The organism is Solibacillus faecavium (genome assembly GCF_014836905.1).
Classification (GTDB): Bacteria; Bacillota; Bacilli; order Bacillales_A; family Planococcaceae; genus Solibacillus; species Solibacillus faecavium.
Genome location: NZ_JACSPZ010000001.1, coordinates 173,014 through 230,684 on the forward strand (window position 1 = coordinate 173,014; position 57,671 = coordinate 230,684).

The window sequence follows — 57,671 nt, forward strand, 5'->3', positions numbered from 1 at the left end:
CGGTAGATCGTATCGAAGCTCATCCCAGGGAAATCCTTTTTCAATACTGACAGCAAATCACGGGCAGTCAAATATTTATCAGTAGCTGCAAACATATCCAAAATCAATTCTCTTTTATCGGTCTTTTTATAGCCGTTTTCCTTTAATATTTCCCACGCGCGCGTTGCATTCACAGTACTTCTTCCCCTTTCGATTTAATCGATACTTTTAACACAATTTTTTTGATAAATATAACTAACAATAAAATAATGATTGACGTGACAACAATTGTTCCACCAGGTGCTAAGTTTAAGTAAAATGCAGAAATCAATCCAATAATTACTGCCAGTTCTCCAAATACAATGGCCAAAATAATGGCTTCTTTAAATCCACGGGCCAACCGCATTGCAGCAGCTACCGGTAATGTCATTAGGCTTGAGACAAGTAGAATTCCTACGATACGCATACTTGCGGCAATGACTAATGCGACGACAACCATAAACAATAGATGAATCCACTTTGCAGGTAAGCCACTCGCTTTAGCATATTCTTCGTCAAACGATAAAACAAAGAGCTCTTTAAAAAACAGCACTAAAAATAATACGACAACGACTGCAATCGCCATCACTACATACAAATCCTGGCGCGATACAGCGGAAACTGAGCCGAATAAATAACTCATCAGATCCGTATTAAAGCCACTTGCCAATGAAATTAAAATCGCGCTAATTCCGATACCACCTGACATAATAATCGGAATTGCAAGTTCTTCATAATGTTTATACAGTCGACGTAAACGCTCAATCAATATCGAGCCACTTACAGATGCCACAATACCTAGATAAATAGGGTTTAGCAATGCCAGCCCTGCAAATGACTGACTTAAGTAAAGACTTCCGGCAATACCGGCAAGTGTTACATGTGATAAAGCATCTGCTATTAACGACAATCGACGAACAACGATGAACACTCCAAGAAGCGGTGCAATCACGCCAATAATCAATCCCGAGAAAAAGGCATTTTGTAAAAATTCATAGTTTAATATTGCTTCTATCATAACGGCGGTCTACTCCTTAATGAATCTTTCGAACAGAGTGACCGTTCCAGCTAGCGATCTGTTCTTCCGAAATTGTATCAAAATCATTTTTATATCCGTGGAAATGGATCGATTGATTTAGGCACGCTACATGACTGACACGATCCGAAACTGTATCAACATCATGCGTAACTAAAATCATCGTCATATTGTGATGCTTATTTAAGTGTGCAAGCATATCATAGAATGCCTGCACATTTTCGCGGTCAATTCCAACTGTAGGTTCATCTAAAATAAGGAGCTTAGGGTCTGACACTAAAGCACGTGCGATAAATACGCGCTGCTGTTGGCCACCGGAAAGCTGCCCAATATTACGCTTTAAATATTTTTCCATACCGACATCCTTTAAAGCACCCTTCACTAAAATGTCCGCATCTTTTGGATAGCGTTTAAATAATCCAACCTTTTGGACCAAACCGCTTTTTACAACTTCTTCAACGGTTGCAGGGAAGCCGGAATTAAAGGCATTGGACTTTTGCGACACATAGCCAATCCATTCACGGTGCTTAAAGTGATTGGATGGTTCGCCAAATAATTTAATTTCTCCAGACATTGGCTTCAATAGACCTAAAATTAATTTTAAAAGTGTCGATTTTCCAGAGCCATTTTGCCCCAGTAACGCCAAAAAGTCGCCCTCATGAACACTTAAAGAAATATTTTTCAATGCTTGTGTGTATTCATATTGAAATGAAACATCCTTCAATTCAATTAGTAATTTTTTCATATCGTTCGCTTCTTTCTAATTCAAAATCATTACGATTTACATCATGTTAGTATAATAGACTTTTTGGTTCATGTAAAGGAAATAAACTTGAAAGGATGATGACTATTCAAATGTTACAATGGTTTGAAAATCTTAAGGGAATGAATGATAAACAGCTACAGAAGTTTGCCAAACAACAGGAGCTTGAATTTTCTATTGAAGAAATTAAAAAGCTTCGAAAAATTTTAAGTAATGCTTCCATTACTTGGGGCATTTACGGAATACCGCAAAATGTACGGGAGGATATTGAAGAGCTGATCGGCTCTAAAAGATATAAAAAACTAAGAAAAGTAATCGGATTTTAATCTTAGCGGAAGGGCTTTTGAGGCCAAATATAAAAAGCTTGGAATTTATATTTAGTTCGTTTTAGAACATTTATAAATTTCCAAGCTTAGTTATTTAATAATATTGTCCAATTAAACGTTTTCTATACATTCTTCTAATGCAAGCTCTATTGCAGCCTCCAAATCACGCCCAGACCAGCCGGGGATTCGACCATGTTGGATCGCCAAATCAAACGACGCCGGTATATGAATAAACCCGGCGGCTCGAATCGAATCGTGATTTGCTGCGTAATACAAGCCTTCATACATAATGTTATTGCACAGGTACGTCCCTGCTGAATTGGATATCGCTGCTGGATACCCTGCCGTATTTAACCGATTGACAATTTTTCGTATAGGCAATGTTGACAAGTAGGCAACATCGCCATTTGCTCGGATTGGTGCGTCTTCAAATGCATGACCTGCATTATCTTTTTCTCCATCCTTTACATTGATGGCGACACGTTCCGGCGAAATTTTCGCAATACCTGCTGCTAATCCAAGTGAAACAATAATTGTAGGCTGTACTTCTTCAATCAGCTTCAAAAATTGTTCAGGTGCTTTTTGAAAATTAACGGATAGTATATGCCCAACTATTTCATATTGTCCAATAGTTTTCCCATTCAGTGCCTGTACAATATCCATCGTAGGGTTAATCGGATTGGACAGGAATGGCTCAAACCCTGTTAATAATAGTTTTTTCATCTCATTACACCTCTACAAGTTTTTAACAAGCGCTGTCATTGTACGATCGATATAGGCATTTCCGTTCGCAGTGTTATGCAATAAAATCGAGAAGATATATTCTTTTCCACTTTGCCCTTTAATATAGCCTGACAATGTGTACACATTTGGGATATATCCAGTCTTCGCATAAATCCGATTTTGTAAATTAGCGCTCGTCAAACGCTTGCGCAATGTCCCTCCGACAAAACGTTCATCGTTACCTGCGATTGGCAATGATCGATAAAACGTATTGAAATAAGGTTCTTTTTGAACTTTAAATAATAATTGTGACAAACTATTTGTCGTCACAAGATTTGAATTGGACAAACCTGAACCATCTACGATACGCCAATTATCCACAGGAATATCCAATGATTCTGCATAGCTCTTTAATAGCGTTACGCCCTTTTTCGTGCTTCCTTCCCCTAGCTGCTCCTTGCCCATCGCTTTTACGAGAATATCTGCAATACTGTTATTGCTCAGCTTCATAAATGCAGGGAAAATGGATGCTAAAGTACGTGATTCATTCGTGTAAAGCAGCTTTGCCTTTTGTGGCACTTTACCTAATTGAACTTTTGAGTCCTTTGAAAACTTAATCCCTGCACTTTGCCATGTCAGTTTAATTGCCTGCATCGTGTTTTTCGAAGGATCCTGCAATGTTACCCATTCTTTTTTACTGCTGCCTTGTGGAATGTTTCCGGAAATAATAATGCGATTCGTATTGTAAGACCGTTTAATCGTAAGTGTATTTTTATTGCCTTTTTTAACAGTTCTCGCCTGATTGGAAATCACCATGCCACTTAAATTCGGTTCTACTGAATAGCTTGGTTTAGCCCCTACTTTTCCAGGCTTTGCTGTAATAATAATTGTACTCGCATCAAAGTCAGCATTTTGAGACATCGTAATAGCTGAAGTTCGGGCACCGAAGTAATACGTCTCATCCGTTTTGTCGACTCCTGGCGGTAATGTACTGCCGGAAAAGGCTGTGTCATCACCTATTACATGACCGTTAATAGTCCGTATGCCATTACGCTTCAATATTTTAGCAAACTCCTGAAAACTCTCTTTATTTAATGTCGGATCTCCACTGCCTTTTATGTAAACATTGCCGTTCAACGTATTGTTGACAACCTTCCCGTCAATAAATAAATCTGTAGTAAAACGGTAATCTTCCCCTAATATCGATAGTGCTGCACCACCGGAAATTAATTTCATATTCGATGCTGGGCGCATAAGCTTATCTCCATTTTGAGAATAAACAATTTTCCCACTATCAATATCGCGTATTGTCACCGCTGCATTACTTTTCCCTAAGTTCGAAGTAACAGCGCTACTGACAGAGGCGAAACTTTGAATAGGTAATGAAAAGAATAATGCAAATAAAATGACGAGTTGTATAACTTTTTTCATAACATACCTCCATTTAATTTTTTGAAATTTACAGTTAATTCATTATAGCAAATAATGTAATAAAAAAATGTAAAAAAACATACTTTGCATCAAATTTATGCAAAGTATGTTCATTAATTCTTATTAATTACGCAATTCATCAATTAATGCTGGGCGGAATTCCCCATCACGCAGCATTGCAATTTCATGTAAATAAGGTGCTTTTTTATTTTTTGCATCAATACCGACAAATGGTGTTTCCAATATTTTAGGTAAATGCATTAGTTGCGGATGATGAACAATATATTTCATTGCATCAAAGCCAATTTCACCAAATCCAATATTTTCATGACGGTCTTTTGCTGCACCGCGCACATTTTTTGAATCATTAATATGGATCACTTTTAAACGATCTAACCCGATTACTTTATCAAATTCATTTAAAACACCGTCAAAATCATTCACTACATCATAACCTGCGTCGTGAATATGACATGTATCCATACAAATTGATAAACGCTCATTATTCGTTACACCGTCTATAATGCGGGCTAATTCTTCAAATGTACGACCGATTTCAGAGCCTTTGCCTGCCATAGTTTCCAATGCAATTTGCACAGGGTAGTCTTGTGTCAGTACTTCGTTCAAGCCTTCTACAATTCGTGCGATACCTTCATCGACACCTGCACCAACATGGGCACCTGGATGTAATACAATTTGTGTCGCTTCTAATGCAGCTGTTCGTTTAATTTCTTCTTGCAGGAAATTTACGCCTAGCTCAAAAGTTTCAGGCTTCGTCGTATTGCCTAAGTTAATAATGTATGGTGCATGCACAACAATATTCGAAATATCATTTTCCTGCATATGAAGTAAGCCCTTCATAATGTTAAGCTCTTCAATTGGCTTGCGGCGCGTATTTTGAGGTGCACCCGTATAAATCATAAATGTATTGGCACCATAGCTTAATGCTTCTTCACTAGCGCCTAATAGCATTTTCTTACCACTCATCGAAACATGTGAACCTAATAACATTACTCTTCCCTCCAAATTTACTGTCCATTAAAAACAAAAGAGACCGCAAAGAAATACATTCTAAGCAGCCCCTTGCGAAAATTATTTATTGTTCTCTATTATTACGACGCGCTTTAATACGGCGTTCGCGCTTCTTCACTTTTTCCATTTCCCACTTCATATTACGTTTATAGCCTGGTTTTACTTTCTTCGGCTTACGTACGAGGGCTTTTGCTTTTACATCGATTTCATCTTGCTTACGCTCAGTCTTACGGTTTGCACGTTGGTGACGGTCTTTTAAGTCAACCCACTCACCATTTTTCACATCTTTTTGCTCAAATGGAATACCCATTTTTTCGATGCGTACTACTGCATCCTCATCTTCAGGCTGGAACAATGTAATGGCTGTTCCTTTTGTACCTGCACGAGCTGTACGGCCCACTCGGTGAATGAAGAATTCTAAATCTTCCGGGATTTCGTAGTTAATAACGTGTGAAATACCTTGAATATCGATACCACGTGCAGCCAAGTCTGTTGCAACGATGTATTGGAATTCTAAATCACGAACTTGTTTCATCATTTTTTTACGATCACGTGGACTTAAATCTCCGTGAATTTGACCGGCACGAATACCTTCTTCAGCTAAGAAGTTTGCTACAGCCTCTGCATTTTTACGTGTGTTACAGAAAATAACAGCTAAAAATGGATTGATTGCTTTCATAACTTCAAGCAAGCGGGTATTACGTGACTTAGAACGCACAGGTACTAATAGGAAGTTAATTCCTTCAGCTACTGGGCGTTTGTCATTCATATGAATATGGATAGGTGCATCCATATATTTTTTTAGGAATGGTTTTAATTTTTCTGGAATGGTTGCGGAGAACACAAACATTTCAAGCTTTTCAGGCATTGCGGAAGCAAATCCGTCAATGTCTTCAATGAATCCCATATCAAATGCTAAATCTGCTTCATCCACTACAAGTATTGGTGCTGTGTGTACAAGCAATGCATTTTCTTTCACTAAATCTTTAATGCGCCCTGGTGTCCCAACAACAATTTGTGGTTGAGTTTTTAGGCGGTCAATAGTACGTTGTTTATCCGTACCTCCGATAAATAACTTCGTTGAAATTTCCGTTCCTTCAACAAGTTGATTTAATGCATCAAAAATTTGTTGGGCTAATTCACGTGTTGGTGAAGTAATTACGGCCTGTACTTCTTGTTTTTCTTCTACAATACGCTCAACAATTGGCAATAAAAAACTATGTGTTTTCCCTGTACCTGTATGAGCTTGTCCAATCGCACTCTTTCCTTTTAGTACGAGTGGAATTATTTCTTTTTGAATTGGTGTCGGTTCTGTAAATCCAAGCTTTGCAATGGCGTCCTGCAAAAATGGCTTGAATTGATAATCAGTATATTTTGACATTTTTCGTACCTCCTTACATCATTCCTATTGTACCATGTTTCGTACATTTAAGTGACCATCTGCATATCATAACTTATAAATAGTTTCAACGTCAAACAGTTGAGATGAATTTTCTTCATTCAGAAAAATTACTCACATCTTCAAGTAGCTAATGTGTACTTGTTTTTGTTGGGTTCACTAGGTGTCTAAATCGCCCGCTGAATGAAGAAAGACCCCCGGCGCATGTCACAGCTTTTTTAAGAAGTTTTTAGTGTCTTAAAAAAATCTGGCCGCAATTACGCCGAGGCATAATTGATAGAAAATTTTATGAGGACTTTAAGAAAGGAGTTCATTATGCGCCCACCCTATTATTTTCCACCTCAAGGTATGATGAATCAAATGCCTGCTGCACCTGTTGCACCACGTTTCCCAATGTATGCACCATATATGATGCGGAACCCAATGATGAACCAAATGCCAATGCAAATGCCGCCACAAATACCTATGGATGCTGCCGGTGCTGCTGCCGCGGCTGGTGCTGCTGGTGTTGCTGGTGCTGCAGCAGGTGCACCTAGGCTAGAAGGTTTTTTAGCAGGAGCAAACTCTTTATTTAATAATGCACAAAAGTTCACCCCTTATATTCAGCAAGCTGCTCCAATGTTTAAAAATTTACCGGCTTTATGGCGTATGTACAGAGGTTTCAAAGATTCTCCGGATCCACTTGAATCATCCACTGTTGCTATGCCAACAGAACGTCCTAGGGGAGATACAACACCTGGAGAAAGGTCGCAGAGAGAACGGTCCGGCAGAGGTAGAGGGTCAAGACAAAATCCTGAGCCGGTGCAACCTATAACAACAAAACCTTCCCGACCAATGATATTTCAGCCACCCTTTGACTAATGACAACAAAAAAACTACCCCATATTTGACCAATTAAGGGTGATTCGTCAATTAAGTTAACGAGTCACCTCTAATTCGCATATGGGGTAGTTTGTTATTTCATCATTTATTCTTTTTTAAGAGCTCATTATACTTCCACCGTTTACATGAATACACTGTCCTGTAATATATGAGCCATCCTGAGATGCCAATAAAACATACGATCCCGCCAGTTCACTCGGTTGACCAGGTCGTTTCAATGGTGTATCTGTACCAAACTCCTCAACTTGGCCTGCATCAAAAGTTGATGGGATTAATGGCGTCCAAATAGGACCTGGGGCAACCATATTAACTCGAATGCCTTTATCAGCTACATTTTGTGCCAAACTTCTTACAAAGCCTACGATAGCTCCTTTAGTCGCTGTATAATCGATTAAAATAGAATGTCCTCTATATGCATTGACGGATGTCGTACATATAATGGAATCACCTTGCCCCAAATGTGGGAGGGCTTCCTTACTTAAATAAAACATACTATCAATATTTGTACGGAACGTTTTATCCCATTGCTCTACCGTTATATCCAAAAATGAATCTACCGGATATTGTACGGCTGCATTATTGACAACAATATTAATTTGACCGAAATGATCAACCGCTGACTGAACAAGCTTTTTACTTGTTTCATAGTCTGCAATATCTCCTTCAACCAAAATCGCTTTAATACCTTCTTTTTCAACGATGCTTTTTGTTTCTTCTGCATCTGATTGTTCTTTTTCCAAATAGTTTATGACAAGGTTTGCACCTTCTTTTGCATAAGCAACTGCTACAGCTCGTCCAATACCTGAGTCTCCACCTGTAATAATTGCTACTTTCCCTTTCAGCTTATCGCTGCCTTTATATTCATAAGGCTGCGTGGGTAAGGGATTCATTTCACTTTCGATACCAGGTTGGGATGGTTGTGTTTGAGCGGGTGTACCGCCAACTTGTTTATTTTCAACATTTGTCATGAAAGAAACACTCCTCTGATGAACATTTTTAAATGAAAAAATTTATTAGTGAATACAACTAAATTTAATATTTCATTTACGTAATATTTCTTCCCTGTTGAAATTTTTTAAAACAAGTTGAACTTAATATAGGACTGAGTTTTCTTCCAATTCTTTTTCAACTAAAGCCAGCAATTGCTCAGCATCTTCCGCTTTAATAATGTCGCCATTAACTATGGCAAAAAGATTGGCTTCACAAATTTCACAGTTGGATGTACAGCCCGATTCAGTAATTTCAACATCATCTCTTTCGATCAATACATCATATACATCTGCTGCACCGAGCGATAAATTTGTCATGCAAAACTCTACCTGATTTTTTAACTCTTTCGTTTTGCTACGTTTAAAAAAAGAAAACACCATGTCACTCCCCCGCTTTACATACCATTCATTTCTTTCATTATAGCAAATTCATATAGTATCTGTATCTCCATCAGGTTCAGGCTTAGCCGCTTTTCATTACCAGCAAACTTCATAATTTGTTATGAAATAAACTAAAATTCAGTAAGCGAACTTTGAATAAAGTATATACGTCCTATATAATGAACTTACAGGGCTTTGAAAGGAGTTACGTTAAATGAAAGTTATTAAAATTAATCCGCGTGGTTACTGCTATGGCGTAGTTGATGCTATGGTAATCGCTCGCAATGCTGCACTTGACACTTCATTACCAAGACCAATCTATATTTTAGGTATGATTGTCCACAATAAACATGTAACAGATGCTTTTGAACAGGACGGTATTATTACACTTGATGGCGATAACAGAAAAGATATTATAGAGCAAGTGGAAGAAGGAACTGTAATTTTCACGGCACATGGTGTGTCACCGGAAATACGTGAAATTGCCAAGCGTAAAGGATTGGTATCGATTGATGCCACATGTCCGGACGTTACGGTTACACATGATTTAATTCGTGAAAAAACAGCAGAAGGTTATGACATTATTTACATCGGTAAAAAAGGACATCCAGAACCAGAAGGCGCTATTGGTGTAGCTCCGGACCATGTTCACTTAGTCCAATCGATGAAAGATATTGATAGTCTATCATTTGAAAACGAAAAAATTCTCGTTACAAACCAAACGACAATGAGTCAATGGGATGTAGCTTTCCTAATGGATAGTTTAAAAGAAAAATTTCCACATGTAGAAGTACACAAAGAAATTTGTTTAGCGACACAAGTACGTCAAGAAGCAGTAGCTGACCAAGCCGGAGCTTCTGATTTATTAATCGTTGTTGGAGATCCAAAATCAAACAACTCTAACCGTTTAACTCAAGTATCAGTGGAAATAGCAGGTACTCCATCATACCGTATTTCAGATATTTCAGAGCTTCAAATCGAGTGGTTGGAAAATGTTGAAACAGTTGCGGTTACAGCAGGAGCTTCAACACCAACACCAATCGTAAAAGAAGTCATTGCATTTTTGGAAAAATTCGATAAGAACGACCCGGCGACACACGAGATTGTTCGCTCGGTAACGTTAGATAAAATTTTACCGAAAATCAAAACACCAAAGCCAGTAGAAAAAATTATGCCTCTTTAATTAATGGAGAATACAAAAATCGATTATATTGCTTAACGGCGATGTAATCGATTTTTCTTATACTATTGTATAAAATCCGTTTTCAAATTTACTTTTATCGTATGGTAAACTGGAAATAAAACGAGAATGGGGTGACTTCAAATGCCAGATTGGTCCTATCATCCGTTAAAAAAGATCGCTTTATCTAAGATGGAAGCGAAAAACAGTAGGCAATTCATCCATCACTCCATGCGGACCATTGCTTCTATTCCCGGCGGAAAGCGCCTCATCGAATTTTTAGGTCACAACCGAACTAGCCCGCTTTTGCAACAACAGGTAAACGGTATTCACTTTAATTCACCTATTGGTCTTAGCAGTAAATTGGACCCCCAACTTACTGGGGTAACGGCTTTTCAGGAACTCGGTTTAAGTTTTATAGAAATTGGTCCTATTTTAGTTAAAAAGCCTGCACGACAACTACCACCAAAGTGGCAGGAACAGCAAATTTCCTTTTCCCATACAGAGGAAAAAGTATTATTAAAAAATGCATTAAAACTAGTAATTACTAAAAATATTCATTTCCCTCTGTTTGCACGCTTAGACGAAAGCTTAAATAGGCAGGATTTATATACATGTATAACACAGCTTTCTCCGTATGTAGATGGGTTCTTTTTATATGCGAGTCAGATAGAACAACTTGATTCGGACATAGGGGCAACTCTCTATCAAATAATTTCAGCAGATTCTGCTAAGACAATCGAGCAAGTCCCACGAGCAGTGAGTGGATTTATTATCGATGCCCCTATTACAGCTTCTGAGGACCGTTATAGCGAACATAGCAACGCTTTCTCTTTAATGCACCAGGCTGTAAAGGATGTAAAAAATTCCTTTCCTGATTCCCTTATCATAACTAGCGGAGCAGTAGAGTCACCTTCACAGGCACTGAGTATAAAGGAGTCTGGAGCAGATTTAATCATGCTTTCAGAAGGTTATGTAAAAGCAGGGCCCGGCTTACCAAAACGGATTCATGAACGGCTACTCTATGAAAAAGAGACCCGTAGCCCATCACAGAACTGGCACTGGTCATTTTTATTTGGACTTGGTATTTTAATTGGAGGTTTCATCGCACTATATTTTGCACTTACGACCGTCATTTTAAATTATGATGAATCTTTCATCGGTTTAACGCACCAACAATTAAATCTTATCAATCCACAGATATTGGCCTTTATGGCACATGATCGAATGTCACTCGCAGGCACGATGATATCTGCAGGGATTCTATATATGTCGCTTGCCTATTTTGGGATAAGGCGTCAGCTGCACTGGGCTAAAGTAGCTTTTCATAGTGCTGCGATTACTGGGTTTTTAGGTATTTTATTATTTATAGGCTATGGTTATTTTGATTGGCTACACGGTCTTTTTTGGCTATTATTGCTGCCGCTCTATGTACTGAGCTGGCAAGAAAGCAAAACGGCAAACCGCAGCCCGCGTTCTTGGCATGACACAAATGACCGGATATGGATGCGCGGTGTGTATGGTCAACTCCTATTCGTTATGCTCGGCTTTTTATTGTTGACTGGCGGAATCGTTATTTCCTTCATTGGTATTACAAAGGTCTTTGTCTCGACTGATATTAGCTTTTTATGTATGCCGGTTGATATGCTGCAATCGATTAGCGACATGTTAATACCAGTAATTGCACATGACCGCGCTGGCTTTGGCAGTGCACTGATCAGTGTAGGCATCCTTGTATTATGTCTATCGCTTTGGGGATTCCGTGCGGGTGAACGTTGGTTATGGTTTACGTATGCTTTCGGTGCCCTTCCCGCCTTTCTAGCAGGTATCGGCACACATTTTGCAATCGGCTATACAACATTCATTCACCTGCTCCCGCTCTATCTATTAGTTGTTATCTATTTAATAGGATTAGTAGTTTCGTATCCTTATTTAATGCAGCAGCCAGTAAGAAATTAATTTAAAATTAAAAGCAGATCAAATTTTACGGATAAGTAAAGTTTGATCTGCTTTATTGCTATAGCGCGTAAAATAGACGGACAAATTCCGCTTATTTATTAATTTAACGTAAAAATATCCAAAATAAGCGGAGATATTCCGTCTATTGATTAAAAAAGCATGTAATTTACAGAATTTCATGTAAATAACCGGAATTCCTCCGTTTATTTCACTTAATTTGAACGGAATTTTGAAAATAAGGGGAATTCCTCCGCTTATTTTACTCCCAGATCACATTCTAAATAAATTTAAACGGCTCTGTATGCACTTTGGATTGAAGAAACTCAACAGTTAACTTTTTATCAGTACATAAAGTCGTCATTTTTTCTGCGACTCCTTTAATCATCACTTTTTCTACATGATGACCAGGATCAATAATGCTTAAGCCATCCACTTCCGCACTTTGAGCCATATGGAAGCCAATATCTCCTGTTACAAATACATCGGCTCCTGCAAATTTTGCTGTACGGATGTACTTATTGCCGTCACCACCGACGACAGCAACCTTTTGCACAGGCTGATCAAGTGGTCCAACTGCACGTAGGCAAGGGACATCTAATTGAACCTTCACAAATTCCGCGAATTCACGTAATGTCATCGGTTCTTTTAATTTTCCAATACGTCCCAATCCTTCTTCGTTTGTCGCAACATCCATCGTAAATAAATCATACGCAGGCTCTTCATATGGATGACTATTTAACATAGCCTTTAATATTTTGTTTTTCATCGACTGCGGGAATACAACTTCAACTTTCTCTTCCTGCTCTATATGCAGTTCCCCTATTTCACCTACAGCAGGATCCGCTCCTTCTACTGCGCGGAAACGTCCTTTACCAGCCAATGTGTAGCTGCATGCTTCATAATTCCCTAATCGTCCGGCTCCAGCTTTAGCTAAAACTTCGCGTAGCTCATCAGCATCGTCAACAGGAACAAAAACAGCAAGCTTCATCATTTTTTCCTCATAGGAAATATCTAAAATCCGTCGCTCTTCCAATTGGAGAGCATCTGCCAATAAGTCATTTACCCCACCTGGTGCGACATCTAAATTTGTATGGGCTGCATATACCGCAATATCGTTTTTTAGACATTTTTCATATAATGCGCCTTGCGGATTATCTGTTCGTAAATTGGACAATTTCATGAAGATCGGTGGGTGATGGGCAATAATAAGTTCACACCCATTTTCAATCGCTTCGTCGACCACTTCATGTGTCACGTCTAACGTAACAAGCACTTTTGAGACGGGTTTATTTAATGTTCCGATAGCCAATCCAATCGGGTCATTAGGCATGCATGCATATTTTTTCGGTGACCATGATTCGAACAGTTGAATAATTTCGTTGCCATTTACTGACTTCACGCAATCGCCTCCTGTACCAGTTTTATTAAGTGTGTTAATTCTTCATGCTTTGCTTGATTTTCAGGCGTGCTTTCCGCTTGTGCAATCGCTTGTTGAACACGTTCCCAATTGGCGATTTCGCGCGACCATTTCTGTACGAATACGGGTGATTTTGTACTCATTAATTTTGGTCCAAGTAAAATTTCTGCTTCCGTTAACTTCATTTCTCCGCGCTGTAAAACGAGCACTTCATAAACTTTGCCGTCCTCTTCCAAAATCACTTCGTCCTGAATTGCCCAACGATTCGCAAGCGCCCATTCCCGAATCGCTTTAGCATGTATATTTGGCTGTAAAATTAGGCGGGTAACCGTTTTTAATGCCTGTGGATGCTTTTCTAGAATTGAAACGATTAAAGGGCCACCCATTCCTGCAATTGTTACCGCAGTTATCTCATCCCCTTCTTCTACTGCAGCTAAACCATCGGCCATCCGAACTGTAATTTTATCGGTTAAACCTTCTGTCCGTACTTGTTTAACAGCTGATTCATAAGGTCCCTTAACTACTTCGCCCGCTACTGCACGAGAAGCAATCCCTTTATGCACTAAATAACATGGTAGGTATGCATGGTCACTGCCAATATCAGCTACAACTGCCCCTGTAGGTACAAATGAAGCAACCTTTTCTAGTCGTTTTGAAAGTTTTTGTGCGTTCATATTAAATATCCTCATTTCTATATCACAAACTAACTATATTATATAGAACTTTTATAAAAACGTCTCTTTCCAACAAATATTTGCATATCAAAAAAGTGCAGAAAATAGATTTCTCTAATTTCTACACTTTTATGATCTTTACAGACCAGAAATATATTCTGCTACTGCTTCAGCCTCAGCTTCATTTTTAAGAATTGGTGGCATTGCCCCGCTTTCAGTACCGTTTAATGCTACATCTTTAATATGTTCTGCATCTAATCCAACAATACTAGGACCCCCGCCACCAGTTAAATCTCCACCGTGACAAGAAATACAGTTCTTTTGAGCGATATCTTCACCGCTTAATTCAGCAGTTTCGCCTGCATGATCACCATCCGCACTGTTTTTATCAGCTGCACCCTCAAATGACATGAAGAAAATTAGTGCTATACCGAATGCCATGATAAGCGTGTAAGGAATAAGTGGATTGTTTTTCATTGCGTTCCCCTCCCTCATTAAATATTCTAATTCTTTCTAGGCAAATGCCTAGTAAACAATACTAATTGTACTTGATTCACTAGAAAACTAAAAGACCTATTGGACAACTTTTACTAGCTTTGTAACAATTTATCCAATTTGTCATTTTCATCACAATATATGTCTTGCAATTACCATTTTCTGTACTTCCGAAGTACCTTCACCGATTTCCAATAACTTCGCATCACGTAAATAGCGCTCGACTTCATACTCTTTCATATAACCGTAGCCACCATGAATTTGAATCGCTTCATCGCAAACTTCCATCGCCATTTCCGACGCATAATATTTTGCAATAGCTGCCTCTTTACCGAATGGACGCCCTTGGTCTTTTAACCAGGCTGCTTTGTAAACAAAAGTCCGTGCTAATTGTACTTTTACCTCCATATCAGCCAATTTAAACTGTGTTGCCTGAAATTGTGATAAAGTCTTGCCAAATTGCTTACGTTCTTTTGCATACTGAACCGCTTTATCTAAAGCGCCTTGGGCAATCCCTACTGCCATTGCCGCAATACCGATACGTCCTCCATCAAGGGTCGTTAAAAATTGCTTAAAGCCATTTCCCCTTACACCTAATAGATTTTCCTCAGGAACACGCACATTTTCCAAAATAAGTTCTGTCGTATTGGATGCATTTAAACCCATTTTTTCGTACTCTGATTTAATTGTGAAGCCTTGTGCATCAGTCGGCACAATGATTGCACTAATTTCTTTATGATCACCATTACGGCCAGTAATCGCTGTCAATGCCAAATGTTTTGCGAAACTAGCATTTGTTATAAATACTTTTGACCCGTTAATAACAAACTCCCCATTTTCCAATGATGCCGTCGTTTCAGTACCCCCAGCATCCGATCCTGCGTTAGGTTCAGTTAATCCGAACGCGCCAAATGATTCCCCTGTACAAATCGGTGTTAAATATTTTTCCTTTTGCTTCTCTGTACCGAATAAATGTAATGGTGCGCCGCCTAACGAAATATGAGCCGAGTATGTAATACCTGTAGATGCACATGTACGGCTTAATTCCTCTGTAACAATAGCAAAACTAATCGTGTCTGCTCCTGCCCCGCCATATTCTTCCGGAAACGGTAACCCCATAATCCCCATATCAGAAAGCTGCTTGAAAACCTCTACTGGAAAGGTTTTATTTTTATCTCGTTCGATTGCTCCCGGTGCCACTACTTCATCTGAAAATTCCCGGATCATTTTTTGTAACATGCTTTGCTCTGTTGATAAATCAAAATTCATAACATTCATCCTCTCACCCTCAATGTGCTACATTTCCATTGTAATCTAAAATTCTTGTTTTTTACAGAAAATATACGCGTTTTATAGAGAAATTTGTAGAATGATATAATAAAAAAGCTATATAAAAAGTTCATAACTTTCTACATAGCCTTAATTTATTAATTATGTATTGTTGCTTAAAGGAAATAAATCCAAGCACCGATTATTACGAGTAAACCAAGAATGCCTGAAATCGTAAAATAAATAATTTTCATCATAATGCCACTTACTAACCAAAATACACAGTTAATAATCAAAAAGATATAAAGCATTTCATTATTACCGGCAAAATATGTCGTACTTACTTTTAAGGTAACACCTAAAGTCGCTAAAGCCGTGGCCAGTTGCAGCATGACCGCCAATAAATGATTTCTTTTAGCGAAATAAAGCGCTCCGATCAGGCAGCTAACTGCAAACACAGCCGCCACAGCAATGACTACCCATTCAAATTGAATAGTGAACAGCAATAATAAAATAACAAACGCACTTATAGGAAAAAATACAGCTAAATTAAACTTTTTTCGTTTTTCAACATTATGTATCGCTTTTTTTGCCTGACCTGTAATTTCATCATCGCTATGATTGCCTTCTGAATAGAGTGTCATTAAAAAATCGCAATACTGCCCTGGCAACAATTTATTTTGTTTCCAAAAGCTAATTTCATTCATAATAATCTGCTTTTTCTGATTTGACATGACTTCGCCCCATATATGTATGTTATATATATAATTGTAATTAATACTTTAAGAATGAACATCAGTATAAAGTAATGGCATCGTTCATAAAAACCAATACTTATTAACTAAAATACATAAGAAAAAAAGATGAAGAAAAAATTTCTTCATCTTTTCCATATTCCCTATTCCAGGAAGTCCTTCAAGCGTTTTGAACGAGATGGGTGGCGAAGTTTACGTAATGCTTTTGCCTCGATTTGACGAATACGCTCACGTGTAACGCCAAATACTTTCCCTACTTCTTCTAATGTACGAGTACGACCATCATCTAAACCGAAACGTAGACGTAATACATTCTCTTCGCGGTCTGTTAATGTATCAAGTACATCTTCCAGCTGTTCTTTTAAAAGCTCGTACGCTGCATGATCAGAAGGTGATTGTGCTTCTGAGTCTTCAATGAAGTCTCCTAAGTGTGAATCATCTTCTTCCCCAATTGGTGTTTCCAATGAAACCGGTTCTTGAGCTATTTTTAAAATTTCACGTACTTTTTCAGGTGTTAAGTCCATTTCTTCTCCAATTTCCTCTGGAGATGGCTCACGACCTAAATCTTGCAGAAGTTGGCGTTGAACTCGGATTAATTTGTTAATCGTTTCAACCATGTGTACTGGTATACGAATCGTACGTGCTTGGTCTGCAATGGCACGTGTAATAGCCTGACGAATCCACCAAGTAGCATATGTTGAGAACTTAAATCCTTTGCGGTGATCAAACTTTTCAACCGCTTTAATAAGTCCCATGTTTCCTTCTTGGATAAGGTCTAAAAACAACATGCCTCGACCAACGTAGCGCTTTGCAATAGATACTACAAGACGTAGGTTCGCTTCTGCTAAACGTTTACGAGCTTCTTCATCACCTTGTTCAATACGTTCTGCTAAACGAATTTCTTCCTCAGCAGAAAGTAAATCCACGCGTCCAATTTCTTTTAAATACATGCGTACTGGATCGTTAATTTTAACACCCGGAGGAACACTTAAATCATTTAAATCAAAAGCTTCTTCACTAGATTCTTGCTTAGAAAGTGCTTCTTCTTCAAATTCTTCTTTACCTTCAACAGTTACATCATTTTTTTCGATCTCATCGGCAAAGTTGAAAATTTCTTCATTTTCTAATTCAAAAAAGGCTAATGTATCTGAAATTTCCTTCATTGACATTTCGCCAACTTGTTTTGCTTTAGCTAAAAGTTGCTTTTTTACTTGCTCTAATGAAACCCCGTTTACCACCGTATCTTTTGAATGTTTTGACTTGTCCGCCATAAACCTTCCTCCTTCTAAAAACAAATCGAGTTAAACGCCCATTTTTATCCTTCTGCTTAATTCGATAATTTGCTGGGCAATTTCAAGTGCTCGTCTATGCTCGTGCATCTTTTCTGCTTCTTTTTGTTTATGCTTTAGTTCTTCTATTTTTAGTTCTAATCGACGTTTTTCGATTTGTTTTAAACAATCGTTAATTTCCGCTTCTCCATTATCAGGGTCACGTTCAAGTAACGCAGCATCCATCACAATTTTGCGTAAATCATTATCATTTAAAACTTCAACGAACCGATGAAAATCAGCCATTTCATATTCTTCGTAAAATCCGGTTAAACGTACAAATACGGATAAATATTCCTCATGAATGAACGGTTCATTATTTCCTTCTCGAAGCACTTTGTTCACAATATTTACATCATGCAACATATAGGCTAAAAGTATACTTTCTGCACGATCTGTTGCATCTTTTTTGCGATCCCGCTGCATTTGGGTACTCGATACATTCACTGTACTTTGTTCGCGTTTTTTTTCTTTCACATTATCCGCAGCGATTTTTCGTAATTGCGTACTAATCGCTTCTTGAGAAATATTAGTCTCATTGGAAAGTTGACGAATGTATAAATCTCTTTCAATAGGAGAAGTATTATTTTTTAACGTCTCAAGTACTTCCTGAATGTACTGAAGTGTGTCATTTTCAAACTGAAAATTTTTGCCACGTTTAGCATGCATCATCATAAATGCAATATACGCGTGTGGCTTTTCGATTATTTGGTTTTTAAATGCTTCTTGACCATGTGTACGAATGTAATCATCCGGGTCAAGTTTATCCGGTATAACAGCAACTTCGACTTTAATTTTTTCTTCATTGAGCATTTGTGCAGCCCGCTTTGCCGCTTCAAAACCAGCATTATCACCATCATAGCAAACTGTAACTTGCTGAACTAAGCGTTTGAGCTTTGTAATATGCTGGGGTGTTAGCGACGTACCCATCGTTGCAACTGCATTGAATATGCCTGCACGATTAGCTGCCAATACATCAATAAAGCCTTCCATTAAAATAACTTGTCTTACTTTTCGAATTGATGCTCGTGCCTTATCTAAATTATAAAGCACTTGACTTTTATGAAAGATAGGCGTTTCAGGACTATTCAGGTACTTAGCATCTTCGCCATCCGTATTTAAAATCCTGCCTGAAAATGCTATTGGCTTTCCATTTTCATCTCGAATAGGAAACATAATCCGTCCACGGAAACGATCAAAATAGCTGCCGTCGCTTTCTTTTTGGATAATAAGACCGCTTTCAGCCATTTCCGATAAGTCATACCCTTTACGCTCCAATAATATTGAAAGCGTATCCCAATTCGGTAAAGCCCATCCTATTTGATGTGTTTCGATTTGTTCCTGTGTAAATCCTCTTTCAAGTAAATAATTTAATGCAGGTTCGCCGTCTTCAGTGTTTATCAAAATATGATGATAAAACTCTACTGCAAAATTATGAGCTTCCCTCATTTGCTGTTCTTTTTTCGAAACTGTCGAATTCGACATTGTCTGTTCGGACGATAATTCCATTTCAAGTGGAATCCCTGCACGCTGACTTAATTTAATAAGTGCATCTGGAAACGACAATTGTTCGATGTCCATAACAAAGGTGATTGCATTTCCTCCAGCGCCACAGCCAAAACAATGAAAAATCTGTTTGTCGGTTGACACTGAAAATGAAGGTGTTTGCTCTCCATGAAACGGACATAAGCCGAAATAGTTGCGCCCTTTTTTCGTCAATTGCATATAATCGCTTATAACATCGACTATATCCGACTGCGAGCGAATTTGTTCAATCACATGTTCAGGTATTTTTCCAGCCACATTATCACCATCTACACTATTCGAGATAAATTACAAAAATCCTCTAAAATACGACAAAATTTATAAAACAAATTTGTAATTACTCTATAATTAATATTTTTACCACAATTTTAATATTATAAAACAAAAAGACTACTGTTGCTATAATTTTTCGTAAAAAATATAAGAAAAAAGGCTAATTAAAACGAATTTTATCGATATCTATGAGTTTTAACTAGACCAAAAGTATAAATATTAATATATCAAAAGAATAAAATATTGTCCCACTAAAAAAACCTCCCCTTCTAGTCGTCAAGAGGTGGCTTTAGAGTCTATTTACATTCAAGCTCTAGCATATCTAATATTTTATGGGCTGTCTCTTCTACAGCACGATTCGTCACGTCAATGGCACGACAGCCAATTTTATCGACAATGCTATAAAAGTAGCGAATTTCTTCTTCAATTCTATTATGTTGTGCATAAAAAGCATCTTCTGTTAAACCTAATGTAATTAAGCGCTCTTTTCGAATGTTATTTAACTTTTCAGGCGTAATGACTAACCCAAAACACTTTTTCGGATCGATTTGCATTAATTCTATAGGCGGCTTAACTTCAGGTACAAGTGGAACGTTCGCTACTTTATATCTTTTATGTGCCAAATATTGGGATAAAGGTGTTTTTGATGTTCTTGATACACCAATTAGTACAATATCGGCCAGTAAAATACCGCGCGGATCTTGTCCGTCGTCATATTTCACAGCAAATTCTATCGCTTCGATTTTCTTAAAGTAGTCATCATCCAATTGATGCACTAAACCAGGCTTTTGCAAAGGCTTCTCATCAAAGGAAGTTTCGATTAAATCGAGCATTGAACCTAATAGGTCAATAACAGGTACGTTATATTCCATAGCAATTTTTAGTAGGGCAAGACGCATGTTCTTTTCAACTAGCGTAAATACAATGGTCGCCCCATTTGTTTGAGCAATCTGCACAATTTTTTCAAGCACATCTATATGTGTTATATGTGGAAACTTACGAATTCTTACTTTTTCGAAGTTTGGTCGGAATTGGCTAACAACTGCTTTAACAGCCGCTTCTCCTGTTTCCCCAACAGAATCGGATACGACAAATATTGTCAATTTTTTCATAAAATCACCTATAAATCATGCGTTTCAGCTAATGAAATAAACGCACGTGTAATACTCGTTTTCGTTAATCGTCCAGTAATAATTAGACCTTGCTCTGTCTCTTCTACAACCGGCACGGAATCAATTTCCCGTTCAATTAATACTTTAGCTGTGTTTACTAATGAATCGGATTTAAGACAATACGCGATATTCGGCATTCTCGTCATAATGATATGCACAGGCATTTTATTTAAATCCTGAGTCCCGATACTGGAACGTAATAAGTCTTTTCGCGATAATACACCTTGCAGCATTTCATTTTTATCAACTACAAACAGAGTCCCTACATCTTCAGAGAACATATGTATTATAGCTTCATATATTGTCATCTCTTCTGAAACAACTACAGGAACGGACTGGAAATCTTTAACTTTTAAATTTAGCATCGATTCTGTAAAGGCAGCCGTTGATTTTTTTCCCGCATAAAAATAGCCGACACGAGGTCGCGCATCTAAAAAACCTGCCATCGTTAATATGGCTAAGTCCGGTCTTAATGTAGCCCGTGTTAAACCAAGGCGCTCGGCAATATGTTCGCCCGTAATAGGACCATTTTCTTTTACAATTTGCAAGATTGCATCTTGACGTTTATTGAGTTCGATTGGACTCACCCGCTTCAAATAATGTTATACTTTTTCCTCAATTATTATATACTATTTTCTTCTATATTGCGAAGAAAACAATCCCATGCTACAATATGAGCGAACAATTTAATTTCATATGTAAGCGATGAAGGGAATAATAAGTATCAATTCTAACATGAGCGAGTAGGGATAGTGCAAGCCTACAGCGAATTGAGAAACGGCACCCCTGAGCTCATTTTATAAAAGAGGTTTTTATTTATTTAAAAACAAGCGGGGTGGAACCGCGGGTATATCGTCATGATGCACTCGTCCCCGGGCATGAAGTTTGTGCCCGGAGACGGGTGCTTTTTATCTTCTTGTAGCGCGTGCCAAAGAAATTTGGACACTGCGCCAACGTATATTAATATTTATTAGGAGGAATTTTTCATGGCAGAAAAATCAATGGAAACTATTGTATCATTAGCAAAACATCGCGGATTCGTATTCCCTGGATCTGAAATTTACGGTGGTTTAGCAAACACTTGGGATTACGGTCCACTAGGTGTGGAATTAAAAAACAACGTTAAAAAAGCTTGGTGGCAAAAATTCGTTCAGGAATCTGAACACAACGTAGGATTAGACGCAGCAATTTTAATGAATCCAAAAGCTTGGGTTGCTTCTGGTCACGTTGGTAACTTCAACGACCCAATGATCGACTGTAAATCTTGTAAAGCTCGTCACCGTGCGGACAAATTAATCGAGGATGCTAACTTAGCTAAAACGGGCGAAGAAATCATCGTTGACGGTATGACATTCGACCAAATGAAAGCAAAAATGGAAGAGCTTGTAGTAGCTTGTCCTGATTGTGGCAAAATCGATTTCACAGACATCCGTCAATTCAACTTAATGTTCAAAACGTTCCAAGGTGTAACTGAATCTTCAACAAACGAAATCTTCCTACGTCCTGAAACAGCACAAGGGATCTTCGTGAACTTCAAAAATGTTCAACGTTCTATGCGTAAACGTACACCATTTGGTATCGCACAAGTAGGTAAATCTTTCCGTAACGAAATTACACCAGGTAACTTCACATTCCGTACACGTGAATTTGAACAAATGGAGTTAGAATTCTTCTGTAAGCCAGGTGAAGACTTAGAGTGGCACGAATACTGGAAAAACTTCTGTAAAAACTGGTTATTAAACTTAGGCATGAACGAAGAATCTATGCGTATGCGTGACCATGAGGAAGATGAGTTGTCTCACTACTCAAATGCAACTTCTGATATCGAATTCCGCTTCCCATTCGGCTGGGGCGAGCTATGGGGTATCGCTGACCGTACAGACTTCGACTTAAAACAACATATGGAGCATTCAGGTGAAGATTTCACGTACATTGATCCAATTACAAACGAACGCTATGTACCATACTGCATCGAGCCATCTTTAGGTGCTGACCGTGTAACATTAGCATTTTTATGTGACGCTTATGATGAAGAAGCGTTAGAAGGCGATGACAAACGTACCGTATTACGTTTCCACCCTGCACTAGCACCATTCAAAGCAGCAGTGTTACCATTATCGAAAAAATTATCAGACGAAGCAGGCGAAGTATGGGCTGACTTACGTAAATCTTTCCCAGTTGACTTCGACGAGTCTCAATCAATCGGTAAACGTTACCGCCGCCAAGATGAAATCGGTACACCATTCTGTATCACGTACGATTTCGATTCAAAAGAAGACGGCCAAGTAACAGTTCGTCACCGCGATTCAATGGAACAAATCCGCATGCCGATTGCGGAAGTTAAGGCTTATATTGAGAAACACTTAGTATTCTAAGTATCAAATTTAATTATAGTTTACAGTAGGCATGCGGATTTGCCGATTGCTGATGTTAAGGCTTATATTGAGAAGCATTTAGTATTCTAATTCCCAAATAAATATGGATAATTAAGGCACTTTCCGTTCGTTTTCGAATAGAAAGTGCTTTTTTTCTTACCCTATTATATTTAGTAACTTCAATATGAACTGAGCAATGAAAATAAGCGGAGTTTTTGCTGTTATTTTAAAAATCGCGCTCATTTTTGGATAAATAAGGGGAGATTTTCCGCTTATGTTACGCAAAACTCCTTCCTATCCATGTTTTTCGAGTCAATAGACGGAATTTCTCCGCTTATTTTGGCCCTTTTTTTTAATTTTTTTCTGAATAACCGGAATTTCTCCCTCTATTTATCCAGTTAGAGCTTTCCCCCACCGCCATCTTCTCGCAAAAATAAAAACAATCCAACCGATTCTAACACGGTTGGATTGTTTCATTTATTCAGCTGCTTTTCAATATCGAATTTCGCCTGCAGGATCAAGTCGCGCAACGTATCAAATTGCCCCTCATCAAAACGTGCTTCCGGAATAATAATCGCAATGGATGCAATCGGTCTTCCATTTGAGATAATGGCTGTACTAAACGAACAGGCTCCAACAATACGCTCTGCTCTTGTGAAAATGTATTGTTGTTCACGTACTCGCTGCAACTCCTGGATCAACTTTTCACGATCGACTACCGTATTTTCAGTCACACGCTGCAAACTTACCTTATTCAAATATTCATCAATTTCTTCCTGAGGTAAAAAGGCCAGCAATGATTTTGCGGATGCGCCTGCATATAGTGGCGACGTATCACCTACATGATTACGGGCCGATAATGCATAATTACTTTCAACGTTCATAATACAACGGCGCTCATTGCCATCAATAATACTCATCGAAATACTTTCATTTGTTATTTGATTAAGTTGCTGAAGAATAGGCTGCGCAATTGTAATGATGCTGGATTCTTCCTCGACTAACTTCCCTAAGTGAATTAATGATAAGCCTAGTTGATAATGTTTTGTGCGTTCATCTCGAATCAGAAATCCTTCGTATACTAAAGTAGCTACAAATCTTTGGAGACTTGATAAGCCGATCCCAGTTTTTTTATTTAATTCTGTTAAAGACAGCTTTGGTTGTTCTTTTGTGAAGGCTCGTAGTATAACTATTGTTTTTTGTACGGTTTGCATTAAATACATTTTTTCAAACTTGTTTTGCTCCATCAAGACGCCCCCTTTTCCTAATAGTATCAAAATTAATTGGAAGAAAAAAGAAGGGCTTATGCTAAAAGTCACAATTACCTTTTCCGCCATTTATTCTATGGCAAAATCTTAATACTTCAGCTTTTATTCATTTTCAAAATTTCATCCGTATGCTCACCTAAAAGTGGTGGACCGCTATCATAGGAAATATTTAATTCGGAATATTGCAGAGGATTTTTCACGAATTTTACAGTACCGTATACTGGATGATCCATCTCTCCTATTAAATTGCGTGCAATAACTTGAGGTTGTTGAAACGCCTCTGCCACAGTATTGACGCGTCCCCCCGGAATTTTAAACTGCTGCAATAACTCAATCCATTCATCACGGGTTTTTGTTTTAGTAATCTCAGAAATAAACGCCGTCAATACAGGTTCATTTTGCTTACGTAGTGTATTCGTTTTAAAACGTTCATCCAAAGTCCACTCACGTCGATTGACCATCTCACAAAACTTTCTAAATTGATCTTCCGTCCCTACACAAAACATGAGCGGACCATCTGCGCATTCAAATACTTGATACGGTGCTACGTTATTATGTTTGTTGCCGAGCCTAGACGATTCAAATCCTGTATTTAAATAGGCACTTGAAATATTCGCAAGGGAGCTCATCTGTACGTCAAGCAGTGCTAAATCGATAAACTGACCTCGCCCCGTTAAATCACGCATGCGCAATGCTGATAAAATACCGATTACTACATAATGGGAGGTTAAAATATCAGCAATTGGCACCCCCACTTTCGTTGCTTCTCCATCCGGATGTCCTGTTACATCCATTAAGCCGCTCATTGCCTGGATGACTGGATCAAAGCCCGGCTCATTGGCAAGAGGTCCCGTTTGACCAAAGCCGGTCACAGAGCATTGAATGATGCACGGATTAATTTGTTTAAGATTTTCATAATCGAGCCCCATCTTCTTCATATCGCCTGTTTTAAAGTTATCAATAATAACATCCGACTCTTTTACTAAATCGAGCAGGACCTCTTTATCCGACTCTTCCTTTAAGTTTAAAATAATCGACTTTTTATTACGATTGGCACTAATATAATAGGTGCTCTCACCATTTATGAACGGACCCCAATCACGCATACTGTCAGAACCATTCGGATGCTCGATTCGAATAACCTCTGCACCTAAATCCGCTAAAATCATCGTTCCTGCTGGTGCCGCATAGACACGGGATAAATCCAATATTTTAATATTTTCCAATGGGCGCATCCCCATCACCTCGCTTCTTCACCTTTTATTAACGATGGTACAACTTTACGTTCAGGCTGCTTCATCATAATTTGTGTTGTAACTGCAATAGCGATCATTGCCAATGCTATTAGGTTATAAATTAAAGTTGTATCCATTAGCGCAATTCCTGCGAAAAAGAAAACAAGACGCTCCATAAAATATGTTCGGCGAAGTAAATACCCTTTAATACCAGCCGCGATCGATACGCCACCGATACATGCTGTAATTGCCGCTATAATGTATTCTCCGATTGTTCCGCCTGTGAGCAGAAGGGCCGGATTGAAAATGAAGAAGAACGGTACAATAAAGCCAATCAACCCTAAGCGAACCGATTCAAACGATACTTTATTCGGCGATTCACCTGCAATACCGGCAGCTGCATATGGTGCTAATGCTACAGGTGGTGTAATACTGGATAAAGCAGCAAAGTAAAAGGCAAACATATGGGCTGCAATTGCCGGTACACCTAATTGAGTTAAGATCGGTACTGAAATGGTTGCCACAATAATATATGCTGCAGTAGCTGGAATACCCATCCCTAATACGATACTAATAACTGCTGTTAAAATAGCCGCAAGCATGACACTGTCTCCAGCAAAGCTTAATACGTTATTACCGATGATTAAGCCGATACTTGTCAATGTAATTGTTGCAATGACAATGCCTACAATCGCACAGGCTATTCCTACACTAATCGCTCCTTTGACTCCTTCAACAACCGAATCAATCACCGTTTTCAAGCTCATACGTGTATGTTTTCGAATAGCCGCTGTCGGCACTACTGCAAATAACGCAAAGATTGCTGCATATATTGGTGAAAATCCGGCAAACAACATAAATAATAAAATAATTAATGGAATTGATAAGTGGCCGCCATTTTTTAAAACTTGCTTGGCAACGGGAATATTTTCTTTTGAAATACCTGATAACCCCATTTTTTTCGCTTCAAAATGGACGATCATAAACAACGTTAAATAGTAGAGAACTGCCGGTATAATGGCAGCCAACATCACGACTGAATACGAAACACCTATGTATTCTGCCATAATGAAAGCAGCTGCACCCATGACTGGCGGAGCAATTAAACCCCCTGTCGAAGCAACAGCCTCTACAGCCCCGGCAAATTTTTTCGAATAACCCGCCTTTTTCATCATTGGGATCGTAACAGTACCGGTTGTAACAACATTACTTACAGCACTTCCGCTAATCGTCGCCATAAGTGCACTTGCAAATACCGCAACCTTTGCCGGGCCACCTGCTGTACGCCCTGCAATTGTTAGCGCCAGGTCATTAATGAAATCTGAAAAGCCACTATTTTTCAAGAAGGCACCAAACAGTACGAAAATGAAAATGTATGTTGCCGATACACCAAGTGCAGTACCGAAAATACCTTGTCCACCCCAGAACATAATATTGATAATACGTTCTAAGCTGAATCCGTAATGTCCTAGAATACCTGGAATATATGCACCGAAGAAGTTGTAGGCTAAGAAGAACATCGCAATTAATGTCAGAGCATTACCGACAACGCGGCGTGCTGCCTCAAACAGTAATATAATAGCTATTGCGCCGACCCATAGATCAAGAACCGTATTTTCCCCTGCGCGGTCCCGAACTAAAATATCGTATACAATAACAAAATATAGCGTCACGAATATCGATAATGTAATACAAATGCTATCAAACCATGTTGGCAAACTTCTTGTTCCTACACTTTTCTTTGTTGCCGGATAAAATATAAAGCTAAATAAAAGTAGAAATCCTAAATGCCAGGCACGAAATTTAGTTGCTTCCATTACACCGATACTGCTCATATAAATTTGGAAAATAGACCAAACAATTGCAACTCCAATAACAATTTTGCCAAATAAGCCAACATAGGTACGGGAATTTATATTTTTATCTTCGAGATCCATTAGCTGCTGTAGCTCATCTTTTTCAAGCGATTTTCCAGTCATATAGTTTCCTCCTTATCACTTTACTTTTATTCAACAACACCAATTTCACGGTAATAGCGCTCTGCTCCTGGATGAAGTGGAACATCCGCTGTTCCTGACACCGCATTTTCCGGACTGAACTGCTTTGCAATACTGTAGGATTTTTCAAGTGAGCTTAAGTTTTCCCATAACGCTTTCGTTAACTGATAAACCGTTTCTTCACTTACACTTTCGTCTATGACGATCGTACTGTATTGACCTACAGTTTGAATCGCTTCCGGCTGTTTATCATAAGTGTTTGGCTCGATTGTATAGGCAAAGTTCCAAGGGTATTCTTCTACTAAATAGTCAATTGCACTGTCAGACATGCTTAATACTCTTGAATCTACTGTTGAGATAAGCTCGGTCGCAGCAGCTGCTGGTACCCCTGTGTATATATTGACACCTTCCACTTGACCATTTCGCATTAAATCTGTAGCTTCCGTAAACCCTACATAGTTGGCTTTAATATCATTTTCTCCAATACCATGTGCCTCAAGAACAAGTCGGGATTCCACTTCAGTGGCACTCCCTGCTGCTCCGAACACGAAGCTCGATCCTTTTAAATCTTCAATCGTTTTGTATTTATCGTTTTTTTTCACAATAATATGACTAATATTTGGATATAAGTTTCCTAGTATACGAATGTTCTCATATTGCCTTCCTTCGAAGCTTCCTACACCGTTGTAAGCTTCATATGCAATATTGACTGTAGTAAAGGAAATATTCGCCTCGCCTTTTCGCATTAAATTCAAGTTTTCTATACTTCCATTTGATGCTTGTGAAGCGACACGCTTTTCCAATTCATTCGTCCACATAGTAGAGATTCCTGCACCAAGTGAATAGAAAACACCCGTAGTGGTACCTGTTGTAAAAATTAACGGCTCTCCATATCGCTCAATATTACTTTGACAACCTACTAACAACATAGCAGCAATCGAAATAGCTGCGAGCAATTTTTTCTTCATCCGCATACCCCTTTTCAGATGTATTATTTAAATACGGCTTTTCGCTTTTCTACAATCGCTTTAACCCCTTCTTCGTATGTCGGTAATTCCGTTACTAGACCCATTTTTGAAGAAATATAATCCAGCGACGAACGTAGGCTCATTGTTTGGCTTTGGTAAACCGCACGCTTAATAATTTTTATTGATTCAATTGGTCCAGCAGCTAATTTTTTCGCATAGTTCAGCGTATAATCCTCAAGTTCATCGTCATTGACAACGTAAGTAACTAAACGTGTTTCCTTCGCTTCCTCGGCTGTTAGTACGCGCGCTGTCCATAACATATCAAGCGCCTGATCGATCCCTACAATACGAGGTAAAAAATACGCACCGCCGTCTCCTGGAACAATCCCAACATTAATATAGCTTTCTGAGAACTTAGCAGATTGTGCAGCAATTCGGATATCACACATTAATGCCATATCCAGCCCCGCACCCATCGCAAAGCCATGCATTTGTGCAATGACCGGCTTATCGATTTCTTCAAGGAGAAGAGGGACACGCTGAACCTTTTTCCATAACGAGTTTTTACGAGCCAAAGCTGTTGAAGTAATATCTTCTTCACTATTGAAAAATCCATTTCCAGCAATCATCGCCTTCACATCACCACCAGCGCAAAATGCTTTGCCGTTACCTTTTAAAATGACAACACGTATATCATCATTATCCCGGACTTCTTCCAAAGCCTTAATCCACGATAAAATCATTTCTTCACTAAATGCATTCATACTATCTGGACGATTTAGTGTAATCGTTGCAATATGATCCTTCACATCAAATAATAAATCCGCCATATTTTCTTCCTCCTTATGCATGAACATGCGCTTCATTTTGTTCTGTCATACTTTCCCATAAATCCATTTTCGACTCTAGCACCTGCTTAGCTAACTGCTGCTTCCAATAGCGAGCCGTAAATTCCTCATCTCTCCAAGCCCATAAACGGCGTGTAAATTGATGTAATCGATGCTCGTGCGTAACGCCGATTGCTGCATGAACCTGATGTGCGGCAGTGGTAACTACGCGGCTTGCGTCATCCATTCTTAAACGCGTATACGCTACTTCAACCCCTTCTTGACCATCGACCAATAATGTTTGGACATTGTTCGTTGCTACCGTCATCAATGTTTGTTCGCCAGCCATATTTGCCAAATGTTGCTGCACGAGCTGGAATCGATGAATCGGACGACCAAATTGCTCGCGCTCCTTGCTGAATTGCACACTTAGTTGGAATGCTGTCGTAAGGGCACCGTTCATTTTACTGACAGATGCTGCTGTAACTAATTTCGAAAGAGCCACATACTGTTGTGCGGTAATCGGTACTTTTTGAAGCGCTTTCACTTTTTCGAAAACAGCTTCCGACCTTGGTTCTGCTGCAAGGTTAGTCCCATTTTTCAGTAACACATTTTTCAGATCGGCAACAACGATAAATTGCTGTGAACCTTCCTGTGCCAAGACAACGATTTTCTCTGCATATTTAGCCCATGGAACATGTTTTACTGTCCCAAACAAAGTATCTTCTTTAAGCTGAAGTGGTGTAGTAATACTGTAGGTTGTCAACTGCTCATACCCTTTTATATCAATCTGTTTCAGTAAATAGTTTGCTAACGTATGCTCAATAAACGGAACGGGTGCAGCATACTTTCCAATCAGTCCATACAGTGCAAGCAAATCTTCAATATCTCCGCCTGCGCCCCCATCTTCTTCACTGACTGCTACGTTGTGCAACTCATTTTCAAGTAATAGTTGCCATACATTTTCAGCCCACAAATTCCCCTCCAGTAAATCTACCGTTTCTTTCTCAACTTTATCTTTCAGTACTTTTTCCACTACTTCTACGACCATGTCCTTTATTTCACTCATTGTGCAACAACCCCCTTCGCTAAAATTCCGTATAGAACCTCGGATGTGCCACCACGAATTGTGAACCCAGGGGCATGTAAAATCGATTCTGCCAAATAGCGTTCAATCTCTTTTTCACTTTGAAGATCTGGATATACATCTAGCAATAAACGTACGATCTCCGGAATTTTCTGTTCAAATTTAGTGCCGATACTTTTTACAAGTGCTGCAGGAATAATTACTTCGCCGCCTTCTTCAAGTACTTTAGCCACACCGATAGATAAATTGCGCAATGACCAAAGCTCTGCAACTAGTTTCATTGCCTCTTCCAACCCGGAAAGATCTCTCTTTTTCTTTAATTCTTCAATCGCTTCATTTAAAAGCGGGAATGTACTTAAAATACGCTCTGGCCCACTACGTTCAAATGCCAGCTCTGCCAAACCTTGCTTCCACCCATTACCGAGCGTTCCGACGACCATTTCGTCCGGAACAAATACATTATCGAAAAATACGTCATTGAAATGTGGCTCCCCCGTTAAATAGCGGATTGGTGTAATAGTTACTCCCTCACCTTTCAAATCGATAATAAACTGTGAAAGACCTTCATGCTTTTTTTCACCTAATGGTTCTGTTCGAATAAGCGTTACCATGTAATGCGAATCCTGAGCATTGCTCGACCAAGTTTTTGCCCCATTTACAATCCAGCCACCTTCCACTTTTTCGGCACGTGTTGCAACAGAAGCTAAATCTGATCCACTATTCGGTTCACTTAACCCAATGGCGAAGAAACATTCACCCTTTACAATTTTCGGCAAGAAGAATTCCTTTTGATATTCTGTACCAAAACGCAGTAGGAGCGGTCCTGTTTGACGGTCAGCAAACCAATGGGCAGCTACCGGAGCTCCATATGCCAAAAACTCTTCCGTTAAAATGTAACGGTCTAACGTACTTCGTTCTTTACCTCCATACTGCTTCGGCCACGTCATCCCTATCCAGCCCTGCTCTGCTACAAGTTTAGAGAAATCAGGATTTGAACCACTTAACCACGAGTCACATCGAGTCTCAAATGTCCCTTTCTCAATATGTTGTTTTAAAAAGCTTCGTACTTCCTGTCTAAATTGTTTTTGTTCTTCTGTAAATTGAACTTTAGGTAGATTCATAAAATAACCTCCATTACGCATATTGTGTAACTACTTTCTCATACCGATATTATACGCAATAAATTTCTGAATTGTCAAAATTATTCTACAATATTTTAGTTTTTTATAGCTTTTTTACTCCTAAACGAGCAGTTTTTCACAATATCATTCTTTGTTATTATTCTGTAAAAATAGAAAGAGATTGCTAACATTTCACCTAAAAATAAGCTATAATTTTCTGAAAAGATAAATAATGGGGTGGAAGTATGTTTTTTCAGTTAAAAGAAAAATCTGTAAAACCATTAGATACGTATGATAAAATCTCTCGACTCGTCAAAGCGATCCTCCATTTCGAATGCCCGGACCATCGTGGGCAGCATCACATTCTCTACACAGCGAATATGCAGTTAGAAGCCTATCGGGAAGCAAAGGATTTTTACCGTAGCCATGACGACCCAAGCAGTGCTTTAGGCTGTCTAAGTAGAGAAGCTTATGAGCAGGCCAACAAGAAATACAATCAGCTTTATACAATCATTCGGGGCTATATGCATTTAAGCGAAGACAATAAACGCGACCATTTCAACCACCACTTCCGCTTTTCTAACGAGAAAATCGATAAAATGTATAGTCTTTTCGAACAAAAGCAGCATCATGACCATTTAAAACTCGAAGAATTGTTTTATGAACGGTTAAAAGAAGATGTAGCTCCTCTATTAACACAATTTGAGTAACTCCGATGAAACCTTTTCTGCTCTTATTCGTAAATTGAATAGCAAGTCCATTAGGAGGGCGAACCTTGGAAACTAAACAACAGTTGGAGAATTATTTGCAGGCAATTCAAGAATGGGAAAAGGATCAAAGCGGTTTATGGTTTTGGGAAAAAATTGGTCGTATTCCATTCAAAATGCTTGATAAACTAACACCAAAATTCATTCAGGAAAAAATTTCAGTATTAGTAGATGAGCTAGTTAGCTATGTGCAATCAGGCGGTAAGTATTTAGTGAGTGAAAAGTCAATGATCAACTATATCCAAAAACATACATTACATTCAATTTCGTCTATAAAAGACATTGGGGAGATCCCGATAGAAGATATGGTGGCTCTTAGTGAAAAGCTGCAGAAAAACCGGGCAAATATCGCTACAGTACAAGGGGCTTCCACAGGCTTTGGAGGAATATTCACATTAGCAATTGATATCCCTGTTATATTGGGAATTGCCTTAAAAACGTTACAGGAGATTGCGCTTATCCATGGCTATGATCCGAACGAAAAAACAGAGCGAATTTTTATTGTAAAATGTCTGCAGTTCGCTTCATCCGATATTGTTGGTAAAGAGGCAATATTAAATGAACTTGCCCAAAACTATGAACAGCCGCGCTCTGCAGAAAATATGGTATCTCAACTGCAAGGGTGGCAGGAAGTGTTTTATACGTACAGAGATAATTTTGGGATGAAGAAGCTGTTCCAGATGATTCCGGTGGCAGGTATGATTTTCGGGGCATTTATTAATAAATCCATGATTCAAGATGTTTCCGAAGCAGGCATGATGCTTTACCGAAAACGACGGGTATTGGAACGTATGAATCAGCTAGAGGGTAGTGAACTATAACGTTACGTTAACCTTTTTTAATCAAAAATTCTTATTGACGTATTATCGGCTTCTTTGAATATGAATCCTAACAATTACTGTATACGAAACCTAAAAGTTAAGGAGGAGGATTTTGAAGGTAGAAGAAAGGACTGTTCAATTCATAAAAGAATATGTGGAGATAGAAGGGCATCAAAATGGTTTATTCATTGAATCAATAGATTTTCAAAATCCGGTTCTCCTGTTTTTGCATGGAGGACCTGGATTTCCACAGTATTCAATCTTAAAAAAATCAGGACTTAGATGGGCAGAATACTTTACAGTTTGTTATTGGGAACAACGTGGCACCGGTATGTCTTATAACTCATCGACCCAAGGCAAAGTGACGTTAGAAAGATTGGTTTCTGATTCCTTAATAATAACTAACTATTTAAAGAAAAAGTTCAATAAAAAGAAGATATATATATCCGGACACTCTTGGGGAACGTTGCTCGGAAGCATAGTTGTTAGTCAAAACTGAGCATTATTTAGCTTACATTGGGGTAGGACAATTTGGGAGGCATTTTGATTCCAATAAACAAACTTATGAATTTTTATTGGAGACAGCGAGTAAACGAGGTGATAAAAGGGCAGAGAAAGATATTCAATCTGTCGTGTTTGATCGAGATTTTTATAAAAATCAGGGCTATCGTAGAATACTTGGAAGATATCTCAACAAATTTGGGGGCGGTACGAAAAGAATGGGATATTCCAATTGGCAAGGTATGAAGGATCTGTTTACTTGTAATCATTATTCCTGGAAAGAGCGTTTTAACATACCAAAGGGAATTTTTTTTAGTTATGATTCTTTAGGTGAAACAATGGCAAAAGCCGATGCAACATTGTTAGCACCTCGTTTTGATGTTCCTGTTTTTATCTTACATGGTGTGTATGATTACCAAACATCCTACAAGGAAGCAAAACGTTTTTACGAAAAAATAGAAGCTCCATCTAAAAAATTTTATACATTTGAAAACTCTGCACATTCTCCTTTTATAGAAGAACAAGAGAGGTTTCTACACATTCTAAGAACTGATGTACTCTGTTCCGAGTGTTCTTATAAAAACCCATCTTAGCAGTTTTCCTTAAGCCATAATGTACGCGTGAAATTTAAAAATAATGCCCCTCTACGATACGCACGTCGAAAGGCCAACTATCGTAATTTTTGGGATAGTTGGCGATTTTTTATATTAAAGCTATCTTTTTATTTAACTCATGCATTTCTTTTAACCCTTTATAAAAAGGATATTGCTTTCTCAACGCTTCTTCCTGATCAATTTCCATCACTAAATTATTTAGATATAACATCGAATCATCCAACCGCTTCCGAATCTCCAACAAATTATTTGTGACCTGACCATGCCCCGGCACAAGTGTTTGAATTCTATTATCAGACATAATTGCTGCTGCCTTTTGTAATGTATTCTTATAACACTGCAAATCCTCAATAAAGGGAAACTCAACATCCGATAAATAATCGCCCGCCAATAAAATTCCGTAGGGTTCCACTACAGTAAATAAACCGTCCCGAGTATGCCCGGGTGCCAGGTAAAATGTGCATGAAGCATCTTCCAAATTAACCATCTGGCCATCTTCTTTAATAACAATATCAATTGTTGGATAAACAATCGGATAGTCTCTTTGAATATAGTACTGTGCATCAAATTGATGTATTTCCTCTAACACCTTTTCTTTATCCGAGCGATTCACAAATGCCTCACTCGCTATTGTTGTAGCATTCGGAAAAGCTCCGGCTGCAATAATATGGTCAAAATCACTATGAGTATAAATAATAAATAATTTCTGTTCACCCATAATCGATTGTATGTAGGCTTTTATTTCATCAATTTCATTCGGCAGCCAATTAGGGTCAGTTAAAATGATTGCCCGTTCTGTTTTAACTACCGCGGACGTTGTTTGATAGAGCACACTTTGAAATACCGTTATATTTTCATTTTTAAACTGTTGCATCCTTCATCATCCCTTTCAAATAATAAAGCTAGTCAAATGTAGAAACGCTCCATCTGACTAGCTTATTTCCTAGGCAATTAATTCAGTTTTCTTCCTTTTTTTCACGCTGCAATAAAGGTGTACGCTCTAATTGCTCTATAAAACTTCGTGATTTCAGCCGTATTCCTGTTTGCTCTTCATAGATTGTCGTGACGATTTTCTTTATAAATTGCTTCGTCTGTGGCTTCAATTCAAGCTTGCCTACTTGATCAATCGGCACTGTATAAAACATGCGGATCAGTTTTAACTGTGTTGGTGATAGTCGGATAATATACGGATCCAAATGAAAACAACGATGGCATATAAAGCCTCCTTGTGTAAATGAAAAAGCAAATTCCCCGTCTACTGCACCACAGCCGGCACATGCATGTAAAATTGGCTGCACCCCCGCATACGGAAGCATCTTCCAATCCACAAATAATGTAATCGCTTCAGGGTCATAACCTTCTTCAATCGCATTCAGCGCCTGAATTAAAATTTCAAAGGCATACTGCTCGGGTCTACCTTCTTCAACTAAACGATCGATAATTTCCACAATGTAGCTCGCATAGGCTGTTGCCGTAATGTCCGTTTGAATATGGCGCATTGAATTAAAATGTTCCCCTTGCTGCAAAGTTCCCATACCTGACGTACGCTGGACTAAAAATGAGCCGTGCATAAAAGGCTGTGTCACACCTGCAAGGCGGCTTGTAGGTTTCTTGGCTCCACGCGCCATACATGCCACTTTTCCTGCTTCACGAGTCATAATCGTAACAATTTTGTTTGATTCACCGTAAGCACGCGCTTTTAAAACGATGCCTTCCCATTTATGTAGCATCTATTGCACATCCTTCTATTTCTTTCATAGTATTATTATACCGTACCGCTACATCAAATGTTTAATAAACGGTTACCTCATCACCAATTATTTTCTTTACCCAATCCAGATTTTGAACAGATCGTTGTTCCACATCTTTTAAAGGATATACTCGGTAAATACCATCTGTATCTTTCAATACGGATGTCGCATAGAGCTCGGGCTGTCGAATCGTAATAACATCGCCTTCCTTCGTAATTTCCAGGCTAGCGATCCCGCCAATCATAGTGTTCGGAATGGTTAAAATCGTTGAAAAGAAATTGCCTAGGGAATAAAAGACATGCGTTTCATGCCCCTGTTCAGTTACGAGTTTTTTGTATGGCTGCAGCACATGCGGATGTGTCCCGAGAACAATATGTGCCCCAGCCTCATTTAAAACTTTTGCGTAATGCTTCTGATAGTCGCTTTCGCTATAAGCGTATTCTGGTCCCCAATGCATGGAAACCGCTACAACATCTACTTCTTCCTTTAATAATTCTATATCCGCCTTTATTTTTGTCTCATCAATATAATTGATAATATATGGGGAGCCTTTTGGTAAGTACAGTCCGTTAGTGCCATATGTATAGGCAAGTAATCCGATTTTTATCGACCCAACTTCAATAATACGGTCATTCGCTTTATCTTCAGCATTTTTATACGCCCCTACGTAAGGCATACCGTACTCATCCAGGTTTTCAAAAAATGTACGGACACCACCTTCCCCTTTATCAACGGTATGGTTATTTGCAATAGTAACCATATCTACACCTGCATTTTGTAGATCGCGCAAAATATGAGGAGGGCTCGAGAATTGAGGGAAGCCACTTAATGCATAATTGTTCCCTACTGGAGGGGATTCCTGATTTGCAATTAAATAATCATAGCTTTGCATAGTTGGGGCCACCGCTGCAAAAGATGACGTGAAATCCTCATATTGAGCAAGCCTCAAATGAAGCAGAACATCTCCAACCATCGCAAGACGCATAGTTTCTTTTACAATCTCCGGCTGTGGCTCAATCTCTGGTTCCTTTACCGGTTCAAGCCCAGTAACTGGTTCGACCGTTTCTTTAATATCGCTGCTTTGCGCAAGCTGTTCTTTCCCGCCTTCAACGGGTGTAGTCATTTGCCCCTCTGCTATAAGTATCGGAGTGTCTTTATCCATCGTTACCATAACGGCCACTAAAATTCCTAATGACACGACCCAAAATGACAACAAAAATTTATTTAATGTATTCAATCATTCACCTACTAAGTTTATTGTAAAATAATTCCTATTATATCTTATAATACTAAAGTTTATACAAGTATACACTAGCAAAATTGCAGAAATAAATAAAGAACAGATGCAACATAAACGCTGCATCTGTTCATATTATTTTTAATACTCGTCTTCTCTAAAGCCGAAATCACGTAAATGGGTTTGCTTATTACGCCAATCTTTTTGCACTTTTACCCAAAGCTCTAAATATACTTTTGAACCTAGCAACATTTCAATATCCTGGCGGGCACGTACACCAACCTCTTTTAAAAGGGCACCGCGTTTTCCGATAACAATCCCTTTTTGTGAATCGCGTTCAACCATAATTGTCGCCTGTACATGAATCATATTTTCCTTTTCTTCATGTGGTTTAATACGTTCAATAACGACCGCGATTGAATGCGGAATTTCTTCACGAGTTAAATGCAATACTTTTTCACGAATTAATTCAGAGATAATGAAGCGCTCCGGATGATCCGTTACTTGGTCAGCAGGGTAATATTGAGGCCCTTCCGGCAAGTATTTTTCAATTGTCGTTAATAAGTTTTCAACGTTGTTGCCTTGTAATGCTGAGATTGGAATAATTTCCGCAAAGTCGAACTTATCTTTATACGAATCAATAATTTTTACTAATTCATCAGGATGTACTAAATCGATTTTATTAATAATTAAAAATACCGGTGTTTTATTGCCTTGCAATAACTCGATGATGAACTCGTCACCTTTACCGATTGCCTGCTCTGCATTCACCATGAACATAATAACATCGACTTCTCTTAATGCATTACGTGATGTTTTTAACATAAATTCGCCTAATTTATGTTTAGGCTTATGGATTCCCGGCGTATCGATGAAAATCGTTTGAGAGTTTTCCTGCGTTAATACACCTTGTACTTTATTTCGTGTTGTTTGTGGTTTGTCCGACATAATCGCGATCTTTTGACCAATTACTCGGTTTAAAAATGTTGATTTGCCGACATTTGGTCGACCTACAATCGAGACAAAGCCCGATTTGTATCCTTTATTTTCCTGCATTTTTCATATCCTCCGTATTAAACGCACCCGGGATAAGCTCGCCTACTGTCGTTTGCTGAACGTCACCATTCATATTCGTTAAGTAGACAGGCATATCCGGTGCACAAAATTCACTCATTACTTGTCGACAAGCTCCGCATGGAGAACATGGACCCGGTGTATCTGCTACAACCGCTAATGCTTTAAATTTCATATTGCCTTCCGATACCGCTTTAAAAAATGCTGTACGTTCCGCGCAGTTTGTCATACTATACCCTGCATTCTCTATATTGCAGCCATTGTATACAGTACCGTCCTCAGCTAATAATGCCGCACCTACTTTAAATTTCGAGTAAGGCACATAAGCAAATTCACGTGCAATTTTAGACTGTTCCATTAGTTGATCCATGTTCATCGTCAGTTCCCCCAACATATACATATTATTTTAATCACTACCTGTCCTTGCTTCCAAGTTCAGCTGTCGACCAGAGTAATAACTTTCCAGTAAGTATTCTTATGTTTCCAAAAAAGAAGTTATAGCCATTTTGGTAAAAATATGAGTAGTCCGATTATAACACTTGCGAGCGCAAAAACAAGTACAGCACCTGCTGCAATATCCTTTGCCTGCTTTGCAATCGGATGAAATTCCGGTGAAGCAAGGTCCACTACTCGTTCGATGGCTGTATTTATCAGCTCGGCACCTATAACGAGGAAAATTATCAATACAATAATACTCCATTCGACTATAGTTAAGCCTGTTAATACACCTGCGATGATGACTATTATTGCGCTCACTAAGTGAAATCTGAAATTTTGTTCGTTGACAGCCGTAAATATTCCCTCCATTGCATAACGGAAAGATCGGAAAAACTTACGGACGTTCATTTGTATCACGACCTAAGCCGTATGATTGTAAAATGGCATCCTGCTTTCCGAACATGATTTTCTCATCTTCAGGTGTCATATGGTCATATCCGAGCAAATGCAAAAAACCATGCACCGCCAAAAATCCTAACTCACGTTCAAAAGTATGCCCATATTCCGCCGCCTGCTCTTTTGTGCGGTCTGTTGAAATAATAATATCTCCCAATATACGTGGTATACCTTCTCCGATAATTTGCATTTCTCCTTCACCCATTTCCTCCAGAGCGAATGAAATAACATCGGTAGGTTGATCTTTATCGCGATATTCACGATTGATTTCATGAATGGCCTCATTCGTTACAAATGTAATCGATACTTCAGAACCATCTTCAATCCCTTCGTGTTCGGCTGCGTGCTGCAGCAGTTCTTCCACCAATTTTAAATGTGGATTTTTTACTTCATTTGTTTCATCTAAAAAATCAATTAATAACAATTTGTTCCCTCCTAATTTTCCTTTGGATATTCAATACGCGAGTGGAACGTCCCATTTAAAGTTTCACATAAAATATCTTCAATCGTTTTCAGTTCTTTCAAAGAAATATCACATTCATCAAACTGATCATCTTGCACACGGTCTTGAATAATCGACTGTACAAGCTTATGAATTTTTTCTGCACTCGGCTGATTCAATGACCGTACTGCAGCCTCTACACTATCTGCAATGCTAATAATTGCTGCCTCTTTCGATTGTGGCTTTGGACCAGGATAGCGGAATATACTTTCATCCAATTCTTTCCCTTCTTCCTTCGCCTTAAACAAGAAGAATTTCAATGTACTTGTCCCATGATGCTGTAAACAAATATCAATAATCTCCTGAGGCATTTTATGCTTGCGTAGAAGCTCTGCCCCATCAGTAGTATGTGCGATAATAATTTCTGCACTGCTTTCAGGTGACATAGAATCATGTGGGTTTGTACCCATTTGGTTTTCTATAAAGAACATCGGTCTTCGCGTTTTACCTACATCATGATAATAGCAGCTTACTCTTGCCAACAAGCCATCCGCTCCAATTGCTTCACACGCAGCTTCTGCTAAATTCGCTACCATAATACTATGATGGTACGTACCAGGCGTCTCCGTTAAGATTTTTTTCAAAAGTGGATGATTTGGATTCGACAGTTCAATTAAGCGCATGACTGATAAAATTCCAAATGCAGACTCAAAATACGGAAGTAAGCCCATCATCAACGCACCGGATAATAATCCCGATATGATTGCAGCAGCTGCATAGAATGAAATTTCCATAAAGCCATAGCCAGATTGTGCCATCAATAAATAAAACGCAATAAATAGAATGTTAACAAGCGTTACAATACCAACGGCCTGTAAAATATCTTTCCGCTTTTCCAAACTGCGCATAAAAATAATTGATGCAAATCCGCCAAATAAAATATAAAGCGCCATATCCATCTGTAAAATGGCAGAATAGCCTTCATGGAAAATAATGCCTGCTGATGCTGCGGTCATTAATGTTACTATGCTCGCTGTACGGTCATTTGCCAATACACGAACAAGCATCGTCACGAGAGCGGAAGGATAAATAAATGCAATCGTTAAATCAAAATTCCCTGAAATCATTCCGATTAACTTCATCATGATCAATGCGATAGAATAGACAATCATCGTAACGAATAATTCATTACGCTTTTTGGAAGGGTCCTTTTTTGAACGATCAAATAATGCAAATAAAAATGCCATCTGCAGAACAATTAATATAACTAGACCGGCAATCGGTTTAATCGATTCTTCACTATCCAGCATCCCTAATAATTCGAGTTGTCGATAAATTTCCCGAGTGACAACTTCCCCTTCTTGAACAATGATTTGTCCTTGAAGAATGCGGGTCGGTTCAACTGCATCTTTAGCTTGCTGCACAGCAATAGCTGTTTTTTCTTCATCAAGTACTTCTGTTTCTACGACAGCAGCTCGTCCAACTGCAACTGCTACACTCATTAAACTATCCGATATGGAAGGATGCTGACGAATTTTACTTTCAAGGTCATTACGATATGTAATCAGATTTTCCCTACGAAGCGGACGATTTAAATTCGTTTCCACCAATGCAGCCAGTGAATCACGTGTTGATTCGATATTTCCTTTTGGAGCATTCAGTAAATTTACTAGCTGTGCATCCGATAAAATCAGGTTTTGCTGATTTTCTATTATATCTTTTAGATTTGAACGCAATAACTCCAGCTGTTCTGGTTGGCCTACTTCGCCATCCTGATTCCCAATATCCCTTTTCACGTCCAATACAATATCAAATATTGTCGTTACAAAAGTGGCACGGTGGCTAGGAACATCTTCTTTAAATATGTAAACAGGTTCTACTGAGCGTTCGGCACTCTCCACTTCCTGTTCTGTTTTGACGGTATCTTCAATTGTTTTTATTGAACGAATTGTTTCTGGCGATAATTCTGTTAATTTAATATCATATGTAACACCACGGACATTATCAATCATTAAAGAAAATTGTAACAATGCCGTAGCAGTAAGAACGATAATTAGCAACGCACGAAAACTAATTAATTGGATGAGCTTTTTTATTTTCTCTATGACCATGCACCTCCACTTTCTTTCTACTCTTATTTTAACAAATTTATATCCTCCTTGTTACGAAAAGCTTGAATGTTTTTCTAATAATGTCTATCCGCCTATAAAATTATCTATTAAAAGTGACCGATTCGACTCATCACCATAACATCGGGTTGCTTTTCTAATGAAGTTTCACTTGATTGGTGGGCTACGGCAAGACAGCGCTAAAGCCACGTGAAGTGTCTTTATCACTGCCTTTATTGCCGTTTGTGAGGCCCACCAATCCCAAAATTTTGCCTTCGTTATAAAGTGAAGTAAAAAACACCCAATCAAGCCGCTTGCGCTATCGCGAGGCGGCGGAGTACGGAAATGCTCTGTATTATAGCAGAAATTCACTTAATGCCAAAGCAGAGTGACATGGAGCGAAGGATGAGCCTCCAAAATACTTGCTTCAACGTGTTTTCCCCGTAGCGTAGCAGAACGGACTTAATTAGAAAATATTATTTTTCAATTTTGTCATCCCCTACTTATGGTGATGAACCTATTTTTAATTTATTTGTGAAATAACGGAAATTTCTTTCTCTATTTATCTCAGGTAGATGAATCAAGATCCATATTTACAAATGATACCATTTATTTTTATAACTTTGAGCTTTTAGTCTAAAATTATCATAAGACCAAAAAGAGCAATTGCACGGTGCAACTGCTCTTTGCGTAATTATAATTCTTGATCTGAGTATGCCTGGATTACTCTTGCTACTAATGGGTGTCTCACTACGTCGCCTTGTGCCTGTCGCTTCGCTTTCGGCACAGAGGGTTTTCCTTTTATAATTCCTGGTCTGAGTATGCCTGGATTACTCTTGCTACTAATGGGTGTCTCACTACGTCACCCTGTTCTAATATCTGGAAATGAATGTCTTTTACGTATTTTAATGTCCGTTCTGCGATTATGAGACCGGATTCGGTGTTTTTTGGTAAATCAATTTGCGTTTTATCCCCGGTAATTACCATTTTAGATCCAAAACCTAAACGTGTTAAGAACATTTTCATTTGTTGGTGTGTTGTGTTTTGGGCTTCATCCAAAATTACAAATGCATCATCTAATGTACGCCCGCGCATATAGGCTAATGGCGCAATTTCGATTGTTCCGCGTTCAATTAGACGCTGAGTCTGTTCCTGCCCGTAGATGTCATGCAGAGCATCATATAGAGGGCGTAGATAAGGATCGACCTTTTCCTTTAAATCACCCGGTAAAAACCCTAAAGATTCCCCTGCTTCAACTGCAGGTCGGGTTAAAATAATGCGTTTTACATGTCCATTCTTTAAAGCCTGTGTGGCCATAACGACAGCCAAATAAGTTTTACCTGTACCGGCTGGACCGATACCGAAAATTAAATCTTTATGACGGATTGCCCGAATGTATTCACGCTGACCAATTGTTTTGGCACGAATCGGCTTTCCTTTTGTATTGCGTGCTATTTCTTCATCATATAGTTCTGCATAATATTCAATTGTACCTTTATTTTCCATCTCGATCGCTGTAGTCACATCGCGCTGATCGATATTTATATTTTTCCGTATTACTTTAAGCAATGCTTCCAATACTGAATATGCTTGTTTTTTCTTTGCTGCATCGTCACCAGCAATTTGAATTACCTCGCCACGCGTAATAATCTGGACATTATAAGTTTCTTCAATCAATGTTATATTTGCATCAGACATTCCCAAAAGCATGACTGCTTCATTTGGATTGTCGATTTGGAGCTCAACATATTTTTCTGACATACTCATTCTCCTTGGTGAATTAGATGTGGTTTTGCGATATTTTCATTTACTAAATACAAGACTTTCCCTTTAACTGTATCATCATCAGCGGACACGTGCAAAAGTTTTTCTGCCTTAATTGCCGATTCAAGCGGTAATGAATAAATCATCTTTTCATGCAATAACGGTAAAATTACTGATTCGATATCCTTCTCACTTATCTTCTCCGTTTTTTTATGGAACATTCTATACGATTCATATGTCACAATGGACTTTAAAGGTTTAAATGATTTCTGCTCAATTGAAGCCCCAATTTGATTCCAATTTATTTGATAGTTCCAACCGTAATCATCCAATACTTCCATTTCAATTGTTTTAGGAATGGTAAAAGAAGTTTCAAGCCAATAGTCGACAAACACTTTACCTTCCGCTCCGATTAAAATTGATTTTTCTCCGTATTCCATAATTCCCGATACGAGAACATCCCCACGATAAACCGTCGTATTTGGCTCTACTTTGCGAACCCCTTTTTCGATTTGAAAATGTGTAACGACTCCATTGTTTCCGGCGATTAAATATTGATTCGTACTTGAGTTTTGGGGCGGTTCTATTTTTGGCGCTAACTGTGGGCTAATTGTCACTTTACTGCCGTTTTTCATAATATGTACCCAAGAAAACTCCCTGAACTGCCTCATCATCGTTTGACGAATTTCATTATCGGAAATAAATGCATTTTTTCGTACAGGAAATTCTATTCCAACTTCCTTCTGTAAATAATCCATTACTTCATCCTCAATTTCGACCGTTTGCGCTTCTACATCCACTTGCCAAATAAACCGTGATAATAATAATGGGACAATAAGCAGTAAAATTAATCCTATTCCCGTCTTCAAATCCTTTTGCAAAATAATTTCCGGTTCACTATAGCGAATCTCTATTCTAACTTTTGCCTGTTTTCTCAGCTTTCGAATTAAAGACAAATCTTTGTGCGCTAGCTGGAAAGTAATTTCCTTTCCGGGGAAACGCAATTGGGTAATACGAATATTATTTTTTTTCAGGAGCATAATAAACGTATTGGCTTCTGTTGATTGCTTCATTTTAATGGTGATAAGCTTTTTATAAGGTTTTTTCATTTTTTTATTCGCTCAATCGTTAATTTTTCAAGCTTGCTGCAATGAATTAAAAAACCCTCCTCAAACAGATGCATAACTTCCAGCTCACCGGCACGAATATGCATAGTAAAGTCCTTCGTACGACAGTTATATTCAGTTGGAGATACATCTCCTACCGTATAGTACCCGTCATACCGGATATCCATAAAAGAGGTGATTTGTAATTTATTATTTACAGGAAATAATTTTCTCAATAAAAAGCCTCCTTTTTACGTCACTATATGCTACGGAAAAAGAAGGCATGTGTAGTTATTTAATTGGAATTTCCCAATTTGATGAGTCTCCAAGTGCATCACCGGAGCTTTCACTGTCCGGCTCTTTAAACACTGCCGGAGCTTGTAAATTTAAAGATTCATTTTTATTGTATTGTTCCTCAGGAATTAAATAAACAACGGTAAAATTCGTTTTCATTTGCGGATTCACTAAAATCTGTTCATCGCCAACTGTGGATGACAACTGCTCAATTTTCACATTATCTGGAGTTTCTATATTGAAATGAGGTGTATAATAAACCATTTGCTCAAACTCATTGTGAATCTCTCCGCTTACTTCAAGTAGATAATCACCAGATTGCAAATTGGTAGATTGTGCTAGCATTTCACTATTAGTTACCTTTTGAATTTGATAGTCTAATGAAACTGTTACCCCTTCCAGATTATGCGAAATTATCTCATCATTTTCGTAAACAACATTTGTTTCGCCTGCATCTGTAAGGCTCTCATCATTAGTATTTCCACAAGCTGCTAAAAATATCACACTCATCATCATGACGTTAAACCATACACTTTTCAATTGTATTCCCCCTCTCATCATCTATATACCCACTTCTTATGACATTCAATAGTAATTATATTCCGCCAGTTACTTGTTTAACTCAAAAAAGACTACCTATTTCTACGTAATTTCCGCAGTAATAGGTAGTCCTATAATTATCTTCTTCTTGACTTCGGTGGACCTAAAACTTCTGTCATAATGACCGCTTGCATTAAGTCACGCTGACTAGTCGGCACTACCTGGAATGCTTCGGCCTCTTTTTTTGCCATTGCAACGATTGGACGTTCCTTTAATGAACGTGCACTATTTGGATTGTCTGTTCGTGCATCAGTTATAACTCGCTTTGCCTCTATAACAGGCTTTGCTACTTGTTTAGGAAGCTCTTGAGTCACTTGTTGTGCAACTGGCTTTGCCTTTTCATTAAGCTGACCAAATACCTCATTTGCAAAGTCCTCTAAAGATTTCGGACGTCTTTGCTCGGTTCTTTGTTCTACTTCCTGTTTTCGAGGAGCAGGTTGACTGCTAAATGGCGGCATCTGATTTGATTCTTTCTTTTGCTGTTCTTTTCCTTTACCTAACAAGGAACTGACAACAAATATAATAATCATTATGATAAGTCCTTCCATCTAGTGCTCACTCCCTTCCTCGATTATTTATTCTTTGGATCCTGGTTCTCGTTATTTGAAACTTTTGAAATAGAATCACGCATAGATGTGTCTGCCTGAACATTTTTATAGTTCATATAATCCATGATACCAAAGTTACCCGAACGAAGCGCTTCTGCTAGAGCCATAGGAACTTCTGCCTCTGCTTCTACTACTTTCGCTTTCATCTCTTGAACTTTTGCAATCATTTCCTGCTCACTTGCAACGGCCATCGCACGACGTTCTTCCGCTTTTGCCTGTGCAATGTTCTTATCTGCTTGTGCTTGCTCAATTTGAAGCTCGGCACCGATGTTTTTACCGATATCAACGTCTGCGATATCAATCGATAGAATTTCGAAAGCTGTACCCGAGTCTAAACCTTTAGAAAGAACTGTTTGAGAGATTAAATCTGGATTTTCTAGTACTTTTGAATGCGATTCACTAGAACCTAATGTAGATACGATACCTTCACCTACACGGGCAACGATCGTCTCTTCACCAGCACCACCGACTAGGCGATCTAAGTTAGCACGCACTGTAATACGCGCTTTTGCTTTTACTTCAATACCGTTCATTGCAACACCAGCAATGAATGGTGTTTCAATAACTTTAGGGTTTACCGACATTTGTACTGCTTCTAAAACGTCACGACCAGCTAAATCAATCGCTGCTGCACGTTCGAAAGTTAACTCAATATTTGCTCGGTGTGCCGCGATTAATGCATTTACTACGCGGTCAACATTACCACCTGCTAAATAGTGGGATTCCAGTTGGTTAATTGTTACGTCCAAACCTGCTTTATGTGCTTTAATTAACGGATTCACGATACGTGAAGGGATTACCCGACGTAAACGCATCCCGATTAATGTGAAAATACTTACTCTTACACCTGCTGCAAGTGCACTAATCCATAGTGCGACTGGAACAAATGTGAAAAATACTGCTAGGATGACAAATGCAATAATTAATCCAATAATTAATGTAATGGTTCCTGCATCTTCAAACATACTCATACTTCTTCTCCACCTTTTCCAATAAATTCTCTCACGACAATACGCGAGCCTTCTACTTTCACTATTTCCACTGTTTTACCAGCATCAATATAGCCACCTTGTGTCACGACATCAAGACGATCTTGACCAACCAAAACTGTGCCCGATGGACGCAACGGTGTAATAGATTGACCTACTTTGCCTATCAATTCAATTCGGTTCGTATTTGAAACATAGCCTTCTTCCGTCGACGTAGCATCTCTCAGTACGAGACGATTAAACATATGCAACTTTTTCCCGAAGAATTTCATAAGTATCACCATTCCTATACCTGCAATTATCATTGCAATTAAAATCGAATAAGCCATATGGGCGAAGCTTTCCCCTGCAAAAAGTAAACTTCCAATAATTAGTACGCCCCCGATGATACCTAATATGCCACCTGGTACAACCAGCTCGGCAATGACTAAAATCAGTCCAATAACGAAAATGATCAGTGTTTCATATCCTGCAAATCCTGCAATGAGATGCCCAAAGAAAAACATACCTAATGAAGCAAGCCCCATTGACCCGGCAAGACCAAAGCCAGGCGAGTACAACTCTACTACTAATCCAATACTGGCAATCGACAACAGTATAGGAACAATTATCGGATTGGTAATAAAGCGCGCAAGTTTTTCTGCAAATGTTTGCTCAACTTTTACAACTTCACTATCCTCAAGCTGCAGTGTTTTAAGCAGTGCATCAATGGAAGCAACTGTTCCTTCAGAGTAATTCACCTTTTCGGCATCTTCAGCAGTCAATGTAAGAAGCTTTCCTTTCGGGGCTCTCAACTCTGGTAAATCAAAGTCATTTCTGACCATTGCCTGGGCGAATTTTGGATCCCGTCCGGAGTTTTCAGCAGCTGACGTCATTTTTGCAAGCCAATCGCTTTCTGCCTTTTCACCAGCTGTATTTCCTGCAGAATCGATAACCGCCGCTGCCCCCATTGTTGCATTTGGCGTCATATAAATTTTATCCGCATGTAATGCGATGAACGCACCTGCCGACAGCGCATCAGAATTAATGAAGGCGATAATCGGTATATCCGTATTATCCATTAGCCTGCCAATTTCAGAAGCCGCAGCGACAAATCCACCCGGTGTGTGCATATTAAGGATAATTGCCTCCGCATTATTGCTTTTCGCCTCATCAAATCCGCGCTTTAAATGCTCGACTAACCCTTTTTCAATTTCATTGTTTACCGATATTTCATATACTTTACCATTCGCAAATGCTGTTAAAGAAGGAAATACTAATACGAATGACATGACCATTAGAAAAATCCAACTAAAGATCTTTGTTCGTTTCATTATTCTCACCTCTCTTTGCTAAATTGTATGTATAGTAGGTATACGGATGAAAAGATAAAAGGTTTCAAAAAAGTTAACTTTTATCTGCGCCTTTTTCAAAATGGCTCCTCACCGAACTATTATACGCTAAATCAACCACAAAATTAATAATTTTCTATAATTTGCAATAAAAATCATTATTTCCGGTTAAAATATTCTCATTCGTAAATAAAAAAACGAACCCATTTAATTAGATTCTACTAAATAGGCTCATCTTATTCATGCATATACTCTTTTTGTTGAAATCGGGATTGTTAGGCTTTCTCTATATTTTGTAATAGTTCTACGCGATATTTTTATTTTTTCGGCACATCACCATAACATGGGGAAGATTTTCTAATAAGGTTTCACTTGATTGATTGGTGGGCTACGGCAAGACAGCGCTAAAGCCACGTTTATCACTGCCTTTATTGCCGTTTGCGAGGCCCACCAACCCCAAAATTTTGCCCTCGTTATAAAGTGTAATATAAATATACAACCAAGCCGCTTGCGCTATCGCGAGGCGGCGGAGAGCGGAAATGCTATGTTTTATATCTTCATTTTCGCAGAAATGTGTTTATGCCACAGCAGAACGGACTTTATTAAAAAATCTTTTTTTGTAATAAAATAAATAACCCCCAAGCCACATAAGTAGCTTGGGGGTTATATCATTTGTCTGCTCAGTTAAATCTGAAAATTGCGTGTTATGAACGTAGGGTTTTTACAGGGAAAATTACCACTTACGTTTACGTGCAGCTTCTGATTTCTTTTTACGCTTAACGCTAGGTTTTTCGTAGAACTCGCGCTTTCTAACTTCCTGAATTGTACCTGATTTTGATACAGTACGTTTGAAGCGACGAAGAGCATCTTCAAGCGATTCGTTTTTGCGAACGACAGTTTTTGACATCTCTCTTTCCCTCCCTCCGAACACACGTCAATACAATCATCAACATTTAGATAATGTGTACTAAAGTAGTATAGCTTATCATTGAAAAAGAGTCAACAAAAACTATCTATTTAGTAATTTGAATCTGATTTTAAACCATTCATGATAGCAACACCAGATGACGCGCCGATTCGAGTAGCTCCATTATCAATCATTTTTTGCATATCTTCAAGGCTGCGAACTCCGCCAGATGCTTTTACACCAAGGTCTGGACCAACTGTTTTACGCATTAAAGCGATATCTTCCGCCGTAGCTCCACCTGTTGAAAAACCAGTAGAAGTTTTTACGAAATCAGCACCTGCTTCAACTGCCAATTCACATGCTTTTACTTTTTCTTCATCTGTTAAAAGACATGTTTCAATGATTACTTTTACTAAAGTACCATTTGCAGCGTCTACTACTGCTTTAATATCGTCACGCACTAAATCGAAGTCTCCATCTTTTAATGCACCAATATTAATGACCATGTCGATTTCACCGGCACCATTGGCAATCGCGTCTTTTGTTTCAAAAGCTTTTACTGCTGAAGTTGTAGCCCCTAATGGGAAACCGATTACTGTACATACTTTAACTTCTGTACCAGCTAATTGATCTGCACTGAACTTTACCCATGTAGGGTTTACACATACTGAAGCAAAACCGTATTCCTTCGCTTCTGCACAAATTTGTTGTACCTGTTTTTTTGTAGATTCAGCTTTTAATAAAGTATGATCGATCATTACCGCATAATTTTGAGTCATTGTATCATTACTCCTTTTAATGTTTCTTTAGTTGTCCGTACATCTTCTAGTTTAGCATTTTTTTTATTCGAGTTAAATTGTCAGACAAATCAAATTATTCGTCGGAATAGGCGAATTCCGTCCGTATAATTTTCTCTTCCAGTTGTTCGCCTGTGCTCAGTACATATCGTATTTTCAATTCAGGTTGATGCCGGTTTGCCAATTGATAAGTTAAAATATTTTTTATTAAATGTTCCTGCGCTAAATCAAACGCTTCTTGCTTCATAAGAGAATCGTCCGATAACGTAATCTCCCATTCTGAATACGTGTCATTTGATGTAATACTAGTCACCCCATCGCCTGAACCTTTTCCGGTAACCTCTTTATATTCTTCTAGAAATTGCTTCGTCTGTTGGGCAATTTCACTAAGCTGCTGCTCATTCATCTGTAACGAGACAACCCCATCAGGCTGTATCGTCTTTTTAACTTCCGTAGCCTTAAATTCAATATTCAATGATCCATATTGCCGTGCCACTTCTGGAGGAATATTTACTTCTACAGTCGGTTGCTCCAATTCGGTTTGAACTTCTTTTTGCTCTGTGCAACCATATAAAACAAATAACATAGCAAGCATCCATATCCATTTCATATAAATTGCCCTACCTTCTTTATCTAGATTCCGGATAAAACCGTTGCTCAAATACTAGCTTTGTCTTGTCATCAAGATAATATACTTGTACACCGATAGATTTACGACTATATATTTGAAATTTAATGGCATCTTCTACTATGCTAATTTCCAGCATTTCCGCGAGAATGTCGTGATCAAATAATTCCCGCTTCACTGTAAATTTAAGTTCTGATAAATCATCATTGTACTCAAATGCTTCAAAAGCCTCTACTTCCGGCCTAATTCCCCGCTCGACCTCATTGCGGAAATCTTCAATTGTGCGGGAAAATTCATTGATCGCTTCCAATCTTACTGACTCTTCCATGTAAATTAATAAACGGTCCTCTTTTAACTCATAGTGCAGAATTCTTGATGGATCGAAATTTTTGAATTGATGTATATTCCCAATAACCCCATCCGGTATTTCTACGATAGATAATTTCGCCAGCTGCTCTTGTCCCATTTCCCATCCCCCGTCCATCATAAATGACCAATACCCTCTTTTTATTAGAATATGCGAATAGCAATAAAACTAAGAATTCTTTTGGATATGTATTATATAATATGCCGGAAAATAGAAACTAAAACTTTTATATAATAAAAAAGGGTTGCATAAAAGTTTTTAACTTCTATACAACCCTTTATATTTAATTTAATAATTCTTCTAAAACACGAACGAATTGACCTTCGTTATATGGGTAGCCTGCTTTTGTAACTTTCACTTTGACAAGCTGACCAATCATATCTTCAGTGCCTTCAAAAATAACTTTTAAATAGTTTGTTGTGTAGCCAACATATAGATTTTCATTATCTCCATCTTTGAAGCGCTCTTCAGGAATAACTTCCAGCACTTCGCCTTCAAAACGGGACGCATATTCTTTTGCCAATTGATCGTTTAATGCAATTAGGCGGTGAACGCGTTCGTTTTTAATTTCCTCATCCACTTGGTCGTCCATTCTCGCAGCAGGTGTGCCTGTACGCTGTGAGTAAGGGAATACGTGAAGTTCAGAAAATTTATGGTCGCGAATGAAATTAAATGTTTCCATAAACTCTTCTTCCGTTTCGCCTGGGAATCCTACGATTACGTCAGAAGTAACAGCTAAATCAGGTAACGCAACTTTCAGCTTCTCAAGACGCTCCGCGAAAAATTCCATCGTATATTTACGACGCATACGTTTTAATACTGTATCAGAACCCGATTGAATCGGAATGTGTAAATGGTTTACTACAATCTCAGAGTTTTGTAGTACTTCAATTACTTCATCCGTTAGTTGAGATGCTTCAATAGAAGAAATACGTAAACGTTTCAAGCCTTTAACTTGCGCTTCCAAGTCACGTAACAGCTGTGCTAGGTTATAGTCTTTGAAGTCTTGTCCGTATCCACCTGTGTGAATACCTGTTAGGACGATTTCTAAATAACCTGCATCTACAAGCTGCTGTGCCTGGCGAATAACTTCTTCCGGATCACGTGAACGCATTAAGCCGCGCGCCCAAGGAATAATACAGAACGTACAGAAGTTGTTACAGCCTTCCTGAATTTTCAGCGATGCACGTGTACGGTCCGTAAATGCCGGTACATCCAATTCTTCATACACACGGTTTTTCATAATATTACGTACAGCATTAATTGGTTGACGTTCATTACGGTATTGCTCGATATAGCCAAGCATTTTATCGCGGTCCTGTGTACCTACGACAATATCAACACCTGGAATGGCCATAATCTCAGCCGGTGATGTTTGTGCATAACAGCCTGTAACACAAATTACCGCATCCGGATTTTGGCGTATTGCACGGCGGATAACTTGACGGGACTTTTTATCCCCAGTATTCGTTACAGTACATGTATTAATAACATAAACGTCCGCCTGATGATCAAACTCCGTACGCTCATATCCCTGATCTTTAAATAATTGCCAAATGGCTTCTGTTTCATAGTGGTTTACTTTACACCCTAATGTATGTAGAGATACGGTTTTCGTACGTTCGTAACTCATAATTTATATCATCCTTTCAAGGTTTCACTTATCAATTTGCCAGTGGCATAGTTTTTAATTAGCTAAATGCAGATAAAATATCAACGTGTTTTATAATAGCACAAAACGCTATGTAAAGCCTATCTTTTTAACCTTCATGTTTTATAATTTGCCCATAGAAAAAGACTTTTAAAACGTGGATTTCATCTTAAAAGTCTTTTTACATGATAACTACTCTTTAATTATAATATTGACTACTTTTGTAACCCGGAGCGCTTTAAGCTTCCCCAGTCATTTTTGCCCCGTATGAAATACCAAAATCCCTGAAGGCGGAAAATAACCATTAGCGGACGGAACCAGAAAACTTCCGATAAAGAATATAAGAGAAGCTTCAATGTATCCCGTATGCGTGGATAAGTACTCATACTCCACGCCTCCAGCAAAATAGAAAACATAGAGATAACCGTACTGTAAATTAAAAACAGGACAAATAATGTGACTGCTGATTCCAAATAAATATCTCCGACTGTGAAAGAAAGGATGACATACAAATAGCCTAGCAGTTCGATAATTGGTCCAATCAATTCAATAAATACAAAATAAGGCACGGAAATAAGACCAATTCGCTTATATTTAGGGTTAAGCAGCATACCTCTGTTAAGTGTGAGACTGCTTAGTAGACCTTGGTGCCAACGTCTACGCTGTGTTTTTAAATCTTTTAAATTATTCGGTGCCTCTGTCCAGCACACCGGATCCGGTATAAATTCAATTGTTTTCTGTATGTTATGGCGCAGTAAATAGCTGTGCATTCGGACGACAAGTTCCATATCTTCACCAATCGTATTTTTATTGTAACCTCCGACTTTCACGGTATACTCTTTTGAAAATACACTGAAGGCACCTGAAATAATCAGCAATAAATTAAACCGGCTAAGTGCAATTCTTCCCATATAGAAAGCTCTTAAATACTCAATAATCTGCATGATCACAACCGGATTGTTCGGTACAACAGACTTTAATACACTTCCTGACTGAATATCCTATCCGTTGGCAATGCGTACACTTCCACCTGCAGCAATAACTCTTCCGTTTGATGCGATGATTGGTTTCATTACTTTCAGAAGGGATTTCGATGATAAAATAGAATCCCCATCAATGGAGCAAAAATATGGATACTGGGATACATTAATCCCTGCATTCAACGCATCCGCCTTCCCGCCATTCTCCTTATCCACTAAAACAATATTGAAATGAAGTGTCGAACGGTAAATGCCCCGGATTTCTTTAGCAGGCAATTGTTGCTGAACGGTCTGGAATATCGGCTCCATTTTAAAAACATCGATAACTGTTTGTAATGTTTCATCTTTTGAGCCATCATTTACTACTATGATTTCGTATTGCGGATATTCAAGAGTAATTAGCGATTGAATCGTATTGATAATCCCTATCTCTTCATTATAGGCAGGGACAATAATTGATACAGGTTTTGAATAAACTGCCTTTAAATTTACTCTATCTAGAAGCAGCTTATCTAGCTTTCTGTCTTTCTTTAACTGGAAAAATGCAAATATTAACATTAACGAATATACCGTAATGACAATAATCATATACAGAAAAATTAACGAAAAAAACACCTCATTAAACCAGTAAAATACTTTATCTGTATTCATTTAACATCACCCTAACTTCATGACTTCCTTCGCCATTTCCACTGCATACAAATCCTTTTTGCGCCCGACTATTTGCTGTAAAATTACTTTCCCTCCCGGCATTTTCAATAAGGATAGTGCTGCCTGTTTCCGTACCCTCCAATTTGAATCGGCCATTAACCGCTGCAAATAATCATAGGATTGCTCTTCCGTTACAAACCGTAAAATTTTAGCCATCATAAACCGCTCTTCCCAATCAGGAGAATTAACGAAGCTTTCATACGGTTTTAAATGAGAAATCATTCCAAAAGAAGTAATTGCCTTCAGTACCTTGACTCGAATTTCCAGATGCTCCGAGCATAATAATTGCTCATAAAAAGATAAGTAGGCTTTACTTAAATTTGTGCTGTAGCTTAAAAAATCAAGTAACGCCAATTTTATTTCGTAGGGCAAAGTTTCAAAATGGTTTTTAAAATAATCAATATAGTTCTCGTCGATATATGATAATAAAATTTTGTATTCATAATCATCAAAAGGCACTCTCGGCTTATATATATGTGCAAAAAATAAATTCCGATTAAATTTCGCGACAACCTGTAGCATCAGTATATATTCCTCGGTTTCATAATACCGTGGCTTTCTTAAATGCCTCTCAATTATTGGTACGAGAAAATCCAGTTCCAGCATTAATGAACGCTGCAATACGTTAATACGAACTGACTTGTCACGGCTCTTCAGTTGTTTTATATAATACTTTTTCATATTCAAACAAGCATATTCGGACACTCTTCGTTGAATATCCTCATTACTAAACGTCGTCATATACGAAACAAAAATGTGATCTATTGCCATCATCGAAACCTTGTTCAATGTTTGTCGGGCAAACGGTTCATTGTGAATCAAAAAATTGTACCATTCCCTCTCGTTTTGCTCTACGTACTCTTGAATTTTCGCATTAATACGATTTCTTTTTATCCCTTTAAAAACCAAATAAATAAATATAAAAAAAACAACCAACAGCATTGATACGCCTATTAATATCGCCCCATATAAAAATTGAGTAGTCATCATTTCCGTGGCCTGCTCAAATAGTTTTTCATTTGTATTTCAAAAATCTTTAAGTTAAAAGGACGAACAAAGTAAGCGTCTGCACCATTTTCAAAGCTATAAAGCTGTGAGTCTTCCGAATTGCGAGTAGAGATAAAAACAATTAAGTACTTCTGTTCATTCGGTAATCCGCGTAAATAATGCAACACTTCAAAACCATTTTTTCTAGGGAGAATATCATTTAAAACGACAATATGGCTATGACTGCTCTGGTACCAGTCGGATTCTATAAAATCCTGCCCATCATTAAATTTCCTAATTTCCAATTCTCTATGCTCTGTCTCAATATTATGAAACAGATTCGAAAAAATCGACTGGGTGATTAAGTCATTATCTATAATACTTACTTTAACTATTACGCTTTCTTTCTCTAAAAAGTTCGATAAAACGATTGATTGTGAATGGTGAAACTCCAACCTCATCACCGTTTCCTCCATAATTCCCAGCACTTCCTCAAGGGCGTGAAGAGAATTAGCGATTTCAGCAATAACCGAAACGAGCGGCATATTAAATGGCTGCAGTTTCGTTTGTATCCGTCCTAAAAGCGCTTTGGTTTCGTTAACTTTACTAATCGCCAGTAGTAATATTACAAAATTTTCTGATTTATGTGCAAAGGCAAAGTCCGAAGAACGTAACTGGCTCTTTAACACTTGAATAAACTCTTCATAACTAACAGACGCCTCTTGCGAATATTTAATGTAAACGATTGAAAAGTGAATTCTCTTTTTCTTTACATAAACAAGCTGTAACTTATAAAGTTGGTTCAAAAACTGAAAATTTTCAACTGAATTGCTAAATCTACTTGTTGTTTGGTTAAGCATCTTTATGTCACCCCAATTCGTAAAAATTCTTGTAGGAGAACTTCTATTAGTTTTCTATTACCCTAAAATTATAAAGATAAAGATAAAAATGGATCTTCGGGGAATATAGGGAAGATTGTAATCAAATTTTTCTTAATTGATCGGTCGGCTATGTGGAAAACTTGTGGAAGCTCGCGTCCTTTGTAGGATAGTTTTGGGTGGCGAGACCACAAAGCATTTGCAGATTAAATTCGTAAAGAGATATATAGAGGAAGGAATTTCCGCTATTTCGCAAATAAATTTAAGAACAGTGAAAATAAGGGAATGGATTTCCTTTATTGACCTAAAAAGCATAAAATTTCACGATTATATTTAAAATAATGGTAAAACGTTCCCTTATTTATCCTAAAAGGAGCTATATCATTTAAATAACGGTAAAATCTTCCCTTATTTTAGAAGGACACTGAAAAGTGGGCCTCGCAAGCGGTAGTATAGTGCAATTTTATTGGAAATCTTTCTACATTACTCAGCCTATAAATTCCACAAAAAAATAGAAGCGCGCAGTCTTGAATACCGCACGCTTCTACTTTTAATTAATTATTAATATATTTTTCGAAAACATCTCCAAAATCTTTCTTCACAAATGTTTTCTTTTGATCGATGAGCCAGCTGTGTGAAAATGACGTGATTTCTTTAAATGCCTCTGCCGGAGAAACTCCATCAGCACCTGTACGTCCAAGTGAAGAGGCTGCCAAATTCAAGCTCTGTTTTGCCGCATCCATACTGAAGGAATTCGCTTTTTGTTCCAATGAGATGGCATGAAGCGCCTTATACAAATCTTTAATTTCAGTTAAATACTTTTTATGGATATCAATGCTTAACGGAACATTGCCGATAACAAATTTAATTTCTACGTCTAAATCAATTGTACCCGCAGTTTCAAGCAATACTTCATCAATAGTGAAATACTCATAGTCA

The 57,671-nt window shown here is 38.3% G+C and carries 59 protein-coding genes and 1 pseudogene (2 of these 60 only partly in view); 9 read left to right on the forward strand and 51 right to left on the reverse strand.

Annotated elements, in window-relative coordinates; genetic code table 11:
- The 3 genes in view from H9635_RS00915 to H9635_RS00925 are tightly spaced (at most 16 nt apart) and all read right to left on the reverse strand, a layout consistent with a single transcriptional unit that may run on beyond the window.
- Positions 1 to 173, reverse strand: partial view of a Fur family transcriptional regulator gene (locus tag H9635_RS00915; protein ID WP_191698265.1) — the 5' portion only. 238 nt of this gene lie to the left of the window's left edge; only the first 173 of its 411 coding nucleotides appear in the window; the start codon lies at positions 171 to 173; the stop codon falls past the left edge of the window.
- On the reverse strand, positions 170 to 1,036 hold the full coding sequence (locus tag H9635_RS00920; protein ID WP_191698266.1) for a metal ABC transporter permease: 867 nt from the start codon (positions 1,034 to 1,036) through the stop codon (positions 170 to 172). The genes H9635_RS00915 and H9635_RS00920 overlap by 4 nt, the downstream gene beginning before the upstream one ends.
- 16 nt (positions 1,037 to 1,052) lie before the next feature.
- The gene (locus H9635_RS00925; protein ID WP_191698267.1) at positions 1,053 to 1,799 is read right to left on the reverse strand and encodes a metal ABC transporter ATP-binding protein; all 747 of its coding nucleotides are present in this window, start codon (positions 1,797 to 1,799) and stop codon (positions 1,053 to 1,055) included.
- 110 nt (positions 1,800 to 1,909) lie between these two features.
- Between H9635_RS00925 and H9635_RS00930 the strand changes: the two genes are divergently transcribed.
- Positions 1,910 to 2,143 carry an isopropylmalate synthase gene (locus tag H9635_RS00930; protein WP_191698268.1) on the forward strand — a complete coding sequence of 78 codons (234 nt, stop codon included), beginning with the start codon at positions 1,910 to 1,912 and terminating at the stop codon, positions 2,141 to 2,143.
- A gap of 111 nt (positions 2,144 to 2,254) precedes the next feature.
- On the opposite strand, the gene H9635_RS00935 is transcribed toward H9635_RS00930, so the two are convergent.
- The 4 genes from H9635_RS00935 to H9635_RS00950 form a co-directional block, all read right to left on the reverse strand.
- A complete protein-coding gene (locus H9635_RS00935; protein ID WP_191698269.1) occupies positions 2,255 to 2,866 on the reverse strand; it encodes a pyroglutamyl-peptidase I in 612 nt (203 codons plus the stop codon).
- A 12-nt stretch (positions 2,867 to 2,878) separates the two neighbouring features.
- Positions 2,879 to 4,297, reverse strand: a complete 1,419-nt coding sequence (gene dacB / locus H9635_RS00940; RefSeq protein WP_191698270.1) for a D-alanyl-D-alanine carboxypeptidase/D-alanyl-D-alanine endopeptidase — start codon at positions 4,295 to 4,297, stop codon at positions 2,879 to 2,881.
- 123 nt (positions 4,298 to 4,420) lie between these two features.
- Positions 4,421 to 5,308 (reverse strand): deoxyribonuclease IV, encoded by an 888-nt coding sequence (locus H9635_RS00945; RefSeq protein ID WP_191698271.1) that lies wholly within the window; start codon positions 5,306 to 5,308, stop codon positions 4,421 to 4,423.
- Positions 5,309 to 5,393: 85 nt separating this feature from the next.
- A complete protein-coding gene (locus H9635_RS00950) occupies positions 5,394 to 6,710 on the reverse strand; it encodes a DEAD/DEAH box helicase (RefSeq protein WP_191698272.1) in 1,317 nt (438 codons plus the stop codon).
- A gap of 333 nt (positions 6,711 to 7,043) precedes the next feature.
- On the opposite strand from H9635_RS00950, the gene vrrA reads away from it, so the two are divergent.
- A complete protein-coding gene (vrrA, locus tag H9635_RS00955; protein WP_191698273.1) occupies positions 7,044 to 7,589 on the forward strand; it encodes a VrrA/YqfQ family protein in 546 nt (181 codons plus the stop codon).
- Positions 7,590 to 7,705: 116 nt separating this feature from the next.
- Here the strand turns inward: vrrA and H9635_RS00960 are convergent, their stop codons facing one another.
- Together H9635_RS00960 and H9635_RS00965 are read right to left on the reverse strand one after the other, a co-directional pair.
- Positions 7,706 to 8,578, reverse strand: coding sequence for an SDR family oxidoreductase (locus H9635_RS00960; protein ID WP_191698274.1), 873 nt, complete (start codon positions 8,576 to 8,578; stop codon positions 7,706 to 7,708).
- Between the two features lie 123 nt (positions 8,579 to 8,701).
- Complete coding sequence (locus tag H9635_RS00965) at positions 8,702 to 8,980, reverse strand: DUF1450 domain-containing protein (RefSeq protein ID WP_191698275.1); 279 nt, start codon at positions 8,978 to 8,980, stop codon at positions 8,702 to 8,704.
- A gap of 214 nt (positions 8,981 to 9,194) precedes the next feature.
- Here H9635_RS00965 and H9635_RS00970 point away from each other — a divergent pair, with 214 nt between their 5' ends.
- Positions 9,195 to 10,163, forward strand: a complete 969-nt coding sequence (locus H9635_RS00970; RefSeq protein WP_191698276.1) for a 4-hydroxy-3-methylbut-2-enyl diphosphate reductase — start codon at positions 9,195 to 9,197, stop codon at positions 10,161 to 10,163.
- Positions 10,164 to 10,304: 141 nt separating this feature from the next.
- Positions 10,305 to 12,119, forward strand: a complete 1,815-nt coding sequence (locus H9635_RS00975; RefSeq protein ID WP_191698277.1) for a beta/alpha barrel domain-containing protein — start codon at positions 10,305 to 10,307, stop codon at positions 12,117 to 12,119.
- A 277-nt stretch (positions 12,120 to 12,396) separates the two neighbouring features.
- On the opposite strand, the gene H9635_RS00980 is transcribed toward H9635_RS00975, so the two are convergent.
- From H9635_RS00980 to H9635_RS01020, 9 genes are all read right to left on the reverse strand, one after another.
- Complete coding sequence (locus H9635_RS00980) at positions 12,397 to 13,518, reverse strand: Nif3-like dinuclear metal center hexameric protein (RefSeq protein ID WP_191698278.1); 1,122 nt, start codon at positions 13,516 to 13,518, stop codon at positions 12,397 to 12,399.
- On the reverse strand, positions 13,515 to 14,210 hold the full coding sequence (locus H9635_RS00985; RefSeq protein WP_191698279.1) for a tRNA (adenine(22)-N(1))-methyltransferase: 696 nt from the start codon (positions 14,208 to 14,210) through the stop codon (positions 13,515 to 13,517). The genes H9635_RS00980 and H9635_RS00985 overlap by 4 nt, the downstream gene beginning before the upstream one ends.
- Before the next feature lie 138 nt (positions 14,211 to 14,348).
- A complete protein-coding gene (locus tag H9635_RS00990) occupies positions 14,349 to 14,687 on the reverse strand; it encodes a c-type cytochrome (protein ID WP_191698280.1) in 339 nt (112 codons plus the stop codon).
- A gap of 150 nt (positions 14,688 to 14,837) precedes the next feature.
- Positions 14,838 to 15,974 carry an acyl-CoA dehydrogenase family protein gene (locus H9635_RS00995; RefSeq protein ID WP_191698281.1) on the reverse strand — a complete coding sequence of 379 codons (1,137 nt, stop codon included), beginning with the start codon at positions 15,972 to 15,974 and terminating at the stop codon, positions 14,838 to 14,840.
- 176 nt (positions 15,975 to 16,150) lie between these two features.
- Complete coding sequence (locus H9635_RS01000) at positions 16,151 to 16,708, reverse strand: hypothetical protein (RefSeq protein WP_191698282.1); 558 nt, start codon at positions 16,706 to 16,708, stop codon at positions 16,151 to 16,153.
- Between the two features lie 164 nt (positions 16,709 to 16,872).
- Positions 16,873 to 18,000, reverse strand: a complete 1,128-nt coding sequence (gene rpoD / locus H9635_RS01005; protein WP_191698283.1) for an RNA polymerase sigma factor RpoD — start codon at positions 17,998 to 18,000, stop codon at positions 16,873 to 16,875.
- 30 nt (positions 18,001 to 18,030) lie between these two features.
- On the reverse strand, positions 18,031 to 19,860 hold the full coding sequence (gene dnaG, locus H9635_RS01010; RefSeq protein WP_191698284.1) for a DNA primase: 1,830 nt from the start codon (positions 19,858 to 19,860) through the stop codon (positions 18,031 to 18,033).
- A 311-nt stretch (positions 19,861 to 20,171) separates the two neighbouring features.
- Positions 20,172 to 20,987 (reverse strand): pyruvate, water dikinase regulatory protein, encoded by an 816-nt coding sequence (locus tag H9635_RS01015; protein ID WP_191698285.1) that lies wholly within the window; start codon positions 20,985 to 20,987, stop codon positions 20,172 to 20,174.
- Between the two features lie 8 nt (positions 20,988 to 20,995).
- Positions 20,996 to 21,634, reverse strand: a complete 639-nt coding sequence (locus H9635_RS01020; protein WP_191698286.1) for a helix-turn-helix transcriptional regulator — start codon at positions 21,632 to 21,634, stop codon at positions 20,996 to 20,998.
- A gap of 399 nt (positions 21,635 to 22,033) precedes the next feature.
- Between H9635_RS01020 and H9635_RS01025 the strand changes: the two genes are divergently transcribed.
- Entirely contained in the window at positions 22,034 to 23,422 is a 1,389-nt protein-coding gene (locus H9635_RS01025) for a glycine--tRNA ligase (protein WP_191698287.1), read from the forward strand.
- 473 nt (positions 23,423 to 23,895) lie between these two features.
- Here the strand turns inward: H9635_RS01025 and H9635_RS01030 are convergent, their stop codons facing one another.
- From H9635_RS01030 to H9635_RS01060, 7 genes are all read right to left on the reverse strand, one after another.
- Positions 23,896 to 24,669 carry an IclR family transcriptional regulator gene (locus H9635_RS01030; protein ID WP_191698288.1) on the reverse strand — a complete coding sequence of 258 codons (774 nt, stop codon included), beginning with the start codon at positions 24,667 to 24,669 and terminating at the stop codon, positions 23,896 to 23,898.
- A 116-nt stretch (positions 24,670 to 24,785) separates the two neighbouring features.
- Positions 24,786 to 25,925, reverse strand: coding sequence for a CaiB/BaiF CoA transferase family protein (locus H9635_RS01035; RefSeq protein WP_191698289.1), 1,140 nt, complete (start codon positions 25,923 to 25,925; stop codon positions 24,786 to 24,788).
- Positions 25,926 to 25,930: 5 nt separating this feature from the next.
- Complete coding sequence (locus H9635_RS01040) at positions 25,931 to 27,904, reverse strand: TRAP transporter permease (RefSeq protein ID WP_191698290.1); 1,974 nt, start codon at positions 27,902 to 27,904, stop codon at positions 25,931 to 25,933.
- 26 nt (positions 27,905 to 27,930) lie between these two features.
- On the reverse strand, positions 27,931 to 28,890 hold the full coding sequence (locus H9635_RS01045; RefSeq protein ID WP_191698291.1) for a TAXI family TRAP transporter solute-binding subunit: 960 nt from the start codon (positions 28,888 to 28,890) through the stop codon (positions 27,931 to 27,933).
- 23 nt (positions 28,891 to 28,913) lie between these two features.
- Positions 28,914 to 29,720, reverse strand: a complete 807-nt coding sequence (locus H9635_RS01050) for an enoyl-CoA hydratase/isomerase family protein (protein ID WP_191698292.1) — start codon at positions 29,718 to 29,720, stop codon at positions 28,914 to 28,916.
- A 13-nt stretch (positions 29,721 to 29,733) separates the two neighbouring features.
- Positions 29,734 to 30,786: an acyl-CoA dehydrogenase family protein gene (locus tag H9635_RS01055; RefSeq protein ID WP_191698293.1), complete on the reverse strand. Its 1,053-nt coding sequence runs from the start codon at positions 30,784 to 30,786 to the stop codon at positions 29,734 to 29,736.
- A complete protein-coding gene (locus tag H9635_RS01060; RefSeq protein ID WP_191698294.1) occupies positions 30,783 to 31,925 on the reverse strand; it encodes an acyl-CoA dehydrogenase family protein in 1,143 nt (380 codons plus the stop codon). The genes H9635_RS01055 and H9635_RS01060 overlap by 4 nt, the downstream gene beginning before the upstream one ends.
- A 245-nt stretch (positions 31,926 to 32,170) precedes the next feature.
- Between H9635_RS01060 and H9635_RS01065 the strand changes: the two genes are divergently transcribed.
- The 4 genes from H9635_RS01065 (at position 32,171) to H9635_RS19145 (ending at position 34,607) form a co-directional block, all read left to right on the forward strand.
- Entirely contained in the window at positions 32,171 to 32,635 is a 465-nt protein-coding gene (locus H9635_RS01065) for a hypothetical protein (protein ID WP_191698295.1), read from the forward strand.
- Between the two features lie 65 nt (positions 32,636 to 32,700).
- The gene (locus tag H9635_RS01070; RefSeq protein ID WP_191698296.1) at positions 32,701 to 33,513 is read left to right on the forward strand and encodes an EcsC family protein; all 813 of its coding nucleotides are present in this window, start codon (positions 32,701 to 32,703) and stop codon (positions 33,511 to 33,513) included.
- 112 nt (positions 33,514 to 33,625) lie between these two features.
- A complete protein-coding gene (locus tag H9635_RS19140) occupies positions 33,626 to 34,012 on the forward strand; it encodes an alpha/beta fold hydrolase (RefSeq protein WP_225231055.1) in 387 nt (128 codons plus the stop codon).
- Complete coding sequence (locus H9635_RS19145; RefSeq protein WP_225231056.1) at positions 33,996 to 34,607, forward strand: alpha/beta fold hydrolase; 612 nt, start codon at positions 33,996 to 33,998, stop codon at positions 34,605 to 34,607. The genes H9635_RS19140 and H9635_RS19145 overlap by 17 nt, the downstream gene beginning before the upstream one ends.
- A 109-nt stretch (positions 34,608 to 34,716) precedes the next feature.
- Here the strand turns inward: H9635_RS19145 and H9635_RS01080 are convergent, their stop codons facing one another.
- The 26 genes and pseudogenes from H9635_RS01080 to H9635_RS01200 all read right to left on the reverse strand — a co-directional run.
- Entirely contained in the window at positions 34,717 to 35,502 is a 786-nt protein-coding gene (locus H9635_RS01080; RefSeq protein WP_191698297.1) for an MBL fold metallo-hydrolase, read from the reverse strand.
- An 82-nt stretch (positions 35,503 to 35,584) separates the two neighbouring features.
- The gene (gene recO / locus H9635_RS01085; protein WP_191698298.1) at positions 35,585 to 36,358 is read right to left on the reverse strand and encodes a DNA repair protein RecO; all 774 of its coding nucleotides are present in this window, start codon (positions 36,356 to 36,358) and stop codon (positions 35,585 to 35,587) included.
- Positions 36,359 to 36,419: 61 nt separating this feature from the next.
- The gene (locus H9635_RS01090; RefSeq protein ID WP_191698299.1) at positions 36,420 to 37,616 is read right to left on the reverse strand and encodes a CapA family protein; all 1,197 of its coding nucleotides are present in this window, start codon (positions 37,614 to 37,616) and stop codon (positions 36,420 to 36,422) included.
- 141 nt (positions 37,617 to 37,757) lie between these two features.
- Positions 37,758 to 38,672: a GTPase Era gene (gene era / locus H9635_RS01095; protein ID WP_191698300.1), complete on the reverse strand. Its 915-nt coding sequence runs from the start codon at positions 38,670 to 38,672 to the stop codon at positions 37,758 to 37,760.
- The gene (locus H9635_RS01100; protein ID WP_191698301.1) at positions 38,659 to 39,066 is read right to left on the reverse strand and encodes a cytidine deaminase; all 408 of its coding nucleotides are present in this window, start codon (positions 39,064 to 39,066) and stop codon (positions 38,659 to 38,661) included. Before H9635_RS01100 ends, era begins: the two co-directional genes overlap by 14 nt.
- A gap of 119 nt (positions 39,067 to 39,185) precedes the next feature.
- Positions 39,186 to 39,536, reverse strand: coding sequence for a diacylglycerol kinase family protein (locus H9635_RS01105; protein WP_191698302.1), 351 nt, complete (start codon positions 39,534 to 39,536; stop codon positions 39,186 to 39,188).
- Positions 39,523 to 40,008, reverse strand: a complete 486-nt coding sequence (gene ybeY, locus H9635_RS01110; protein ID WP_191698303.1) for an rRNA maturation RNase YbeY — start codon at positions 40,006 to 40,008, stop codon at positions 39,523 to 39,525. The genes H9635_RS01105 and ybeY overlap by 14 nt, the downstream gene beginning before the upstream one ends.
- A gap of 11 nt (positions 40,009 to 40,019) precedes the next feature.
- The gene (locus H9635_RS01115) at positions 40,020 to 42,137 is read right to left on the reverse strand and encodes an HD family phosphohydrolase (protein WP_191698304.1); all 2,118 of its coding nucleotides are present in this window, start codon (positions 42,135 to 42,137) and stop codon (positions 40,020 to 40,022) included.
- A 691-nt stretch (positions 42,138 to 42,828) separates the two neighbouring features.
- Positions 42,829 to 42,921, reverse strand: a complete 93-nt coding sequence (locus tag H9635_RS19150; protein WP_225231057.1) for a PhoH family protein — start codon at positions 42,919 to 42,921, stop codon at positions 42,829 to 42,831.
- A gap of 14 nt (positions 42,922 to 42,935) precedes the next feature.
- The gene (locus tag H9635_RS01120) at positions 42,936 to 43,895 is read right to left on the reverse strand and encodes a PhoH family protein (protein ID WP_191698305.1); all 960 of its coding nucleotides are present in this window, start codon (positions 43,893 to 43,895) and stop codon (positions 42,936 to 42,938) included.
- Between the two features lie 2 nt (positions 43,896 to 43,897).
- Complete coding sequence (locus tag H9635_RS01125) at positions 43,898 to 45,007, reverse strand: sporulation protein YqfD (protein WP_191698306.1); 1,110 nt, start codon at positions 45,005 to 45,007, stop codon at positions 43,898 to 43,900.
- Complete coding sequence (locus tag H9635_RS01130) at positions 45,004 to 45,240, reverse strand: RNA methyltransferase (RefSeq protein WP_191698307.1); 237 nt, start codon at positions 45,238 to 45,240, stop codon at positions 45,004 to 45,006. The genes H9635_RS01125 and H9635_RS01130 overlap by 4 nt, the downstream gene beginning before the upstream one ends.
- 55 nt (positions 45,241 to 45,295) lie before the next feature.
- On the reverse strand, positions 45,296 to 45,838 hold the full coding sequence (locus H9635_RS01135; RefSeq protein ID WP_225231058.1) for a hypothetical protein: 543 nt from the start codon (positions 45,836 to 45,838) through the stop codon (positions 45,296 to 45,298).
- Positions 45,839 to 45,975: 137 nt separating this feature from the next.
- The gene (locus H9635_RS01140) at positions 45,976 to 46,428 is read right to left on the reverse strand and encodes a hypothetical protein (protein WP_225231059.1); all 453 of its coding nucleotides are present in this window, start codon (positions 46,426 to 46,428) and stop codon (positions 45,976 to 45,978) included.
- A 41-nt stretch (positions 46,429 to 46,469) separates the two neighbouring features.
- Positions 46,470 to 47,477 carry a flotillin-like protein FloA gene (gene floA / locus H9635_RS01145; RefSeq protein WP_191698309.1) on the reverse strand — a complete coding sequence of 336 codons (1,008 nt, stop codon included), beginning with the start codon at positions 47,475 to 47,477 and terminating at the stop codon, positions 46,470 to 46,472.
- Positions 47,474 to 48,808, reverse strand: a complete 1,335-nt coding sequence (locus H9635_RS01150; RefSeq protein ID WP_191698310.1) for an NfeD family protein — start codon at positions 48,806 to 48,808, stop codon at positions 47,474 to 47,476. The genes floA and H9635_RS01150 overlap by 4 nt, the downstream gene beginning before the upstream one ends.
- A 258-nt stretch (positions 48,809 to 49,066) precedes the next feature.
- The gene (locus H9635_RS19515; protein WP_191698739.1) at positions 49,067 to 49,147 is read right to left on the reverse strand and encodes an RNA polymerase factor sigma-54; all 81 of its coding nucleotides are present in this window, start codon (positions 49,145 to 49,147) and stop codon (positions 49,067 to 49,069) included.
- Positions 49,148 to 49,559: 412 nt separating this feature from the next.
- On the reverse strand, positions 49,560 to 49,733 hold the full coding sequence (rpsU, locus tag H9635_RS01160) for a 30S ribosomal protein S21 (protein ID WP_004227078.1): 174 nt from the start codon (positions 49,731 to 49,733) through the stop codon (positions 49,560 to 49,562).
- Between the two features lie 110 nt (positions 49,734 to 49,843).
- The gene (gene deoC / locus H9635_RS01165; protein WP_191698311.1) at positions 49,844 to 50,512 is read right to left on the reverse strand and encodes a deoxyribose-phosphate aldolase; all 669 of its coding nucleotides are present in this window, start codon (positions 50,510 to 50,512) and stop codon (positions 49,844 to 49,846) included.
- Between the two features lie 94 nt (positions 50,513 to 50,606).
- Positions 50,607 to 51,140, reverse strand: coding sequence for an adenylate cyclase (locus H9635_RS01170; RefSeq protein ID WP_191698312.1), 534 nt, complete (start codon positions 51,138 to 51,140; stop codon positions 50,607 to 50,609).
- A 19-nt stretch (positions 51,141 to 51,159) separates the two neighbouring features.
- Positions 51,160 to 51,624 carry a hypothetical protein gene (locus H9635_RS01175; RefSeq protein ID WP_191698313.1) on the reverse strand — a complete coding sequence of 155 codons (465 nt, stop codon included), beginning with the start codon at positions 51,622 to 51,624 and terminating at the stop codon, positions 51,160 to 51,162.
- Positions 51,625 to 51,808: 184 nt separating this feature from the next.
- Positions 51,809 to 53,158 (reverse strand): tRNA (N(6)-L-threonylcarbamoyladenosine(37)-C(2))-methylthiotransferase MtaB, encoded by a 1,350-nt coding sequence (mtaB, locus tag H9635_RS01180; RefSeq protein WP_191698314.1) that lies wholly within the window; start codon positions 53,156 to 53,158, stop codon positions 51,809 to 51,811.
- 233 nt (positions 53,159 to 53,391) lie between these two features.
- Positions 53,392 to 54,807, reverse strand: a pseudogene (locus H9635_RS01185) (glycosyltransferase family 2 protein).
- Positions 54,808 to 54,813: 6 nt separating this feature from the next.
- Positions 54,814 to 55,689 (reverse strand): HEAT repeat domain-containing protein, encoded by an 876-nt coding sequence (locus tag H9635_RS01190; protein WP_225231060.1) that lies wholly within the window; start codon positions 55,687 to 55,689, stop codon positions 54,814 to 54,816.
- Positions 55,690 to 55,853: 164 nt separating this feature from the next.
- The gene (locus H9635_RS01195) at positions 55,854 to 56,714 is read right to left on the reverse strand and encodes a response regulator transcription factor (protein WP_191698316.1); all 861 of its coding nucleotides are present in this window, start codon (positions 56,712 to 56,714) and stop codon (positions 55,854 to 55,856) included.
- 572 nt (positions 56,715 to 57,286) lie between these two features.
- On the reverse strand, positions 57,287 to 57,671 hold the 3' portion of the coding sequence (locus H9635_RS01200) for a PH domain-containing protein (protein WP_191698317.1). Its footprint extends 230 nt past the window's final position; 385 of the gene's 615 nt are visible here — the last part of the coding sequence; its start codon lies off the right edge, out of view — the gene reads right to left on this strand; it ends in the stop codon at positions 57,287 to 57,289.

Excerpts from the sequence above, each read along its gene's own strand:
- H9635_RS01025 (WP_191698287.1), top strand. The coding sequence starts at position 22,034 with ATGGCAGAAAAATCAATGGAAACTATTGTATCATTAGCAAAACATCGC.
- floA (WP_191698309.1), bottom strand. The coding sequence starts at position 47,477 with ATGAGTATGTTTGAAGATGCAGGAACCATTACATTAATTATTGGATTA.
- H9635_RS00925 (WP_191698267.1), bottom strand. The coding sequence starts at position 1,799 with ATGAAAAAATTACTAATTGAATTGAAGGATGTTTCATTTCAATATGAA.
- H9635_RS01140 (WP_225231059.1), bottom strand. The coding sequence starts at position 46,428 with ATGATTATTATATTTGTTGTCAGTTCCTTGTTAGGTAAAGGAAAAGAA.
- H9635_RS00950 (WP_191698272.1), bottom strand. The coding sequence starts at position 6,710 with ATGTCAAAATATACTGATTATCAATTCAAGCCATTTTTGCAGGACGCC.
- H9635_RS01080 (WP_191698297.1), bottom strand. The coding sequence starts at position 35,502 with ATGCAACAGTTTAAAAATGAAAATATAACGGTATTTCAAAGTGTGCTC.
- H9635_RS00920 (WP_191698266.1), bottom strand. The coding sequence starts at position 1,036 with ATGATAGAAGCAATATTAAACTATGAATTTTTACAAAATGCCTTTTTC.
- H9635_RS01060 (WP_191698294.1), bottom strand. The coding sequence starts at position 31,925 with ATGAATCTACCTAAAGTTCAATTTACAGAAGAACAAAAACAATTTAGA.
- H9635_RS01035 (WP_191698289.1), bottom strand. The coding sequence starts at position 25,925 with ATGCGCCCATTGGAAAATATTAAAATATTGGATTTATCCCGTGTCTAT.
- H9635_RS01125 (WP_191698306.1), bottom strand. The coding sequence starts at position 45,007 with ATGAAAAAACCTTATAAAAAGCTTATCACCATTAAAATGAAGCAATCA.
- H9635_RS01170 (WP_191698312.1), bottom strand. The coding sequence starts at position 51,140 with ATGAAATGGATATGGATGCTTGCTATGTTATTTGTTTTATATGGTTGC.
- H9635_RS00965 (WP_191698275.1), bottom strand. The coding sequence starts at position 8,980 with ATGGTGTTTTCTTTTTTTAAACGTAGCAAAACGAAAGAGTTAAAAAAT.
- H9635_RS00995 (WP_191698281.1), bottom strand. The coding sequence starts at position 15,974 with ATGAATTTTGATTTATCAACAGAGCAAAGCATGTTACAAAAAATGATC.
- H9635_RS00985 (WP_191698279.1), bottom strand. The coding sequence starts at position 14,210 with ATGAACGCACAAAAACTTTCAAAACGACTAGAAAAGGTTGCTTCATTT.
- H9635_RS01105 (WP_191698302.1), bottom strand. The coding sequence starts at position 39,536 with ATGAACGTCCGTAAGTTTTTCCGATCTTTCCGTTATGCAATGGAGGGA.
- dacB (WP_191698270.1), bottom strand. The coding sequence starts at position 4,297 with ATGAAAAAAGTTATACAACTCGTCATTTTATTTGCATTATTCTTTTCA.
- era (WP_191698300.1), bottom strand. The coding sequence starts at position 38,672 with ATGCAGGAAAATAAAGGATACAAATCGGGCTTTGTCTCGATTGTAGGT.
- H9635_RS01115 (WP_191698304.1), bottom strand. The coding sequence starts at position 42,137 with ATGGTCATAGAGAAAATAAAAAAGCTCATCCAATTAATTAGTTTTCGT.
- mtaB (WP_191698314.1), bottom strand. The coding sequence starts at position 53,158 with ATGAGTTACGAACGTACGAAAACCGTATCTCTACATACATTAGGGTGT.
- H9635_RS00970 (WP_191698276.1), top strand. The coding sequence starts at position 9,195 with ATGAAAGTTATTAAAATTAATCCGCGTGGTTACTGCTATGGCGTAGTT.
- H9635_RS01195 (WP_191698316.1), bottom strand. The coding sequence starts at position 56,714 with ATGCTTAACCAAACAACAAGTAGATTTAGCAATTCAGTTGAAAATTTT.
- rpsU (WP_004227078.1), bottom strand. The coding sequence starts at position 49,733 with ATGTCAAAAACTGTCGTTCGCAAAAACGAATCGCTTGAAGATGCTCTT.
- H9635_RS01045 (WP_191698291.1), bottom strand. The coding sequence starts at position 28,890 with ATGAAGAAAAAATTGCTCGCAGCTATTTCGATTGCTGCTATGTTGTTA.
- recO (WP_191698298.1), bottom strand. The coding sequence starts at position 36,358 with ATGCTACATAAATGGGAAGGCATCGTTTTAAAAGCGCGTGCTTACGGT.
- H9635_RS00990 (WP_191698280.1), bottom strand. The coding sequence starts at position 14,687 with ATGAAAAACAATCCACTTATTCCTTACACGCTTATCATGGCATTCGGT.
- H9635_RS01015 (WP_191698285.1), bottom strand. The coding sequence starts at position 20,987 with ATGAAAAAATTGACAATATTTGTCGTATCCGATTCTGTTGGGGAAACA.
- H9635_RS01055 (WP_191698293.1), bottom strand. The coding sequence starts at position 30,786 with ATGAGTGAAATAAAGGACATGGTCGTAGAAGTAGTGGAAAAAGTACTG.
- H9635_RS01175 (WP_191698313.1), bottom strand. The coding sequence starts at position 51,624 with ATGGGACAAGAGCAGCTGGCGAAATTATCTATCGTAGAAATACCGGAT.
- rpoD (WP_191698283.1), bottom strand. The coding sequence starts at position 18,000 with ATGGCGGACAAGTCAAAACATTCAAAAGATACGGTGGTAAACGGGGTT.
- H9635_RS01150 (WP_191698310.1), bottom strand. The coding sequence starts at position 48,808 with ATGAAACGAACAAAGATCTTTAGTTGGATTTTTCTAATGGTCATGTCA.
- H9635_RS00945 (WP_191698271.1), bottom strand. The coding sequence starts at position 5,308 with ATGTTATTAGGTTCACATGTTTCGATGAGTGGTAAGAAAATGCTATTA.
- H9635_RS01030 (WP_191698288.1), bottom strand. The coding sequence starts at position 24,669 with ATGGAGCAAAACAAGTTTGAAAAAATGTATTTAATGCAAACCGTACAA.
- H9635_RS00975 (WP_191698277.1), top strand. The coding sequence starts at position 10,305 with ATGCCAGATTGGTCCTATCATCCGTTAAAAAAGATCGCTTTATCTAAG.
- H9635_RS01040 (WP_191698290.1), bottom strand. The coding sequence starts at position 27,904 with ATGACTGGAAAATCGCTTGAAAAAGATGAGCTACAGCAGCTAATGGAT.
- H9635_RS01065 (WP_191698295.1), top strand. The coding sequence starts at position 32,171 with ATGTTTTTTCAGTTAAAAGAAAAATCTGTAAAACCATTAGATACGTAT.
- H9635_RS00930 (WP_191698268.1), top strand. The coding sequence starts at position 1,910 with ATGTTACAATGGTTTGAAAATCTTAAGGGAATGAATGATAAACAGCTA.
- H9635_RS00935 (WP_191698269.1), bottom strand. The coding sequence starts at position 2,866 with ATGAAAAAACTATTATTAACAGGGTTTGAGCCATTCCTGTCCAATCCG.
- vrrA (WP_191698273.1), top strand. The coding sequence starts at position 7,044 with ATGCGCCCACCCTATTATTTTCCACCTCAAGGTATGATGAATCAAATG.
- H9635_RS01050 (WP_191698292.1), bottom strand. The coding sequence starts at position 29,720 with ATGGCGGATTTATTATTTGATGTGAAGGATCATATTGCAACGATTACA.
- deoC (WP_191698311.1), bottom strand. The coding sequence starts at position 50,512 with ATGACTCAAAATTATGCGGTAATGATCGATCATACTTTATTAAAAGCT.
- H9635_RS01100 (WP_191698301.1), bottom strand. The coding sequence starts at position 39,066 with ATGAACATGGATCAACTAATGGAACAGTCTAAAATTGCACGTGAATTT.
- H9635_RS01000 (WP_191698282.1), bottom strand. The coding sequence starts at position 16,708 with ATGTCAAATCAGAAAAAGCAGATTATTATGAATGAAATTAGCTTTTGG.
- H9635_RS01120 (WP_191698305.1), bottom strand. The coding sequence starts at position 43,895 with ATGTCAGAAAAATATGTTGAGCTCCAAATCGACAATCCAAATGAAGCA.
- H9635_RS00960 (WP_191698274.1), bottom strand. The coding sequence starts at position 8,578 with ATGACAAATGTTGAAAATAAACAAGTTGGCGGTACACCCGCTCAAACA.